Raw genomic sequence first — 57,207 nt, forward strand, 5'->3', positions numbered from 1 at the left:
CGGTGCCGAGGCGCTCTGGGCGTACGCGGCGGGGGCGGGCGGGACTTGCGGGGCGCTCGGTGCCGCGGCGACCAGCAGGTGCGTGACGAAGGCCGTTGCCAGGCCGATTCCCAGCAGGTGTGACGTCCGACGTTTCATGCTGTGCTCCCTTCTTGCCATGGCGGGCCCGCAGCGCATCCGTTGCGGTACCCGTGGGGGCATGGCGCGGGGTGGGTGGGTAGCAGCCACCGGTTGTCGTGCCGCGTCGCATGCCGGTCGGCCGGCCGGCGGTGGAGCGGTGAGGGGAGAGCGGGGGAGGGGGTGGCCTGGAGGCGTACGTGAGGTGACGCGGTGGCGCGCCACACCGTAAGTTGGTCCAGACCTGTCGTCAAGAGGTCTGTACCAAACCGAAGTTGAGGTGAGGCGCCGTCGGCGTGCCCACGGCACGGGTCAGACCCGGGTGGCCACCACCAGGCGGCAGCGCGGGCTGCCGTCCGCCCGCAGCCCCAGCTCCGCCCGGACCTCCGTCAGCCGGAACGGCCGGTAGTACATGACGAAGGCCGGCCGCCACAGCAGATTGCGCACCCGCATCGCCGCGTCGAAGGCGGCCACGGCCCAGTAGAGCGAGCTTCCCGGGCGGGCGGGCGCCGCGAGCGGGAAGACGAACCTTCCGCCGGGCCGCAGCACCGAGCGCACCTGGGCGAACATGCCGGGCCACTCGCGCGGCAGGAAGTGCCCGAACGCCCCGAAGCTGACCGCCAGATCGAAGACGGGACCGAACGGCAGGGCCCGCGCATCGCCGCGCACCCAGTCCACCCGCGGCCCGTCACCGGCCACCGGCCGCGTACGCCGCGCCACCGCCAGCATCCCGGCGCTGAGGTCCGCACCCACGGCCCGCGTCCGGCACACCTGCCGCAGTACGCCCGTCCCGGCGTCGGTCCCGCAGCAGACGTCCAGACCGCTGTCGAACGGCCCCAGTTCACGGAGGGCGGCGGCCGTGGCGTCGAGCACGGCGTCCGGCGTACGGAAGGGCGTGTGGTCGAACTTCGGGGCGAGCAGGTCGTAGCCGCGCTCCACCGACGACAGCGCCTGCACGGCCAGTTCGCGGAGCGTGGGACCTTCACGGGTGAACATGGCGGCTCAGCATACGGGTGCCGGACCTGCGGGAGCGGGGAAGGGCAGGGGCGAGCGGCGGAAGGGGGCGCCCTGGAGCCCGGCCTCGGCCCGTCAGGGAGTCTGTGACCGAGCAGCTTCGTACGCTTGTTGCAACCGCTCGGAAGCGGTGGGGCTGTTGGGGGCTTCGCGGGTGGCGCCGAGGTGGATCTCGCGCAGTTCGTCCATGAGCTCACCGACGAGGTGCGGGGAACCCTCCGCGAGGATGCGGGCGCGCACCGCAAGCTCCGGGGTGGTGGGCCGGTGCTGTAGCCCCCACGCGCCGAGGGCGACCATCACGGGGAGGGTCTGGATGCCGGCTTCGGTGAGGGTGTAGGTCGCTTTCTGGCCGCGCGTGGCATCGTCGCGGCTGAGCAGGCGTGCCTCGACGAGCTTGCGCAGGCGGCTGGCGAGGATGTTGGACGCGATGCCTTCGTCGTTCCGGGTCAGAAGATCGCGGAAGTGACGACGTCCGCCGAAGATCACGTCACGAAGCACGATCAGAGTCCACGGGTCTCCCAGGACCTCCACCGCGGCGTTGATCGCGCAACCCGAACGCGGCTTCTCGCGCATCGCGCACCTCCTGACTGATTGCGACTCGCAACTCCTCCATTGTAGGGTTCGTCAACCAGTTGCAGATCGCAATCACTCGCTGAAGGTGCATCACATGGCCAAGGTCCGCGTGCAGAACTTTCATGTCTCCCTCGACGGCTACAGCGCAGGCGAGACGATCACGATCGACGCACCTATCGGGGGCGCCGAGAGGCTGTTCGCGCGCTTCGACGGGCGGGTCATCCACGGTGTGGACGCCGTGGATGACCCGATCACCCTCGATCGCGCTCTCACGAGCACCTGGGGCCAGGGCGTCGGGGCCGAGATCATGGGCCGGGGCAAGTTCGGTCCGCAGGCCGGCGAGTGGACCGACGACGACTGGCGAGGCTGGTGGGGCGACGAGCCTCCCTTCCGTACGCCCGTGGTCGTGCTCACTCACCACCGGCGTGACCCCATCCACTTCGGCAACGGGACGAGTTTCCACTTCCTCGACGCCACGCCCGAGGACGCACTCGCATACGCCCAGGACCTCGCGGACGGCCGGGACGTTCGCATCGGCGGTGGCCCCTCCACCGTCCGGCAGTTCCTGACGGCCGACCTCATCGACTTCATGCACCTGGTCACCGTGCCCATCACCCTCGGCGCCGGAGTCTCGATGTGGGACGGGCTGGCCGAAGTTCAGGACCGCTTCACCATCGAGTCGGCGACCTCGGCAAGCGGCCTTGTGCACCACCTCTGGAATCGAATCACCGCTGACTAGGGACTGTCTTCGGCCGTGACCACGCCCCGGCTGGGACATCGGTCAGGTGGGACAGTTGGTGTGACACGTGCGCAACTCACGCACTGCGACGGGGAGTTCATCGGGCCGTTCCTGACCGACCGGCGGGAACGGCGCGGGCTCATCACGGCTCGGCAGGCATACGGGCCAGCGAGGAGATCGTGGCCGCGCTTGAGGCGCAGCGACCATCTGGCTCCGCAGCCTCCTGCAAGCCCAGTGATCACAACCGGAGACCGGCCCTACCCGCCCAGCACCTCCGTCAGGTCGTAGCGCACCGGCTCGGTCAGTTGCGCGTACGTGCACTGGGCGGGTTCGCGGTCCGGGCGCCAGCGGCGGAACTGGGCGGTGTGCCGGAAGCGGTCGCCCTGCATGTGGTCGTAGGCGACCTCGACGACCCGCTCGGGGCGCAGTGGCAGCCAGGACAGGTCCTTCTTGCCCGTCCATCGGCTCGGCCCGCCCGGCAACCGGCCCGTGGCCTGGGCCTCTTCGCTGGTCCACCGCTCCCACGGATGCCCTTCGACGGAGGCCATCAGCAGCGGTTCGAGTTCCGTCATCAGCTCCTGGCGCCGCCGCATGGGGAAGGAGGCGCAGACGCCGACGTGCTGGAGCCGGCCCGTGTCGTCGTAGAGCCCCAGGAGCAGGGAGCCGACCACGGGGCCGCTCTTGTGGTGGCGGATGCCGGCCACGACGCAGTCGGCGGTCCGCTCGTGCTTGACCTTGGTCATGACGCGCTCACCCGGCCGGTACGCCATGCCGGGAGGCTTGGCGACGACGCCGTCGAGCCCCGCGCCCTCGAAGCGGTCGAACCAGCTGCGGGCCAGGTCGAGATCGTCGGTTGCGGGTGCGGGGAAGACGGGCGCGGTGGCGTCGCGCAGCGCCGCGGTCAGCTCGCGGCGGCGGGCCTGCTGCGGCTGCGGCATCAGCGATGCGTCGCCCAGGGCGAGCAGGTCGAACGCCACGAAGCTCGCCGGGGTCACCTCCGCCAGATGACGGACCCGTGAGTCGGCCGGGTGGATGCGTTCCAGGAGCGCGTCGAAGTCCAGCCGGCCCGCGCGGGCGATCACGATCTCGCCGTCGAGTACGCAGCGCGGCGGGATCCGCTCGCGCAGCGCCGCGACCAGCTCGGGAAAGTAGCGGGTCAGCGGCTTCGCCGAACGGCTGCCCAGCTCGATCTCGTCCCCGTCACGGAAGACGATCGCCCGGAAGCCGTCCCACTTGGCCTCGTACTGCATACCGGGCGGGATGGCCGCGGCGGTCTTCGCCAGCATCGGGTGCACGGGGGGCATCACCGGAAGGTCCATGGTCGTGATTGTGCGCGGGCGGGCCCGGCCACGCCCGCCGAGCCGCCGCCGCACGGACGGCCGCCGACGGGCGCTGCCCGCGCGGGCGGCCTAGCGTGAAGTGCATGGCAGAGACGCTGGAGCTGACCGCGGGCGGCCGGACGGTGCGGGTGTCCCACCCGGACAAGGTCTACTTCCCCGAGCGCGGCTTCACCAAGGGGGACGTGGCCCGCTACTACCTGAGCGTCGGTGACGGCATCCTGCGCGCGCTCCGGGACCGCCCCACGACGCTCCAGCGGCACCCCGACGGCGTGGACGGCGAGTCCTTCTTCCAGAAGCGGGCCCCCAAGAACCTCCCCGACTGGATCCCCACCGGCCGCATCGCGTTCCCCAGTGGCCGCTACGCCGACGAGATCTGCCCCACCGAACCGGCGGCCGTGCTGTGGGCGGCGAACCTCGGGTGCCTGACGTTCCACCCCTGGCCGGTACGCCGCGGCGACACCGACCACCCGGACGAACTGCGCATCGACCTCGATCCGCAGCCTGGCACGGCGTACGCCGACGCGGTGCGGGCCGCCGTCGAACTCCGGGAGGTACTCGCCGGACTGGGCCTGACCGGCTGGCCCAAGACCTCCGGCGGCCGTGGCCTGCACGTTTTCGTGCCGATCGCCCCCGACTGGGTCTTCACGCAGGTGCGGCGTGCGGCGATCGCCGTCGCCAGGGAGCTGGAGCGGCGGGCACCGGAGCGGATCACCACCGCGTGGTGGAAGGAGGAGCGCGGCGCCAAGATCTTCGTGGACTACAACCAGACCGCGCGGGACCGCACCATCGCCAGCGCCTACTCCGTACGTCCCTCCGCGCGCGCCCCGGTCTCCGCGCCGCTGCGCTGGGACGAGCTGACCCGCGCCGTACCCGAGGACTTCGACCTGGCCACGATGCCGGCCAGGTTCGCGGAGGCCGGCGACGTGCACGCCGACATGGACGCGCACGCCTTCCGGCTGGACGCGGCGCTCGAACTGGCCGACCGCGACGAACGCGACCACGGCCTGGGTGACCTGCCCTATCCGCCGGAGCACCCGAAGGTGAAGGGCGAGCCGAAGCGGGTCCAGCCGAGCCGCGCCAAGAAGTAACCCGGGCCGCCCCGGCCGCTGTTGCCCCCGAGGCGCCCGTGCCACACCGCCGTACGGTCAGGCAGACCGGTCGGGCTGCCCGAGCCAGTCGTACGCGGCCTGTGCGGTGAACTGGTCCTGGCCGCCGTCGAAGCGCAGCCCGGCCGTCGCGAACGCCGGGTCGTCCGCGGAGCCCGCGACGTACGGGACGGCGATGCACCGCATGCCCGCCCGGTGCGCGGCCTGTGCGCCGGGCGGCGCGTCCTCCAGCACCACGCAGTCGCCCGGCTCGGCACCGATGCGGCGCGCGGCCTCCAGGAACACGTCGGGTTCCGGCTTGCCGTGCGCCACCTCTTCCGCCGAGACCAGGGTGGTCAGTTGAGCGTCGAGGCCGGTGCCCGCGAGGACCGTCTCGATGGCGGTCCGTGAGGAGCCGGACGCCACCGCCATCGGGTGCCCTGCGCCGTGCAGCCGCTCCACGAACACGCGCATCTGCGGAAAGACCCGGGTGTGCGCCCGCGCCAGCTCCAGATACGCATGGTTCTTCGCGGCCAGCAGCTCCTCGATCGGCGCGTCGATGCGGTGCTCCCGCTTCAGCGTCAGCAGCGTCTCGCGGGTGCTGATGCCGATGAAGCGGGTGTGGTCATCCCAACTGAAGTCCGTCACGCCGTACCCGGCGAGCACCCGCCGCGCGGCTTCGAAGTAGTTCGGCTCGCTGTCCACCAGCGTCCCGTCCAGATCGAAGATCACCGGGACGGCGCGGGCGGACGGGGCGCGGGACACGGAGAGGCTAGTCATGCCCTCCAGCATGCCAAGGACGGCCGGCGCCCGGGTCCGCGCCCTGGCCGGATCAGCGCGGCCCCGCGGCGTCCCCGACCGCCTCCACCAGCGGCAGCATCCGGTGCGGCACCCGCTCGCGCAGCGCCACTTCGGTACGGGTGCGCACCACGCCAGGCAGGTTGATCAGCCGCTGGATCACGTCCTCCAGGTGCTCCGCGTCCCGCGCGACCACCCGCGCCAGCAGGTCACCGCCGCCGGTCGTCGAGAACGCCTCGATGATTTGCGGCACCTCGGCCAGTGCGTCCGCGACCTCCTCCAGGTGCCCCTGCGTCACCTCGATGTGGACGAAGGCCAGCACCGGATGCTCCAGCGCGGCGGGCGAGAGCCGCGGGCCGTAGGCCGTGATGACCCCGTCCCGCTCCAGCCGGTCGAGCCGCGCCTGCACCGTGCCGCGGGCGACGCCGAGCAGCCGGGCGTACTCCCGCACGCTGGTGCGCGGCTGTTCCAGCAGCAGCCCGAGGATTCTCGCGTCGAGAGCGTCAACGGCCATGGCCCCACGGCCTCCTCACGGTCTTCACGGCCGGCCGGTCGGGCCGGAAAGCGTCCAGGTGACTGTACCAATGGCCCCCTGTTCACGGATTTCTCCGGACCGCGGTGCGTACGGCCCTGCCGCGGCCCGGAGTCACTCCGCCTGCTACCGCCCTCGTGGAACCTGCTGCGGGTGGCGTCCCCCGAAGTCGCGGCGCTCGACGACCGGATCGGCGCGACGGACGACGTCCTGATGCTGCCGCTGCTCAGCCCGGCGGGCACGGTGCCGCCGCCCCGCCGCCCCGCCGCCCGCCGCGCCGGACGGACACGAAGGCCCGCCGGCACGGAACGGGGCGGCGGGCCGGGCGGGTCAGGGGTAGGAGACGACGGTGGAAGGCACCGTCGATTCGCCTGACGTGGGGGCGCCGATGTCGTTGATCACGTGCTCGTACTGCCCCTTGCCGCCCAGCGAGACGACCAGCAGGTCGTGGAGCTTGATGCCGGGCTTGTCGGGCGCCTTGAAGCCGTGGCCCTGGCGGATCGACGGGTCCACGTTGTAGAAGCAGTAGCTGCCCAGGCCCCACCCCTCGTGGGTGCTGACCTTGTCGGCGATGGCGTACGCGGCGAAGCCCTTGGTGTCGCCGTTCTGGATGGCGGCCTGATCGGGCGCGTCGTACGCCTTCTCGTTCTGGAAGAAGATGGTGCGGCCCTGCTCGCCGTGCCACTCCACGTCGTACTTGTTGAAGTGCTCGACGAACAGGCCGGTCGCCAGCACCCGGTCGCCGTTGACGCGGATGCCGTAGTCGGCCCTGTTGGTCTCCCAGCCCACGCCGTCGCCGTGGTCGGCGCGCCAGATCCAGGTGTGGTCGATGACGGTGTCGTTGCTGTTGATCACCATGCTGGTCGTCGCCTTGCCGGGGCCCGCGCCGCCGATCCGTACGAACACGTCCTGCACGGTGGTCGGGTTGCCTGAGTGGTCGGACGAGGCGCCGTCGGGGCCGACTTCGAGCAGGGTGGCGGAGTTGACGGGGCCGGCGTCGATCAGGAATCCGGCGAGCCGCACCCCGTCGACGTCCGCGACCCTCAGCGCGGTCACGCCGTTGTCCGGGACGATCGTGGCGTACCCCAGGCCGAGGACGACGGTGTTCGCGCGCCGCACCTCGACGGTCCGGTCGACGTGGTGGATGCCGGGGGTGAGCAGCAGGTTCAGGCCCTGCTCCAGCGCGGCGTTCAGGGTCGCCGCATCGGTGCCGGGCTTGACCACGTAGAAGCGGTCCAGCGGCAGGGACTCGCCGCGCGGTGTGCCGCCGCCCCAGCTCGTCCCGCGCGCGTCGGTGCGCTTCTCGGGGACGAAGACCTTGTAGGTGTCGCCGTCCAGGTGGAGGAACGGCTTCTCGCGGGAGACCGGGGTGGTGTCGAGGGTGGTGTAGGGCGGGTCGGGGAAGCCCTGCGCGGGCGCTCCCTCGACACCGGAGAACACCATGTTCCACACGGCGTTCTCCCAGCCGCCCACCGCGCTGTCGCGGGTGTACCACTGCTGCTGCGAGTACGGGCCGACGGTGCCGTCGATGCGGCTGTCGGCGATGTAGCCGCCGCTGGCCCAGCCGTAGCCGTCGGGTGCCAGGTTCAGCCCGCCCTTGACGTGCATCCGCCGGAACGGCGCCGCCTGGGCGACCGCCCACCGGTTGGTGCCGCTGACCGGCTTGAGGGCGAGGTTCTCCGCCGAGCGCCAGAAGTTCTGCGTCGCGTTGCCGTCGAACCAGCCCGCGTCCACGGTGACATCGCCGTTGATGGTTGTGTCGTCAGGCGACAGGCCCAGGCCCGCGATCGAGGTGTAGAAGCCGAGCTGGGCGTTGAGCCCGTCGTAGGTGCCCGGCTTGAACAGGAGCGCATACCGTCCGGTGCCGAACTGCGCGGTCTCCTGCTTCTGGAATATCTCGTCAAGTTTCGCCTGTATGCCGGGAGTTGACGGGTCGAAGACGAGGACGTTCGGGCCGAGGTCGCCGCCGCCCGGCAGTTGACCCGCGGCGGGGGCACCGGTCCTGGAGGGTGCGGCGGCGGCCGTGGCCGACGAGTCCATGGTCAGCAGGCCGGTGGCGGGGAGGGCGGCGGCCAGCGAGGCGACGACGCGTCGGCGCGAGGGGCCCGATGCGGCTGCTGAAGTGGCGTCGGCAGGTGTGGGGGGTCGAGACATGGAAGCTCTCCTGCTTCAGGTAGTGAACGATTGACGTCCATGAGAGCGCTCTCTTGCCTCATGCATGTTCATGGTGTGAGGACATGACGTCAAGGCGGCCGGCCGGTCCTGGACGTTCGCCGGGGTGCGAAATCCCCGCCGGGGCAAGGGCGTTGACCGATCGCGGCGACCGCTGACGCCGCCTCATCCGCCCCGGCCCGCCGCCGCTGCCCGCCAGCCGTCGATGGGCACCGTTCCACGACGGTAACCGTCCTCGTCCAGCAGGTGCCCGCTCAGCTTCACCGGCCACAGCGCCACCGCCCGGTCGCCGATGACGAGTCCCGGCGCCTTCCCGGTGACCCGGGTTTCCAGGCGCTGGACGTCGTCAACGGACCGCACCCAGGCGATGACCAGCAGATTGTGCCGCCCGGTGATCCCCGCGCACAGCCGGATGTCCCGCATCCCGGCGATCACCCGCGCGGTGTGCTCGACGGTGTCCGACGGCACCTGCGCCCACAGCACCGCCGCGACCGGCCGCTCGGACAGCGGACGGGCGATCTCGCACCGGATCTGCACCGCCCCGGAGTCGAGCAGCCGCTTGGTGCGCCGCCGTACGGTGTCCACGCTGGTGCCGCACGCGTCGGCGAGCGCGGTGTACGAGGCCCGCCCGTCCGCCGACAGCGCCACGATCAGCCTCCGGTCCAGCTCCGACAGCGCCGGGCCCGCCGCCCGCTCCCGTGCCTGCCGCCCCTCCGACAACCGCGCCACCTGGGCAGGGGCGAGCACACGCAGTCGCCACCGGCTGCCCTCCGTGTAGATGGCTCCGGCCAGCTGGGTACGCGCCGACGTGACACCCGGAAGCGAACCGAGTGCCTGGGTGACCCACCGGGACAGGGCGCCCAGGTCGGTGGTCATGACCGTCAGGAGCAGGTCCCGGTCGCCGCTGACGTGCTCGACGGTGGACACCATCGGCTGCCGCGCCAACCGGTCGGCGACGTCGAGGAGTTGACCGTTGGCGCAGTCCACCTCGATGAACGCCAGGCAGCCCTCGCCGGCCGCCGCCAGGGCCGGGCCCGGATAGCAGCTGATCCAGGCCGCGCCCCGGGTGCTCAGCCGCTTCCAGCGGCGGGCCAGGGTGACCGCGTCCAGGCCGAGCACCTCGGCGATCTTGGCCCAGCCCGCCCGTGGGCTGATCTGGAGGGCGTGGACGAGAGCCGAGTCCGTGGCGTCCAGCCGGTCGAAATCCTGCATGAGAAGAACCCTAATGCGAGTTTCCTGCGGTTTCTGGCCGCCGCTGAGGCGGCGACTTCACGCTGGGGCAGGGCCGCCGCACGACAGGGCGGCCACAACGAACGGAAGGCGGCATGAGGTGTCGGTACTGACGGACGCCGAGGAACTGCGGGACGACCTCGTCGCATTGCGGCGGTCCCTGCACCGGGAACCCGAACTCGGTCTGGAACTGCCCCGCACACAGGAAAAAGTGCTGGCCGCCCTGGAGGGCCTGCCCCTGGAGATCACCCCGGGCAAGGACATCGGCTCCGTGACGGCCGTGCTGCGGGGCGGCAGGCCCGGAGGCGCGGTGCTGCTCCGGGGGGACATGGACGCCCTGCCGGTGCAGGAAGCATCCGGCGTCGACTACGCGTCCCGCATCGACGGGCGGATGCACGCCTGCGGCCACGACCTGCACACGGCCGGACTCGTCGGCGCCGCCCGGCTGTTGAGCGCACGGCGCGCGAGACTCCACGGCGACGTGGTGTTCATGTTCCAGCCCGGCGAGGAAGGCCACAACGGCGCCGGCCGGATGATCGAGGAGGGGGTGCTGGAGGCGGCGGGCAAGCCCCTGGACGCCGCCTACGCGATCCACGTGTCGGCCAACCGCGTGCCGCAGGGCCTGGTCGTCAGCCGCCCCGGCACCGTGATGACCGCGTCCGACGTGCTGCGGGTGACCGTCAGGGGCCGGGGCGGCCACGGATCGGAGCCGCACACCGCGGCCGACCCGGTGCCCGCCGCCTGCGAGATGGTGACGGCGATCCACAGCTGGACCAGCCGCACCTTCGACATCTTCGACCCCGTCGTGGTCTCCGTGGGCCGCTTCACGGCCGGCTCACAGCACAACGTCATCCCCGAGACCGCCACCTTCGAAGCGACCGTCCGCAGCTACTCGGAGGCCCACCACGAACGGCTCGCCGATGGTCTGCCCCGCCTGGTCAGGTCCATCGCCGCGGCCCACGGACTGCACGCCGAGGTCGACTACGAGGTGCTCTACCCGGTCACCGTCAACGAGCCGGGGGAGACCGCCTTCGTGCTCGACACCGCCAGGGAACTCCTCGGCGACCAGGCGGTGTGGCTCTCCCCGCAGCCGGCGGGCGGCTCCGAGGATTTCTCGTTCGTCCTGCAACGGGTGCCGGGCGCCATGCTGTTGCTCGGCGCGGCACCCGAGGGCAGCGACCCGGCGGGCGCGCCGATGAACCACTCCCCGCACGCGGTCTTCGACGACGCGGTACTGCCCCGCCAGGCGGCCCTGCTCAGCGAACTCGCCGCCGGGCGCCTGGCCCGCACCGCGCCGACTCCTGCCGCAACTGCCATGGCAGGAAACGCTGTTGGCCCGTGAGTGCAGCGCCGTTGCGCTCCCTACCGTGCCGTCGCGTACACCCGCCCCGCGAACTCCGCGATCTGCTCATCGCTGAGGTTCTTCGCGAGGTTGGCTTCCGTGATCATGCCGACCAGACGGTGACCGCCGGCCACGTCGATCACCGGCAGCCGCTTGATCTGGTGCGCTTCCATCGTGGCCAGCACCTCGGACGCGTCCGCCGCGGCGTCGATCCAGTACAGCGGCCCGTCCAGGGTTCCGGCCTGCACGGTCGCCGGGTCGATGCCTTCGGCGCAGCACTTGACGACGATGTCGCGGTCCGTGATCACGCCGCTGAGCTTGTTGTTGTCGCCGCAGATCGGCAGGCAGCCGACCTTCAGATCGCGCATCATCCGGGCCGCTTGGAGCAGCGATTCGTGGGCGCCGACACACTGCACCCCGGCGGACATGATGTCCCGTGCCCGCAGCGCGCCGGCCATGTTGCCGGTCATGATTCCTCCCGCCTACGGAGTGTGGATCCCTCCCTTCGATGACACCACGGATGGACCCGCGCCGCTCCCGGGCCGGACGGGGGCAGGGAAGCATTGCGGACCGGCCGGGAAAGAGGGCACTCTGGCGCCATGTCCTACGTGCGGCTCGAAGCCTGGATCGGTGCGGAATGGCTGGAGGTCGACGCGGTCAGCGTCACGGTGATGGGCTCAGCGCTGACCCTCTCCTTCGAGCGCCAGCACTCCGCATCGGGGTACCGGGAGATGATCTGGGAGCCGCTGGAGAACTTTCTCCGGGAGTACGGTGACCAGCCGCTCGTCGTGGTGCCGCTGGGCAACAGCCTGCCGGTGATGTTCGGCCCCGGCGCCGCGGGCCCGTTCCGGCTGGCCGAGTGGGCGGACGACTGACCGACAGGGCGACGCCGCCCACCGGATGCCGGTGGGCGGCGGGCCTGGGGAAGGGGCGTCAGGCGGACTCGTGCAGCCGGTGCAGCGAGGCCACCAGCTTGTCCACCTCCTCGGCCGTGTTGTAGAGCGCGAGCGAAGCGCGGGCCGCGCTCTGTACGCCGTAGTGGCCCAGGGCCGGTTGGGCGCAGTGGTGGCCGGCCCGTACGGCGATGCCGTCGCGGTCCAGCCAGGCCGCGATGTCCGACGGGTCGTGTCCCGCGAGGGTGAAGGTCAGCACGGCGATCCGGTCCGGCGCCGAGCCCAGCAGCTCAAGTCCTGGCACACCGGCCAGGGCTTGCTGCGCGTACTCCATCAGCGACGTCTCGTAGGCGGCGATGGCGTCCCGGTCGAAGGAGGTCAGCCAGTTCAGCGCCGACAGCAGGCCGACCACACCGGAGATGTGCCCGGTTCCGGCCTCCAGGAGGTGGGGCACGGGTGCGAAGGTGGTCCCGTTGAAGCCGACCGACTCGATCATGTTGCCGCCGCCCTGCCACGGCGCCATGCCCGCCAGGACGTCCGGCTTCGCGTAGAGCGCGCCGATGCCCGTGGGGGCGAACAGCTTGTGCCCGGAGAACACGTAGAAGTCGGCGTCCAGGTCCTGCACGTCGACGGGGAAGTGCGCCACCGCCTGCGCGCCGTCCACCAGCACCTTGGCGCCGTAGCGGTGGGCGAGCGCGGTCATCTCACGGACCGGCGGTACGGTGCCCAGCACGTTCGACGCATGGCTGATCGCGACGAGTCGGGTGCGCATGGACAGCAGATCGGCGTACGCGTCCAGGTCGATCTGCCCGTCGGGCCGCAGCGGCACCGGCACCACCCGGGCCCTGGTCTCCTTGGCGACCATCTGCCAGGGCACGATGTTCGAGTGGTGCTCAAGGACCGGCACCAGGATGTCGTCGCCTGGCCCGAGGTTGGCGCGTCCCCAGCTCTGCGCGACGAGGTTGATCGCCTCGGTCGTGCCGCGTGCGAAGACGATGCTGTCGGGCGACGGCGCGCCCAGGAAATCGGCGACCGCCGCCCGGCCGCCCTCGTACGCCTCGGTGGCCTCCCTGGCCATGGTGTGCGCGCCGCGGTGGATGTTGGAGTTGGCGGATCCGTAGAAGGCGGCCAGCGTCTCGATCACCTGGCGCGGCTTCTGCGTGGTGGCTCCGTTGTCCAGCCAGACCAGCGGATGCCCGTTCACCGTACGGTGCAGGATCGGGAAGTCCGCACGCACCAACTCGGGTGAGAAGGCGGCGCGTTGGCCGGGGAGACCGGAGGGCTGCGCGGTCGCGGCGGACGGGGTGGTGACGGCTCCGGCCGACGGCGCGCCGCCGGTCAGCGGGTCCGGAGCGGGCGGTGTGCCGGGCCACCCGCTCCGGGTGACGTCAGGAGTAGTCATGGTAGTTGGAGACCTCGACGTTCTGGAGCACCGCGAGGGCGTCCTCCACCAGCACCGCGGAGTTGAAGTACGCCGTCATCAGGTACGACGTGATGCCCTTCTGGTCGACGCCCATGTTCCGCATCGCCAGACCGGGCTCCACCTCGTCCTCGACCTTCGCGGGACGCAGCCCCACCACGCCCTGCTCGGCCTCGCCGGTGCGCATCAGCAGGATCTCGGTGGTGCCGATGCCCGCGCCGCCGGAGAACCGCACCTTGTCGGAGGGCAGCAGCGGCACGCCGCGCCAGGTCAGCAGCGGGCTGCCGAACCGGTTGTCGATGATCGGGGGCACACCCCGGCGGGTACATTCCCGGCCGAACGCGGCGATGGCGCGGGGGTGCGCCAGGAAGTAGCCGGGCTGCTTCCAGACCCGGGTCAGCAGCTCGTCCAGGTCGTCAGGGGTCGGGGAACCGGTGCGCGCCTGCACCCGCTGCCCGGGGGCCACGTTGTTGAAGAGGCCGAATTCCGGGTGGTTGAGCAGCGAGGCTTCCTGCCGTTCGCGCAGCGCGTGCACGGTGAGGTTGGCCTGCGCGCGGGTCTGGTCGATGGGCCCGTTGTAGAGGTCGGAGACCCGGGTGTGCACGCGCAGCACGGTCTGCGCGAGGGTCATGTGGTACTCGCGGGGAGCGTCCTCGTAGTCGACGTACGTCGCGGGGAGTTCGGGCTCACCGATGTGCCCGGCGCTGAGGTCGACCGGCACCTCGGAGCCCGGCAGGACGCCGTCCGCCGCGAGGTAGGCGTCCAGCGCTCCCCGTACCGTCGCGTCGCGGTCGCACAGCCCGGCGAGCACGCTGCGGTCGACGCACAGCGCCACACCGGGGGTGAGCGCCTTGACGCGGTACGGCAGGGGCGCGGAGCGGGTCCAGGCGTCGAGGTCGAAGAACTGGCCGTCGCCGATCACTTCGAGCACGGCGTCCTCGCCGTAGCGACCGCTCACCCGCTTCTCGGCGCGGCCCTGGGAGATCACCCACAGCCGGTCGTGCGCGTCGCCGTCCTGGGCCAGCATCTGCCCGGCCTCGAAGGTGACTTCGGTGAAGGCGTTCGCCAGCTCGGTGAGCAGGGCGTCGTCGGCCTCCCGGAGGTAGGGCACCTCCCGCAGGTCTCCCGGGATGACGCGGGGCGAACCGCCGTCGTTGTGGGTGCTGATGCGGTCGTCACCCAGGACGTAGGTCCGGCGGCGGTTGACGCGGAAGACACCGGATTCGACGTCCACCCAGGGCAGGGCGCGCAGGAGGTAGCGCGGGGTGATGCCGCGCATCTGCGGGGTGGTCTTGGTGGCCGTCGCGAGTTGCCGTGCCGCATCGGGGGCGAGACTTGTCCGGTCGCTCACAGGATCTCCTTGCCGGGGACGTGCCGGCCGGTCCGGGTGACCGATCGGCAATCGGGGCTGATCGTCGGTTCGTGATCCCGTGGCCCGCAACCGGCCGGACCCGGAGGTGCGGCCGGAAAGCTGCGCTGCACTGAATGCGCAGTTTCGTACCCATGTGCGACTACCTATTGTCGTACCGCCGCCACCTTGCGTGTCGCCGCCACGGGGGCGAAGCGCCGTCGCTCCCCGGTGCTTCGCCCCGTGCCGCCAAGAGCCCTGCATGCGACGTGATTTGCCCTCATGACAGGACTTTGGATTTCCTAAAGGGCGGCTTATAGCAAGGGTTTTGACGATGCGTCAGGAGTCTTCGCGGGGACCGGAGATCATGGCCCGCAGGCGCCGGGGCGCGTCCTCGCCGAGGCAGACGGAGAGGCCGGTCGCGGAATCCTCGGCGGCGGCGCGGGCGCGAGGGAAGAGCCGCTGTTCGTAGGCGGCGAGTGCGGCTTCGGTGTCGCCGGGGTGCGCGGCTATGGCCCGGCCGAGGTCGGCGCCGTCGATCATGGCGAGGTTGGCGCCCTCGCCGGCGAACGGGGACATGACGTGGGCGGCGTCGCCGAGCAGGGTGACACCGGGGACGCGCTCCCAGCGGTGCTCGACGGGCAGGGCGTGGATCGGGCGGGGGATGAGGGGGCCGTCCGCGTCGGCGATCAGGGACCGCAGGTCGGCGTCCCAGTCGGCGAAGTGTTCCAGGACGGCGGCCTTGGCCGTCGCGGTGTCGCCGAAGTCGACCGCGGCGGCCCGGTCCTCGGCGATCCGCAGGGCGCTGTAGACGTGCAGGACGGCGTCGTGCTCGCGGTGCGCGAGGAGGCCCTTGCCGTCACCCAGGGCGAACAGTGAGCCGCCGCCGACGACGGCCGCGGCCCGGGGGTGACGCCGGTCGGCGTCCAGCAGGTCACCTTCGACGAAGATGACGCCGGTGTAGGAGGGACGGGCGTCGGAGAGCAGTGGACGCACCTTGGACCAGGCGCCGTCGGCCCCGACGAGCAGGTCGGTGGTGAAGGAGCTGCCGTCGGCGAGGGACACCCGGTGGCGTCCGTCGCCGATGGATTCGGCCGCGGTGACTCTGGCGCCCCAGCGGACCGTTCCTTCCGGCAGCGAGTCCAGGAGCAGGTCGCGCAGGTGGCCGCGGTCGGCCTCCGGACGGCCGCCGTCGCCCTTGTCGGGCTCATCGAGGTGGACCGTGGCGTGCTTGTCGACGATGCGGGTGGCCTCGCCGCCTGGCAGGACGAGCCGGCGGAAGGCGTCGTGGAGACCGGCGGCGCGCAGGGCGGCCTGCCCCGACTCCTCGTGGATGTCGAGCATGCCGCCCTGGGGGCGGGCGTGGCGGGAGGCGTCGAGGTCGTAAACGGCGGCCTCGATGCCGTGGACGTGCAGCACACGGGCCAGGGTCAGCCCGCCGAGACCGGCGCCGATGATCGCGAGAGGGTGGTGCGGGGGCATGGGTGCCTCCTTCGTGTGGTGGGGCACGGGGGTCAGTCCGTCGGCCTGGGGGTGTGCAGGGCGCCGTTGATGAGCATCTGGAAGATCCACGCCAGACGCGTCTCGGGGGTGCCGGACATCAGGTCGGCGCCGAGCGCCGCGATGCGCGGGTGGGTCTCGGCGGACGCGCCCTCCACCGCGGCGGCGAGCGCGCGGTGCTCGGCCCTGGCGTGTTCGGCGTGGTCGCGGGCGGACTGTTCGGCCGCGGTCGCGGTGGCGACCTGGAGCAGCGCGTCGATCCCCCACGCCGCCTGCCGGTCCGGCACGCCGCCCTCGGCGAGCAGCGCCAACAGGCCCTCGACCAGGGCCAGATAGTTCTTGCCCGACGGGTGGGCCACCAGGGCCGAGTGGGCGAGGCTGGGGTGCGCGAAGAGCACCCGCGTGTACGACGTGAGGACGCCGGCCAGCCGCTCGCGCCACGGCCCGGCGGCGGTCACCGGGGTCAGATCGACCTCGCCCAGCAGCTCTTCCAGGATCGCCGCGTGCAGTTCCGTGGTGTTGCGGACGTACACGTACAGCGAGGCGGGTCCGGTGTCGAGTTCCTGGGCCAGGCGGCGCATGGTCACGCGTGGCAGGCCGTCGGCCCGCATGATGCGGACCGCTGCCGCGATGATCCCGTCCTGGGTCAGGGCGGGCTTGGCCGGTCGTTCCCGGCGGCTGCGTGGTGCGGAGGGGGAGGCTGCCATGCCACGAAGGTAACGAACATGTTCGTAGCGAACAAGTTCGTGGCGGGTTCGTCACGCTCGTGGGCCCGCTTCGGGGCCGCGCCTCACCCCGCCGGAAGCGGCCTTCCCCCGGCTCCGTCAGGCGCTCACGGCCGGTGGCCGCCGCGCCCCGGCTGCCGGAGCAGCCGGCCGGCGATCCAGGATCTGCCGCGCAGGAACACCCGCCGCAGTGCGTGGCCCGGCGACGTCCGCCGCTGCTCCACCAGGCCACCCACCACGGCACGGAAATGCCACCAGGTGCGTAACTCGCGAACGGCCCGGACGTCGCCCGCCCCCGGGGATATCGGCGGCGCCTCGCCCCGTTGCAGGGCCCGTAAGGAATCCAGTACGTGCTGTTGTGTCGCGGTCACGCCGCTCTCCTTCTTCGGGAAGTGCTTGTCCCTGAGGGCCCGTTCACGGGTCGGTCCTCAGTGCGCGGCGGCGGGAGCGTGCGGCGGTCGGTCTTCGGCGCAGGGCGACGCCGCGGCCGGCAGGGCGTGCGCGGACGCGGTGGTGAAGGCGACGGTCAGCGCGGCGGGCCGGTGCGCGTCGCCTCCGGTGTGCTCGTGTCGTGGCTCCCACGCCACTGGAGGCGATCCTGTACGCCAATTGGCCTGGAAAACATGGCCAATTCGGGGAGAGTGGTCGGCTTGGGTGGAGGTGTTCCGGCAGGTGGGCAGGGGTGCCGGGCGGCCCCTGCCCACCTGCCGGAACGTCAGCTCTCCGAGCCGTCCAGTGCGCCGACGGGCTGCGCGGACGGCGGCGGTGCGGTGACGCGGCGGTCCCACACGGTGATCAGGAGCGCGCAGCCCACCAGGGCGCCGCCCACCCAGGGCAGCGCGGCGGACGACGACGCCGTCAGGGTCAGGCCGCCCACCGCACCGCCGAGTGCCACACCCAGGTACGAGGACGCGCTGCTGATGGAGACGGCGATCGTCGGGGCGTCGGGGGCCCGGCCCATGACGCGCTGGATCTGTGCCCCCGGGATCAGCCAGTACAGCGCGCTCCAGACGAGGGTGGCCAGCAGGAAAGCCGCCGTCGTGGGCACCGCTCCGAACGGAGCGGCGGCGGCGACCAGGCCCATCGCGGCGAAGGCCACCAGCACACCGGTCAGCCCGCTGAGGAAGGTGCGGTCGGGGGAGTGGCGGTCGCTCAGCCTGCCCCCGAGGGTGCTGCCCACCGCCGCCGCGACACCCCAGACCAGCAGGACCGCGCTCACCCCCGCCTCGCTGAGCGGCGTGACCCGGTGCGTGAGCACGGCCAGGTAGGTGTAGACGACGAAACTGCCGGCCACCGCGCACATGTTGATGAACACCGCGACCAGGACGGCGGGTTGCGCCGCCACCCGGAGCCGGCTGGCCATGGTGATGGCCGGCGGCCTGGGCGTGGCCGGCAGGGCCAGCGCGAGGCCGCCCATGCTCAGCGCCGCCAGCACGGTGATCAGGACCAGCGTCAGCCGCCAGCTCCCCAGCGCACCGACCAGGGAGCCGATGGGCACGCCGAAGGCGGTGGCCACGGTCAGCCCGCCGACGACCAGGGACACCGCCCGGCCCTGATGGCGGTCACCTGCCACGGAAGTCGCCACCGCCACCGCGCTGTTCATGTAGACCGCGGCGCCCACCCCGGCGAGCACCCGCGCCACCATGAGCGCCCCGTAGCCGGGGGCGAGCGCGCCCAGCAGGTTGGCGACGAGGAACACGCCGAGTGACGCCTGGAGGACCACCCACCGCTCCAGGTTCGCCGTCAGCGTCATCATCACCGGCGCGCTGACCGCGTAGCTGAGGGCGAAGACGGTGACCAGCTGGCCCGTCAGCCCCTCGGACACGTGGAGGTCGGCGGCGATGGACGGCAGGATGCCGCTGATGACGTAGCCGTCCGTACCGACCGCGAACGCGCCGAAGGCCAGCAGGATGACGCCGAGCCGGTGGGGCATGCGGGCCCCGGTGTTGCCGTCCGTCACCCGGCCTCCCGTACCCGTACGAGTCCGGCGTCCGCCAGGCAGTTGAGCATCAGCTCGGTGGTGACGTACAGGGCGCGGGCCCGTGTGGCGTCGGCGGCGAAGCACTCCGCGAAGACCGTCTCGGCCAGCGCGCGGCCCGTGACGCCGTCCGACGGGGCGTCCCCGATGGCGCTGACCAGCTCGGGCAGCCTGGTCAGGGGGGCCGCCACGTCCGATGTGCCGCCGAGTTCCCAGAAGCCGTCGGGCAGGTCGGCGGCCCGCCCGCGGTAGAGCCGCTCGGCGGTACGGACCGCTCCCGCCGGAGCCTGAGCGGCGGTCAGCCCGGCGTCCATGCCGACGCCTCCCGACAGGTCGGTGAAGGTCACCTGGCCCGTCCCGCCGGAGCGGCTGACGAGGGAGCAGGCGAAGTAGACGGGCTGCTCGTAGCGGTTCAGGTGTGCGTCGACGGCGGCGAGGACGGCGTCGGGGGACAGGGCGGGATTGTGCCGCTGGGCGTGCAGCGCGGTCAGGGCGGCGCGGACCTCGGGCACCGTGCGTCCGTCCGCCACCACGGACACGTCGTGTCCCGCGGCCTTCGCGAACTCGCCGATCTCGCGCAGCAGCATCGGCCCCGACGCGTCACCCAGCGACTGGAACCGCATCACCAGCATGCCGTCGCCGGGGTCGAGGAGGCTCCTCGCGGCCCGCAGCAGCCGGCGGTTGAGGTCCAGGCCGTCCGGTCCTCCGTTGCCCGCGGCGGAGTAGGCGAGGTCCGGCGGCACGGGGACGTAGGGCAGGTTGGCGCAGATGCAGTTGAGCGGGGTGTCGGTGGTGAAATCCCGGAAGAAGTCGCCGTGCCGGGTGCGGATCCGTTCGCCGACGCCGTTGAGTGCGCCGGTCAGCCGGGTCGCTTCCAGGCACACCTCCTGGAGGTCGACGGCCGTCACCTCCTGGCAGGTGCGGGCCAGGGCGCTGCTGGTGATGCCGGATCCGCAGCCCACGTCCAGGGCCCGGCCGGTGGGCAGGGCGTCGAGGATCGTGTCGACGAACCGGAGGGAGTCCTCGCCGATGTAGACGTCGCCGGTGCCCGGCTGCTCGGCGCGGTCGCGGGCCGCCAACACCCCGCGGAACGCGGTCAGTTCCCAGGTACCCGGCCGACCATGACGGTCCGTCAGGCCGAGGTCGGCCAGCCGGCCGGCCAGGGCGGGATCGAAGGAGGACCGTGCCGGAGACCCTAAGTGCAGCAGGTTCCACAGGTCCGCGCCCAGGTCGTGCTCAGGGCCCGCGGAACCGGTCGACGGCCACGGCTCGTAGGACTGCGCCGCGCGCCGCCTGGCGTACTCGACGCGCTGCGCGAAGTGGTGCTCGCGCAGCAGCTTTGCAACCTCGTGTGACGTCATGCCGCCCTTACACCGTCCCGCGCGTCGTCGTTGGCCACCGTGGTCTCCCGTGCGGTGCGTATCTCCCGGGCCGCGGCGACGAAGGCCGCGAACAGCGCCCCTACCGGCGCCGCTTCAGGATGCCCCTGGACCCCGACCACGAAGCGCTGATCCGGCATCGACACCGCCTCGATCACGCCGTCGGCGCTCCACCCGGTGGCGAGGACGCCGTCCCCGAGCGTGTCCACCGCCTGGTGGTGGAAGCACGGGATGTCCCAGTGGCCGCCGACCGCGCTGCCGGGCAGCTGGTCGGGGCTCAGGGTGATCGCGGCGTTCTTGAACACCGGCTCGGGCGGCTGGTGGTCGTCCGAACCGAGCGCGGTGGGCAGGTGCTGGGTGAGCGTGCCGCCCCGCAGCACATTGATCATCTGCATGCCACGGCACACGCCGAGCACCGCGCGCCCCTCGGCCAGCGCGAGCCGCAGCAGCGCGCTCTCCCAGACGTCGCGGTCCGGCGCGAACCCGGAGGTGTGCGGGCCCGCCGTCCCGCCGTACAGGGCCGGGTCGATGTCGGCGCCGCCGACCAGCAGCAGCCCGTCGATGCCGCCCATGACGGAGGCCGCCTCCTGGTCGCCGCCGTACGGGGGCAGCAGGACGGGGACGCCGCCGGCGTCGGCGACGGCGGCCAGGAAGTCGGTCGGCACCAGCGAGGCGTGCCGGTGCCACCCGCGCCAGGAGGCGTCCTCCTGGTAGGTGGTGATGCCCACGGTCGGCTTGCTGATGACGGCCCCCTCGGCTGCGGTCACTTCGTCGCGTCCAGCACCCACGCGGAACCGTGCTGGGTGAACCCGATGTGCGGGTAGTAGTCGGCCGCCGCCGGCGCGGACAGCAGCACGATCTTCGCGTCCGGTGCCTCCTGCTGGATCCTGCGGATCAGGTCCACGCCGATGCCGCGCTTCTGGAACTCGCGGTCGACGGCCAGGTCGGACAGGTACGTCACGTAGGCGCCGTCCGTCAGGCACCTGGCGATGCCCGCCAGCTTGCCGTCGATCCGTGCGACCACGACGAGGTTGGCGTTCTTGACCATGGCGGTGAACCGGCGCTCGTCCTCCACGGGGCGGCGTTCGGCAAGACCCGAGGCGCGGTACAGGGCCGCGACCTCGGCCACGTCCAGGCCGGCCGCGTCGACCACGTCAGTTTTCCACATCGAGCAAGGTCTCCATTCTCTCTCGTATGACGGCCCTGGAGCGCAGGAAGCGCGCCGGGTCGTACTGCTCGGGGTGGGTCTCGATGCCCCGCTCCCGCAGTGTCTCGCGGAGGTGACGGCCCGTTTCCCAGGTCTCGGTCGCCGCGTCCTGCACCGAGCGGTACGCCTGCTCCCGTTCGGTGCCACCGGCCACGAGGTCCAGCATGACCGTGGAGCTGTGGATCAGCCCGTCGGTCTGTTCCAGATTGGCCCGCATGCGGTCGGGGAAGACCCGCAGGCCCTCGATGACCTCCGCCGCACCGGTCGCCTGGTAGTGGGCGGCGATCATGCTGTCGGGCAGGGCGATCCGTTCGACGGACGAGTGGGCGAGGTCCCGCTCGTGCCACAGCGCCACGTCCTCCAGCACCGCGCCGAGGTTGGCGCGCAGGATGCGGGCCAGGCCGCACAGCCGCTCACTCGACGTGGGGTTGCGTTTGTGCGGCATCGCGCTGGAGCCCTGGTAGGCACTGGACCGCGGTTCCTCCACCTCCCTGACCTCGGTGCGTTGCAACAGCCGCAGTTCCAGGGCGATCTGCTCGATGACGGCGCCCAGCACCGCCACGGCCGACAGCAGTTCGGCGTGCCGGTCGCGCGCCACCACCTGGGTGGGGACCGGCTCGACACCGAGGCCCAGCGTCTCGCAGACGTAGCTCTCGACGAACGGGTCGATGCGCGCGTAGGTGCCCACAGGACCCGAGATCGTGCCGACGGCCACCGCGGTGCGCGCCGCCCGCAGCCGCCGGACCGAGCGGTCCACGCCGAGGGCGAAGCCGGCCATCTTCTGCCCGAACGTGGTGGGTTCGGCGTGGATGCCGTGGGTCCTGGCCACGCACACCGTGTCCCAGTGCTCGGTCGCCTTGGCGGCCAGCGCGGTGCGCAGCCGGACCGCGGCGGCCAGCAGCACGTCGCAGGACCGGGCCAGGGTGTGGCCCAGGGCCGTGTCCACCAGGTCGTAGCTGGTCATCCCGTAGTGGACCCAGCGTGCGGCGTCGTCGGGGATGGTGGCGGTGTAGGCGGCGAGGAAGGCCAGGATCTCGTGGTCCCGGGTCCGCTCCTGCTCGCGTACCTCGTCGGGGGTGGGCACCCGGCCGGCCCTGATCGTGGCGAGGTCGGCGTCCGTCACCTTCCCGAGCCGTGCCTGGGCCTCGCAGGCGAGTACCTCGACGTGGACCCAGGAGGCGTACTTGGCCTCGTCGGTCCACAGCTCCGCCATCTCGGGCAGGGAGTACCGCGGGATCACGCGGGCCTCCTGGCCAGCACCGCGCAGGTGCGGTTGTTCGCCGCGATCGGGCCGCGGGCCAGCTCGGCGGTGAGGGAGGCGAGTCCGGTCTCGAACTCCTCGTCGGAGATGAGGTGGAGCGAGGAGAACGCCTTCTCGCGGTACTTGGTGGCGTCGGTCAGCTCGTAGGCGCTCTCGAACAGCCGCTGCTGCCCTTCGACGAATCCGGCGTCGTCAAGGGCGGTGAGCAGGGCGTCGATCGGGTGGTGCCGCTCCAGTTCCACCTCGATGGTGGCGGGGAAGTGCTGGGCCACCGGGATGCGGTTGCGGATGATCCACTCCGAGTCCGTCGCCGTGCACAGCACGCCGCCCGGCTTGAGCGCCTTGAAAGCGCCCGCGAAGTACCGGGCGGGCTCCCGTACGTAATGGATCATGTCGACGGAGAAGATGAGGTCGAGCGACGCCTCGGGGAGGTCGAGCGCGGCGATCTCCTCGGCGCGGCCGACGCGCAGTTCAAGCTCCGCCTCGTGGGTAGCGGCGACCTTGAGCATGTCGTCGAAGGGGTCGACGCCGAGCGCGCCGCAGCCGGTGAGCTGCTGGAGCCTGGCGAGGTGGTTGGCGGTGCCGCAGCCCATTTCCATCGCCCTGGAGGAGGTGCCGATGCCCGCCGACTCGGCGAGGAACTCCACCAGTTGAGGGTAGGGGCGCCGGTGCCGGGCGTACTCCGCGGCGAGCTGGTTGTAGTCCAAGCTGTTCAACAGGATTCCTTTACGACGAGTGGTTCTCGTGGACGCTCCTGGCCTGCTGGAGGTACCACGCGGTGTACGCGTACGTCGCCAGCCAGGCGTGCGGGGAGCGCAGGGAATGCTCGTACTTCAGCCAGCCGGCCAGCGAGCAGGCGGCGCCGATGTAGAGCCGGCACCGGATGGCGTCGACCGGTTCACCGCCGGGCGCCGCCGCGGCCAAGCGGCTTTCCATGGCGCGCAGTTCGGGTGAGAAGTGCAGTGGCAGCCGCAGCGAGGTCAGGTCGTGCGGGCGCGTGAGGTCGAGATCCCCGAACAGGTTCTGCGGCCGGTCCTGCTTCGACGCCTGGAGGATCGCGGTCATCGGGAGCAGGCCGTGCAGCAGGGTGGCCAGGTCGAAGACGGGGTCTCCGTAGCCGACGTCGGGCCGTTGCCGCTTCTCCCAGACGGTGCGCGGGTCGATGAACATCGGGCCGCCGCCGTCGCGGCGCAGCATGTTCGTCGGGAAGATGTCCCCGTGGACCTGGCTGCCGGTCCGCGGCAGCAGACCGGGCGCGTGCGTGTCCAGCCAGGCGGCGGCTTCGGTGTATCCGGGGATGCGCGCGCCGCCGGGGAGCAGCAGTTCGGTGCCGAGCAGCGCGTCGAGGTCGAGATCGCCGAAGAAGGCGCGGAAGGTGCTCAGGAAGGCGGGCTGTTCGCGCAGTGCGTGGAAGCGCTCGCGGTAGAGGTAGTCGCCGCTGGTGGGGGTGTGGTCGGCGGCGGTCAGCCGGTACCAGCTGCCGAGTTGGTCGAGGTAGGGACCGAGCGTGTCGGCGGCGTCGGGGCGCAGCGCGGTGCGGGCGTCGTCCTGGAAGAGCTGCGCGTCCAGCTCCGCGGGGTGTCCCGCTTCCATGAGGCTCACGCCCTGGTGGCCTTCGATGTGGACGCCGTGCAGTTCGGGGAAGAGCGGGTCGCGGCCGATCGCGGTGACCTCGCGGTTCGTCCTGGCGATGAACCCGGTCTCGGAGCGGATCATGGCCGCGTCGCCGATCTTCGCGACGATTTCCTTGCCGTCCTCGCCCCCGGTGCGGAACTGGACGACGCCGGTGGAGTCCGAGCCGGGGCGGTGCGCGGTGCTGAAGGCGGGGGCGGGGCCGGCAAGTGCCGCCCAGGTCCGCAGCCTTGAGGCGATGACGGCTGCGCTGATCAGCTCGGTTTCGTCGTCCGCGGTGGGCTGCCCGCCGGGTGCTGCGGGCGGCACGGCGGTGGAGTCCAGGCACCAGCCGTGCAGTCCGCCGCCGAGCAGGAACGTTCTGCGCGGTGGCCGTTCGGCGGTGTCGTCCCCGGTGCTTTCCGTCGCCAGCGTGCGATCGGCAACAGCAGCCACACGAACACCATAAGGCTTCAAACGTTCCGTCAGAGCGGGCACGGTGCTTACCGCGTTTTCTACTGACGGGTATTCCGTAACGATCACCGAAGGGGCGACGGCGTCCGTTAAGACGTTCTCTTCGTTGAGAATTGAATAGAGGTTGGCCAGCTCGCTGAAGGTGGCGGGTCTGGCTAAATCCACGAGGTATTCACGCACGTCTGAGGTACCTCTTCTTGCGTTTCGAGAGTATTGATGGGCAATGTCCGGAATGCGGCTACCTGACGCACCCGTTGACACCCGGGAAATACCGAGCAAACCTGCCCGCTCAGCGCCGCGGACCATGCTCACACGAGAGGCGGGACCGGGCGAGCCCCGCGTCGTGGTGATCATGGTCACAGCATAAAGGCGTATGGCTGTTGGTAACTTCCCGTTTACGGTGCCGACTTGAAGTGCCAGGGCGTCGAAGGGAACGGACTCGTGGGCGTGGCAGAAAAAACTTCACTGAGATCTGGCGGGTTCGCGTCTTTACTTGAGTCGGTGGTAAAGGCGGCCCGGCAGACCACGGATATGGATCAGGCGTTAAAGACGCTCCTCACCCTCGACGGCCATATCCCCGAAACCATCGGACGCGCCGCACTCAGCTCCGCCGACCGCTCCGTCGCGGACACTCCGGCCGGGCACCGCCCGCTCATCGACCCCGCCGGCACCACCCCTGACGTGCTGATACTCGACGCCACCGGCCGGGCGCGGTTCATCCTGGAAGGCGCCGAGACCCCCGCGGGCTCCCTGCTCGTCGGCTCACTCGTGGCCGACCCCGAACTGATCCACAAGATCTCCGGGCGATACGCGTCGGCACGCGCCGCCGACGAGAGCGCGGGCGCCGAGATGCGCCGCTGGCTGCAGGAATTACCGCGGGACGGCGTACGGACCCTCCTCGATCAACTCACCTATGTGGTGCGGCACATGGCCCCGGTCCTGCTCTATGTGGGAGACCGGCACTACTCCAACTTCGGGCAGTTCAGCAATCTCCCGGGAAGATCACTCAACGCCGATGATGATCGCAATCTGCTGAACCGGCTCGCCGCCACCCCCGTCACCGAGTGGCCCACCGAAGACGCCTGTTTCGTAGCCCTCACCCACTTCCTGCTGCGCAGTGGAATGCAGGCCCGCCTGGAAGAGGTCAACGGCACCCAGCTCTCACCCGCCGCCGTCGTGGATTTCCTCACCGACCGCATACGCAACTACGGTGCCAGGCCGCCCTGTTCACCACAGAACCCGATAACCGCCGCGCACCTCGAATCCCTCGCGGACACCTGCGCACAGGAACGCCGCGACCGACTCGCGGACGGCGCGGTCTTCTACCGCCTCATCCACGGCGTCAACCTCAACAAGGCCGAGCACCTGCTGCCGCAGGCCGTCACGTACGCCGACGTCCCCCCGGCGGTCCGCACGCTCTTCGCGCAGACGGCCGGCATCCCGGCGGACACCTCCGCGTTCGACGACACCCGCCCCGCCCTGGACCGGCTGGCCGGCGAACTCCACACGAGCCCCGCCCCCGCAGGCTTCCACTCGGCCTACGAAGCCCTGCTGACCCGCTTCATGACCACGCTGGCCGAGGCGTCGGGATCGGACGTGGCCATGGGTCGCGGCCCCCGCTCGCTGGCACCGCTGCACCCCGACAACGTCGAGAACGGCGACCCGCTGGAGCTGCGGACCAACGACTTCTTCTGCTGCGTGGCACCCGGCGAAGGCTTCGCCGACCACTTCGCCGACGACCGCGCCGCGCTGGTGAAGACCCTCAGCGCCTACAGCGCGCGGATGCGCTTCAACACCTGGCACTACCTCCCGCACACCCTGGGTGTGCACGAGCGCGAACCCGGCCGCGACGACTGGTTCTTCGCGCCGTCCATGCCCGACCTGACGCACTGGTCCGACCAGCACCACACCGGACACGTCACCTTCGGCGTCCGCTTCGCCATCCGGGTGCCGCTCGGCATCGAGTACGCGGGCCGCTACCTGCCGGGCCTGTACGACCTCCGTCTGATGCGTGCGCACGGCGAGCAGTACACGGTGGCCGACCTGCGGGCCACCGTCGCCGCCGGCCGGCTCCTCGCCGCCCTCCACCAGGCGATGAGCCCCTACGGGCCGGCCGTACGCGACTTCGACAACGGATGGTTCCGCACCTTCTATGGATGACAGCCTCCGCCACCTCGACACCACCGGCCTGCGCAGGCTGTACGAGACCGGCGCACTCTCACCCACCGCCTTCCTCCAGGACACCCTGGACCTCATCGAGGCGCAGCAGCCGGCGCTCGGCGCGTTCGTCACCGTCGCCACCGAGCAGGCGATGCGGGCGGCGGCCGAAGCCGAGGCACGCATCCGTGCACTCGGCGCCGCCGCCTGGGACGAACGGCCGCTGCTCGGCGTCCCGGTCAGCATCAAGGACCTGACCGCCACCAAAGGGCTGCGGACCACCCGCGGCTCCCTGCGGCTGCGCGACGCGACACCCGACGAGGACGCGCCCGCCGTCGCACGGCTGCGCCGGGCCGGCGCCGTCATCCTGGGCAAGACCACCACATCGGAAGGCGGCTGGAGCGCCGCCACCGTCAACCGGCTGGGCCCCGCGGCGGCCAACCCGTGGGACACCTCCCTCAGCGCCGGCGGCTCCAGCGGCGGCGCGGCGGCGGCGGTGGCCGCGGGACTCGGCGTCGCCGCGACCGGAACCGACGGGGCGGGCTCGATCAGGATCCCCGCGGCCTTCTGCGGCGTCGTGGGATTCAAACCGACCCACGGCCGCATCCCGTACGTGCCCCACTGCCCCGACCGCCTCTCCCACCTCGGCCCGCTGACCCGCACGGTCGCCGACGCCGGCCTGCTGACGGACGTCATGACCGGCGCCGATCCCCGCGACCCCGACTCCTGCTCCCCATGGCAGGGCGGCCGACTCCCGGTGCCCGCACGGCCGCTGCGCATCGGCTGGATCGAGGCGCCGGGGCGCGCCGCGGCCGATCACCTCACGGCCCCGCAGCGGACGGCCGTCCGGACGCTCGCGGACCAGGGCCACCAGGTGGAGCAGATCCCGCTGCCCTTCGACGACCCCTACCCCGCCCTGGTGACGATCCTGGCCGCCGCCGAAGCGGCCGGATCGCCCCCGGAACACGACGCGTGGGCCGACCCCGAGCGGCTGCGCATCGTCGAGCACGGCAGGCGGCTCGGCGCCGCCGACCTCGTCCACGCGGAGGCCGCCCGGGGCGTACTGCGCACCCAACTCGCCGCGTGCATGCGCCGGTTCGACGTGCTGGCCATGCCGACCCTCACCGTCGAGCCGTTCCCCGTGGACGCCTGGCGCCCCGCGGACGGCGACCACGACCCGCTGTCGTGGCTGGCCTGGGCGCCCGCCGCCCACCCCTTCAACCTGGCCGGCATGCCGGCCGTCTCCCTGCCCGTCGGCCTCAGCGCCCGCGGGCTGCCGGTCGGCCTCCAGCTGACGGCCGCCCCGGGACACGACGCGCTGGTCCTGCACGTCGCCCGGGAAATCGAGCGCTCGCTTCCCGCGCCACCCACCTATCCCGGAGAGGACCGTCGACAGACGTGACCCCAAGTGCCGACCGGCCAGGCAGCGCCGCGTATCACCAACTGAGCACCGGAAGCCGCGACTTCATCGCACGGCACGAGCTGTGGGACGACCGGCAGCAGGCGGCTGCCCGCGACCTGGAAGCGGCCCTGGACACCCTGGACCACGTGCGCGTGGTCTTCGCCGACCCGCACGGCCTGGCCCGGTCCAAGACGCTCACCGCCGACGCCTTCCGCACGGTGCTGCGCAACGGCATGGACTACAGCCCGGGACCGTTCGTCTTCGACACCGGACACGCCGTCGCGGTCGACTACACCCGCAGCGACGGCGGCGTCGGCGTGGACGAACTCCAGGGCGCCGGCGACTTCGTCCTCGTGCCCGACCCGACCACCTTCCGACGGCTCCCGTACACCCGGGCCCGCACGGGCTGGGTGATCGGCGACGAGTACCTGCGCTCAGGACGCCCGCACCCGCTGTCCGCCCGCGCCGTACTGCGCCGGCTCCTGGCAGGACTGCGGCCCCGCGACCTCGACTACGTCGTGGGCCTTGAGGTCGAGTGGTACCTGACGCGCCTCGTGGACGGCCACTTCACCGGCACGGTCGGCGGCTTCGGCGAACAGGGCGAACCGCCCGCCGTCACCCCGGTCAACGGAGGCTTCCAGTTCAACCTGGACGCGCTCACCGACGCACTGGAACCCGTGACCACCCCGCTCGCCGACGTGCTCCAGCAGCTGGGCATGCCGCTGCGCTCCGTGGAGCACGAATCGGGTCCGGGGCAGCTGGAGTTCACCTTCGCCCCGCAGAGCGCCCTGGACGCCGCCGACAGCATGCTGCTGTTCCGGACCGTGACCAAGCAGATCTGTGCCCGGCAGGGCTACCATGCGTCCTTCATGGCCCTCCCCGCGCTGCCCGGCTTCGACGCCAGCGGCTGGCACCTGCACCAGTCCCTGGCCCAGGCGTCCACCGGCCGCAACCTCTTCAGCGCACCGGACGGCGACGCGGTACTGTCCCCGACGGGCGAGGCATTCCTGGCCGGCCTCATCGAACACGCCCCCGCCGGAGCCCTGTTGTGCGTCCCCACGCTGAACGGATACCGCCGCATCGGCGGCGGGTTCTCGCTCGCCCCGAGCCGTGTGGCCTGGTCGGTCGAGAACCGGGGCGCGCTCCTGCGGGTGCTCGGCGCCCACGGCGACCCGGCGGCACACATCGAGAACCGTCTGGGCGAGCCCTGCGCCAATCCGTACCTCTACATGTCCGCCCAACTCGCCGCAGGACTTGACGGGATGCGCCAGGGCAAGGCACCGGGACCGTCTGCGGACGACCCGCACGCCACCCACCTGCCGGCGCTGCCCGGCAGCCTGGGCGAGGCCCTGGGGGCCTTCACCGGAAGCCGGTTCTACCGCGAGGTGCTGGGCAACCCCCTGGCGGAGTGCCTACGGCAGCTCAAGAGCAGTGAGCTGCGGCGCTACGAGCAGTGGTGCGCCACTGCCGGGCGGACGGACGACCGAGCTGTATCTGAATGGGAGCACCGTGAGTTCTTTGCCACGTACTGAGACCTACCGGACGCGTGTGGTACGCACCGTCGAGGACCTCGCCCCGGAGACCGGGGAGTTGGCCTCGGCAGCGGGAGCGTCGGAGTTCTACTACGGACACGAATTCCTGCGGGCGTACGAGAGGGAGCCCATCCAGCCCGTGCACGCGGTGTACTACATCGAGGTGCTGGACCACGACGACCGGGTCATCGGCCTGACCCCCTGCTACGTCCAGGGCGACCCGCTGCGCGCGCTGGGCCTGGCCGCCGACGAGAAGGCCCTCCTCAGCCACGTGTGGCACTGCTCCGACACCCAGCTCGCCAGCACGCACACCGGCCCCGAGGTCGCGCGGGCCGTGGTGGCCGAAATGCGCCGGATCGCCGCCGACGAGGGCCTGGCGCGCTGCGGCTTCATCAACGTCGCGACCGGCTCACCGACCGCCGTCGCCCTGGAGGCCGCCGGTCTGGCGGGCACGGATCTGGACACCCGCTACACCGTTGACCTGGCGGCCGTCGGCAACTGGGACGGCTATCTGGCCTCCCTGCGGTACAACGCCCGCAGGGAGTACGCACGTCAGCTCCGCCGCGCCGACGACTGCGGGGTGCTGGTGAGCGAACGCGAGCCGCAGGAGAACGAGGACCCCGAGACGCTCCGCATCTTCGAAGCGCTGATGGCGAACGTGGGCTCCGCCGGGTACTACAGCAAGGAACGGATCGCGGCCTTCCTCCGGTACACGCGCAAGGGCGCCCGCATCATCGAAGTCACCCAGGACGGTGAACTGATCGCCAAGGCCGTCGTCTTCATCGAGTCCAAGAAGATCCACGCCTGGGCGGGCGGCTACGACCGGCACGCCGACGAGGCGAGCGGCCGGCCCTTCAGCTCGTACTACGTGCTGATGTCGGCCATCATCAAGCTCGGCCTGCGCATCGGCGTCCCCACGCTGGAAGGCGGACGCCGCAACGGACACTTCAAGATCCGCTACGGCATGCGTCCGCAGGAGCTGATGGCTTTCATGACGGACGTCGCGGGATGAGCACCGCCTGAGTCCCGCGCGGGCCCGCCCGCGCAAGAGACCTCCGTGTGACACGGCGTGAACACCGCCCCCACACGGAGGTCTTCGCCTGTGCACCGGCCCTCATGGGCCGTCGGCGCGGGCGCCCTGCCCCTCTTCCGTCATCCGGCGTGCCCGGCGTGCCCGGCGTCGAGCGGGTCGAGGAACCGCACCCCCAGATCGTCGAACTCCCGCTCCGCGGGCGGGGTGTCGTCCACCAGGAACACCAGGCGGCCGGCGTCCGCCCCGCCGCTCCCGTCCCGGTGCGCGCCGTGCTCCCCGGCATCGTGGTGCGGGACCTGCGGGAGCGCCAGGGCGACCTGCGGCGATGCGTGGCGTACGGCGACGGACCCGGCCGGGCCGCTGCCGAAGGGGACGGGCGCGGCGGCGAGGCGCGCGAAGCCGAGGACGTTCTCGCAGAAGGCCGTGTAACCGTTGAGGTCGTCCGCGGGGAGCCGGAAGGCGAGGGGGCCAGGCATCCTGGCCGACGCCAGCGGCTCCGACGGGGCCCCCGGGGTGGCGGCCCACTGACGGCCGGCGGCCCACCGGCGGCCCGCGGGCCGCGCGTGGCCTTCGTGCCCGCCGGCCGGCAGGAGGGTGTGCGAGGAGCCGCCGAATCCCGACACGACAGGGTTTCCCTGAGGCGAGTACTCCACCGTCGCGCCGGCCGCCAGCGCGGCATCGCGGGTCGCGGCGACGTCCGCACACCGCACCGCGACGTCGGCCACCCCCGCTCCGTTTTCGGAGACGAACTTCCACGTCGCCCAGCCCGAGGTGACGACAAGGTGGAGACCGGCCAGCCGGAGCAGCACGGAGCTTCGGTCGACTTCGACGGAGTCGGCGACGCGTGTGAAGCCCATGGCCGACACGAAGTGCTCGACAGCCGCGACTTTGTCTCTCGTGTACAACTCGACATGCGATATATCTCGCACCGTCATGGGGATTTACTCCTTGCGGGCAGGGAATTGCGCGGGGCGCCACGGTCCGCCAACAGCCGCCGTATACAGCGTGGTTCGGGTGTGCGGTGTTGTCGCCGGTCCGCTACCGGGATTGCCACGGTCACGGACGCGGATGGCGCGCCCTTGGTCATCTATCGGGCAGTTGCAGACTAACTCAGCAGGTGTGCCGCCGATACGTCTCCGGAGAGGGCCAGGGGAATCATCCGTGAACTGCTTGCCTCACCGGGAGACGCGGCAAACCTTCTCCCGATATGACGATGGCGATACCCGGGGGAGCGGAGCGGGCGAAGGGCCGGCCGCTCGTCGGGCGCCGGGGTGTGCGGCCCGTGAAACGGCTGCGTAACAGGGCTGTCCGTCGCGTTCACCAAGAGTTCGGGTTTCCCTCGCCGTCCTGTGGCGCGCGAACGGGCAATGTGACTCCGGCCGCGTAACACCGGTATGAACACGGCCTCGGCGGGAAGCCGCCTTGGCCTATGCGCTCGCGCTTCAAACGTGAAAAAGCTCATCAGATTCCACGGCGTCGGCGCAGCCCGCGTCCGGCGTGGTCGCAAGCCTGGAGGTGCTACTCATTCAAGCCACTGTTCCGGCCCATGGCTGGACGGCACCGGAAACATCAAAAACGCCGCAAACGTCGGTGGAATGGAGTGATGCCGAGGCCAAGTCATTGCAGGGACGCCGCCACGACAGTCTGAAACCGGCCAGAGACTGACCGGACCTCATGGCCCCCCTTGCTCGCATCGCGGCACACCAGCATCATCAGTTGTGTTCCTTGTTCACCGACACACAAGCGAGCACTGACGACAATGCCAGGAGTGCCCCTTATGGCCCTCAGCAGCGAACCCCACGCCGCCTGTAGCGCGAATGAAGTCCGGTGATCCGCTGTCTGTGTTGCCATGGTGTTGATGGGATGAGTGCCCCACGTGGCCGCCCATCGGGTAAAAAGGGCCATTGAGTATGTCGTCGGGCGGTAACCGCTGCTGACGAACGAGGCATCCACCAAGATCACAAACATTTCGATGTCGTGTTAGTCTTTCGCCGTTGCATTCAGGCAGGCAGCCTGACATTCTTCTGGGCGATTACTGGTTCTGTCATCCGGTTCGCAAGCGCGCAAGGGTGCGTGTTTATCGCTCCCGAATACGGTGCAGAAGGTGTCCTTTTCCAAGCGAACAATACGCTGATATCGACGAGCCGCGGGCCGTGGCTGCGTAGGGCATACCCATGCCTTCAGCGCGGCGTTCATATCGCAGATTCAAGCTGAATCGCACATCAATCAGAAGACAGGAACTGACATGATCAACCCCACCTTCTCCATCAGCAAGGACGACGTCGAGTTCTTCAAGGAGCACGGCTTCCTGAAGCTGCGGAACATCTTCTCGGAAGAGTTCACCGAGCACATGAGGAGCATCAGCACCTCGCAGGTGGCTCCCCCCGGAGACAACTACGGGTCGGGCTTCAGCAAGCTCAAGTACGACGTCGGGAACGACGACCCAAAGATTCTCGCGCTCATGGGTGACCCCGCGTTTTCGAAGGCGATGACCCGGCTCACCGAGACGTCCCTGTTCTTCACGCAGGGCCTCGGTTTCGAGCTGGAGAAGAACAAGAGCACGGGCTTCCCCTGGCACGTGGGAACGCAGAGCTTCGGCTTCCAGCGGCGGCAGGACCAGGGCTTCACGATCTGGACGCCGCTGTGCTCCATCGACCCGGAGGGGCAGCGCGGCGGCATGAAGTACCTGTCCAAGCAGGTGCTGTCCGGTGAATTCGTCTACCAGCACATCAACCTGCTGCCGGACTTCATGAAGGACGAGATAGCCGCCGGCAAGGAACTCAGCTTCGACGACTTCAGCCGGCTCAAGAACAACCTGCTGAACTCGCCCGAAATGGCGAAGCTGCTCGACCACTTCGCGGTCGAGGACTCCTTCGAGCCCGGCGACGCCCTGATCTTCGACAAGTACGTACTCCACCGGAGCGTACCGCTCGCCGAGGGCCCCATTCCGTCCCGCCTGGCCTACGCGCTGCGCTTCTCGTCGATCGACGCGCGCTACGACAAGCGCCGGGTGGACGCGCTGGCATTCCCGCGGGTCACCTTCAACTACGACGTCGGCAGCCACTTCAACGACAATGTCGGCACCCACGACGGCGACACCGTCTACAGCAGCCCGCACTTCGACGGCACCCGCGAGGCCCGCACGCTCGACGCGGACGATGTGCCGCAGCACGTCTAGTACGACGCGTTTTGTTCACGTGTGGTCGCGACGGCTCCTCGCCGGGCACCGGCTTTTCTCGCCAGGAGAGAAACCGGTGCCTGGCAGGACCGTTGCGCTGCATGTCTGCACCCGTCGCCGCCGGCTTGGCCGGCCCGCACCGTGCCCGCACCGGATGCGACGGGAAACCCCAGCAGATGGCGAAGCAACAAATCCGGGCGGTTGATCTGCGATCGGCCGCTGGATGGTGCGTCTCAGGAACGGGAAAATCATGGTAGGCATCGTGAATGACACTGACGTTGTGCTGCGGCCGGCCAGGCCCGAGGACAGCCGGCAAATGGCGTCACTGGCGCAAGAAGCGTACGGGAAATACGTCGATTTGGTGGATGAACCGCCGGCACCCACGCTGCTCGACTACGAAGTCGTCGCCGCCGCCGGCCGCACACACGTCGCGGTGGACGCGGGTGAAATCGTGGGCATGGTCACGGTGGAACCGAGCGATCCCCACCTGATCCTGAGAAACCTCGCGGTGCGTCCTTCCTGCCAGGGAAAAGGCATCGGGAAAAAGCTGGTTTCACTTGTGGAGAATATGGCGCAGGTGGCCGATCTGAAAGGCGTCCGGCTTTGGACCCGTGCCGAAATGATCGATAATATCGCATTTTACGAGCGGCTTCATTACGCCATCACTCACTCCGAGCAGACGGCCGAGGCCAACCGGGTCTTCTTCTGCAAAGAGCTCGGGTGACGCGGATACCGCGCAACAGCTCGAAGTAACTCGACCAGCACGTGAATGGGAGCGCACAGTGGTTACCCCTCAGTCCACGCCGATTGCGAATCGAATCGCCGAGACTTTCGCCGCGGAGGTGAAGGAGCCGGCCATCACCCAGGACATGATCCGGGAAATGGGCCGGTCGATCTACGAGACGTACCTCGACCACAAGGTCCTGGTTTTCCGCTCCCAGGACATCTCGGCCCGCACCTTCGCCGAGTTCGGCACCATCTTCGGGCGTCCTGAAGAGCACCACGTCATCAAGCTGCGCCACCCGGAAGAGCCGACGCTCACGCTCCTGTCCAACCAGGACGAGCCCGGCAGGAACAAGGAGATGAAGACGTCGGGCCAGGGATGGCACTCCGACTACTCCTACAAACTGGTGCCCGGCAGCGCGACGATGCTGCACGGCACCAGCATTCCGGGCGAGGGCGGGGACACGCTCTTCGCCGACGCCGAATCGGCCTTCGCGGCTCTCCCCGAAGACCGGAAGGCGTACCTCAGGACGCTGCGGGTCCGCCATCAGTACCGCTGGTCGCCGGACCGCGAGGACCCCTGGGCGCGCTGGAAGTACATCGGCCCGGAAGAGCGGAAGAAGACCCCGGAAATCACCCACCCGCTCGTCCGCCGGCACCCGGACACGGGCCGCGAGACGCTGTTCATCCAGCCGCGCATCATCGGCAGCGTGGTGGCGATCGACGACATGGAAGAGAAGGAAAGCACGGCGCTGATCGAGGAGTTGATCGCGCACATCACGAGCGAGCGCTTCGTTTACCGGCACAAGTGGAGCCCGCTCGACGTGGTGGTCTGGGACAACCGGTGCGTGCTGCACTCGGCGACGACGAAGGACCTCGACGAGAAGCACGTGCGGCGGCTGCTGCGGCTGACCACGCACGGCCAGCCGGTCACGCCGTCCCTGCCGGAAGTGGGCCACAGCCGGCTGTCGCCCGTGAGCTGAATCCGCAGCGGATGACCTGAACGGCGAAGCCACTCGTTTCACCGCCTCAGGAACATCCGGCGAAGAGAAACGTGCGCTGTTGTGGGCGCCCCGTGTCTCACCCGCCGGGGCGCCCGCACACCCTCGATACCCAGGCCCCACTCGACGTTAGCGAGCCATCATGTCTGCCAGGTTTCCGGTCCGGTGCTCGGACAGCGAGCTGTACTCCCACATGCTCGGCATTCTTGAGCGATTGGTCGGCTTCGACACCACGAGCCACAAGTCCAATCTGGAGCTGATCAGTTACGTCCAGGGGCTCCTTTCCAGCAACGACATCGACACCACTCTCCACTGGAACGACGAACGCAGTAAGGCCAACCTGGTGGCGACCGCGGGGCCGCGCAGCGGCGGACAGCGCGGAATCATCTGGTCGGGCCATACGGACGTGGTTCCCGTGGACGGACAGAAGTGGACGGCGGACCCTTTCACGCTGCGCGTGACGGATGACCAGGCCATCGGCCGTGGCACCGCGGACATGAAGGGCTTCATCGCCTGTTGCCTGGCCCTGCTCACCCAGGTCGACCAGGCGGCGCTGACCGTTCCCGTCACCCTCCTCCTCACCTACGAGGAGGAAGTGGGCTGCGTGGGTGCCCGCCGCCTCGTGCCGGAATTGCAGACGTGGGTCGACGACAGCATCGGCTGCGTCATCGGCGAGCCCACGGGCATGAAGGTGGTCATCGGGCACAAGGGAAAGCAGAACTACCGGATCCGGTTCACCGGCGAGCCGAAGCACGCCGCGCTCGCGCCGCAGATGCCCAACCCCATCGTGTCCGCATCCGAACTCGCCGCTTTCGCCCAGACGTTGAACGAGCAGTTCCAGTCGGACGGCCCGCACGACGAGCGGTTCACCATCGACCACTCATGGATCAACGTCGGCAGGATCGACGGCGGCGTCAAGCCCAACATCGTCCCGGACAACTGCCTCATGGAGCTGGAGATCCGGGCCGTACCGGGCCATGACTGCGACGGTATCGCCAATGAACTGAAGCGCTTCGCCGAGGAAAACCTCCTGCCGAAGATGGCGAAGAAGTCTCAACTGGCCGATATCTCCGTGGAACAGCTCTCCGACACGCCCTCGTTCGCCATCGACGACACGCACGCGTTCGTCGAGCTGGTCAGGTCGGCCTTCGGCGAGGAAGAGCCCCCGGAATACGTGCCCTTCGGGACGGAAGCCGGACTCATCTGGGGCAAGGCCGGAGTGCCGGCCGTCGTGTGCGGACCGGGATTCATCAGCGAAGCCCACACGGCCGACGAAGCCGTTCCGCTGGACCAGCTCAAGCTGTGCCTGTCGCAGCTTCAGCAACTGCCGCTCACCTGAAAGGGAAGCGCTCAAAGGGAATCGCCGGTACGGCCGGTCACATCCGGCCGGCCCCCAGGGGATACGGACCAGCGGCCAACCCGCTGCGCGTCCCCTTTCGATAAGGAGAACTGTTGACCTGTGACAGCCCTCGCGGTCCTGACACGAAGACCGTCAGTGGTGGGGTGTCCGCCTCCGGCGCGACCGTCGGCGTCGCAGCGTCGCGCCGTCTCGGCCGGGAATTCGGGAAGCTGTGGACCGCCTCTTCCACCTCGGCCATCGGCGACGGGATATCACTCACCGCCGCCCCGCTCATAGCCAGCACGCTGACGGACGACCCGCGGCTCATCGCCGGTGTCACCATGGCCCTGACCCTGCCGTACGCCCTGTTCGGCATTCCGGCGGGAGTCCTCGCCGACCGGGTCGACCTGCGGCGTTCCATGGCCCGCATCGACTTCTTCCGCGGCACCATGGTCCTGGTGTTCGCCCTGTCGGTCGCCTTCGACTGGGCCAGTCTCGGCGTGATGTACGGGTGTTTCTTCCTGATCGGCACCTGTGAGACGTTCTTCCGGAACGCCTCACAGATTCTTGTGCCGTCCGTCGTCGCCGAAGAGCAATTGGTCGACGCCAACGGCCGGCTTCTGGGAGCACAGACCGCCGCCAACCAATTCGTCGGGCCGCTGGTGGGATCGGCGCTCTTCGTGCTGGCGCCCGCCGTACCGTTCGGGCTCGACGCGGTCACCTTCTTCGTCTCCGCCGTACTGCTCACCCGGCTGCGGACCACCACCCCGCACGACCATGTCACCCCGGCGAAGCGCCCAGGGCTGCTGGCCGATATGACCACCGGCGCCCGGTGGCTGATGCGCCATCGGCTGCTGCGGAATCTGTCGCTGACCGCGGGCGCTATCAATCTCGTGTACACCGGTTCCCTCGCGGTGCTCGTCGTTTACGCACACAAAGTGCTGGGACTCGGCGATCTCGGGTACGGCGTGCTGTTGGCCTGCCAAGCCATCGGCGCCGTCGCCGCGGCGAAATTGTCGCCGCTTCTGGTCCGGCGCATCGGCGGCGAATGGACCCTCGTATGCGTGGTGACGACCATGGCGGTCGGCGACGCGGTGATCTGGCAGACATCCACGGTGTGGGTCGTGGGATGCGCGCTGGCCCTCGGCGCCTGTGCCAGCATCACCTGGGATGTCGTCGTGGTCGTCCTGCGCCAGACGGTCATTCCCAAGCCGTTGCAGGGCCGCGTCAACAGCATTTACCGGCTCTTCGCCTGGGGCGCGATGCCGGTGGGCGCCGGGCTGGCCGGAGTGGTTTCCAAAGGGCTGGGCGCGACCGCCGTGTACGGACTCGGCGCCGCCGTCATGGCCGTCGTCGCCGTGCGCCTCGTACTCGGCGCCCGCCGGCACTGGTTTGCCGACGCACAGGCGCAGCAGTCATGAAATGCCGTACCGGAAAGGGCCGTTCAGCGAACGGGACGGCCTGCCGTGCGGCCGTCCGTCATCCGGCGTGCACCCCCGCATGAGGAGGTCGAATCGCCGGTCATCGATCCCTTTCACACCCCCTGTTCAAGCCGCCGGCCGGCCCGCCGTGCCCGCCCGAGCCGAACGAAATGAGAACCCCTCCATGACGCAGCCCCTGACCACCCCGCACGTTCCCAGGTCGGAACTCGGCGCGGAATATCTCAAGTCCCTTTCCCGGCAGGGCACCGACCCAGCCGACCTGACCCGCAAGGTCGTCGAGGACGAACTGGTGACGGTGGCCTACCAGGGCCGTTTCCTCGCCTCGCCGGTATTCCTCTCGACCGCGGAACGCCGCAGGCTCGCCGCCGACCTGCTGATGGTCCACACTCTGCTGACCGAACTTCCCGAGCGCCTTTTCGACGGTGACATCGCTGCCCTGGCCCGCGCCGTCGGCATGACGGAAACGCAGGCTTCCGTGGTCGAGCGCGCGGCGAAGGCGGGCCCGCAGCTGCTCCCGCTGGCGCGTTCCGACCTCTACCGCGGCGCCGACGGCTTCAAGCTTCTCGAACTCAACATCACCAGCGCCCTCGGTGGTTTCGAGAACGCCGGAATCAACCGGGCCATGCTGACGCACCCGGCGCTGTCCGCATTCGCCGCGGAACACCGGCTCGGTTACGTCGACACGCTGCGCGGCATTGTCGACACCCTCTTCGCCGAGTGCGCGGCGAACATCGAAGAGGGCCGCCGCCCCGTCGTCGCGCTGGTCGACTGGCCCGAGAGCTTCCTGTCGTACGAGCCCCGCCTGAAGGTCATGGCCGCGCTGTTCGACGGAATGGGCATCGACGCCATTCCCTGCCACGTGGGCCATATCCGGGAGAACGACGGGCATCTTGAGGTGGACGGACGCCGCATCGACGTGGTGTACCGCTTCTTCCTCGTCGAAGAGATCGTCAATCCCGCCGACGCCGCGCTCGTCGAGCCCATTCTGCGCGCATTCGAAAAGGGCACGGTCGGGCTCTTCAGCCGGCTCGACGCCGAGCTGTACGGCAACAAGGGCGCACTCGCCATGCTGTCCGACGACCGCAACAGGTCGGCATTCTCGGCGGAGGAACGCGCCTGCATCGACCGGTTCCTGCCGTGGACCCGGTATGTGCGGAGCACCGCGACCGACCTCCAGGGGCAGGAGATCGACCTCGTGGAGCACGCCGTCGCCCAGCAGCAGGACCTGATTCTCAAGCCGACGCTGCTGCACGGCGGCAATGGCATCGTCCCCGGCTGGACGGTCACCGCGGACGAATGGAAGGCCCGCCTCACCGAGGCGATGGACGGCCCCTACGTGGTTCAGGAGCGCATTCGCCCACTGCCCGAGACATTCCCCGCCGACGAGGGCAGCGGAACTCAGGAACTCTTCCTCAACTGGGGTGTCTTCCTCACCGATCCCACGGTCACGGGAGAGGACGGATACAACGGGTGTCTGGTACGGGGAAGCACCGATCCCCAGGTCGGCGTCGTCAGCATGTCGGGTGGCGCCCGGGTGGCCTGCGCCTTCCATGAAACCAGCGAGCCGGCCTGAACAGCCGGCGGGATATCGAGGACGCCGTACACATGAAGATCGCAGTTGTCGACGGATATTCGACCGGACGCACACTCGTCAGCGCACTCCGCAACCGCGGAAGCGCCTGTATCCATGTGCAGAGTTCCCCGGACATGTCGGACTACTTCACCCGGGGATTCCACGCGGACGACTACGAAGCCGTACTGGGCGCCGGTGAACCCACCGAACTCGCCGCCGAACTCTCCCGGTTGGGTGTGCAGCGCGTCGTGGCCGGAACGGAATCGGGCGTCATTCTCGCCGACACCCTCACGCATCTCATGGGGCTGCCGGGCAACCGGTACGACACCATCGCGGCCCGCCGCGACAAGGTTCTGATGGGCGATACGGCAGCCGCCGCCGGCGTGGCCACCCCTCTCGGCGGGGCATTCGCCGACGCGGCCGAGGCGGCGGAATGGTTCGCCTCGCACGGCCTGGAAGAAGGGGTCGTCAAGCCGACCAGCAGCGCGGGCACCGACAACGTACGGTTCTGCCGTACACCGGCCGACATTCACAGCGCCTGCGATGCGGTGCTCAACTCGGCCAATCTGTACGGGCAGCCCAATACCGTGGCGCTGGTCCAGGAACGCGTACGCGGCGTCGAGTACTACGCGAACACCGTCTCCCACGAGGGTGTGCACCGCATGGCGGAGCTGTGGCGGTACACCAAGCGGGTGGGCAGCTCGGGATACCCGATATACGACTACGAAGAGCCGGTACCGGTCGCCTCGGCCGAGGCGGCACCGCTGCGGGAATTCGTCGCCGCGACCCTGGACGCCCTGGGCGTGGTGTCCGGCGCCGCCCACACCGAGGTGATGATGACGGCCCGCGGCCCGGTACTCATCGAAAGCGGCGCACGGCTGGGCGGCGGAACCGCACCGGCCGTCGTGGAGAAATTCTCCGGAACCTCCCAGACCAGCCTCTTCGCCGACACCCTGATCGACCCGAAGCGTCTCGAAGAATTCGATGACGCGGCCACCACGTGGTCCCGCACGGTACGGAACGTCGCCCTCATCAATCCCGTTGCCGGAAAGGTGAGTTCACTGGACTGGACGGAGCGGATCGAGGCACTGCCGACGCTGGTCACGCTCACCCATGGCGTCACTGCCGGGGAACAGCTGGCGGCCACCACCGATCTGATCAATTCGCCCGGATACGTGTACCTGGCCGCCGAGGACCCGCAGGACATCGAGCGTGATTACCGCGCGCTGCGGGACATGGAGGAAGAGGGCCTTTACACCGGCCGGGTCCGTACCGGCTCCGCCGCGCGGCACGCCTGAAGGCCGCCACCTGAGACAACCGCCCGCCGGGCCGAGCCGCTCGCGCGGTGAATCCCGGCGGCGGTCGGCCGGGGCCGGCTCATCGCCTCCCCGGCACACACCACGCGGCCCGCACCCGCCACCTTCCGCTCACTCAACAATCGATGTCTCAGGGCCGCCGGTTATGTCAGGGGGAGGGCTGAGGCCGATGGATCAGCTGTGAAAGGAACCCGATGACACTGGCCATGGGGCCCGTGCCCGCTATCAGTCATCATCAGATGCTCGTGTTTCTCATACAGATAGGTCTGCTCCTGGCTGTCGCCGTGGGGCTCGGCCGGCTCGCGGCACGCGTGGGCCTGCCCTCAGTGGTGGGCGAACTCACCGCCGGAGTCGTTCTCGGCCCTTCCCTGCTGGGGAATCTCGCGCCGGGAGCCTCGCAGTGGCTGCTGCCCAGAAATCCCGAGCAATTGCATCTGCTCGGCGCGGTCGGACAGTTGGGCGTCATTTTCCTCGTGGCCATCACGGGAGCCCACATCGATCTGGGACTGCTCAAGCGCAAACGACGGGCCATCAGCTGGGTGAGCGCCGGAAGCGTATTGCTGCCGCTCATCATCGGATTCGTACTCAGCCTGCTGCTTCCCGACGCGCTGATGGGAAAGGCGAGCGACCGCCTGACCTTCGGCCTTTTCATGGGCGTGGCGGTAGCCGTGAGCGCGCTCCCGGTCATCGCCAAAACACTGCTGGACATGGGTCTTCTGCACCGCAATGTCGGCCAGATCATCATCGGGGCCGCCGCGGTGAGCGACATCATCGGCTGGCTGCTGCTGTCGGTGGTCTCCGCCATGGCGTCGTTCGGATTCCGTATCGGCGTGCTGATGGAATCCGTCGGCTATCTCATTCTCGTGCTGCTCATTACGGCGTACGTGGCCAGGCCCCTGATCGGGCGGCTGCTGCGCACCGTCGAGCGGTCGTCAGGGCGCGAGGTCAGCCTTTCCGCCATCGCGGTGCTGATCGTGCTGGCCGCGGCCGGCACCCACGCGCTGGGCATGGAACCCGTCCTGGGCGCCTTCCTCTGCGGCATCGTGGTCGGCTCCCTGGGCACGGAGAGCCGGAGGTCACTGGACTCCATGCGGGCGTTCGTCATGGCGACGCTCGCTCCCCTGTTCCTCGCGACGGCCGGCCTCCAGGTGGACCTGACCGCTCTGGGGGAGCCCCAGGTGCTCATCGCCGCTCTGGTCACGCTCGCCGTCGCCATCGGGGCGAAGTTCGCGGGCGGCTATCTGGGGGCCCGCGCCGGCCGGTTGACGCACACCGAGTCCGTCGCCATCGGTGCCGGTCTCAACGCCCGCGGCGTGGTGGAGATCATCCTCGCCTCCGTCGGTCTGCAACTCGGTGTGCTGACCACCGCCTCGTACACCATCGTCGTTCTGGTCGCGGTGGTCACCTCGGTCATGGCGCCGCCGATCCTGCGCCGTACCACTCGGCGCATGGCCAAGACCGAGACCGAGATCGCGCGCGAGCGGGAGTTCATGGCCCAGGCCCAGTAACCCGGCGGCACACCAGGCGAGTTCGCCCTCGACAGCGTCAGAAACCGTGGCGCGCGCCGCCGTCCACCGGAAGCATGACGCCGGTGACGTAGGAGGCGGCGGGGGACAGGAAGAAGGCTGCGGCGCGCCCGAACTCGTCGGGTGTGCCGTAGCGGCCCAGCGGGATGGTCGCCGAGCTGCGGGCCCTGACGGCTTCCGCGTCGCCGGACAGCTCGTCCAGCTGCCTGGTCCGGTCCGTGTCGATGCGGCCGGGGATGAGGCCGAGTACGCGGATGCCGCGCGGGCCGAGTTCGCCCGCGAGCGACTTGGCGAAACCGGCCAGTCCCGGGCGCAGACCGTTGGAGAGCGTGAGGCCGGGGATCGGCTCGTGGACGGAGCGGGAGAGGACGAAGCCGATCACGCCTCCCTCGGGCAGGGCGCCGGCGGCCGTGCGGGCGAGCCGGACCGCGCCGAGGAAGACGGCCGAGAAGGCCGCCTGCCACTGCTCGTCGGTGTTGGCGCTCTCCCCGGATGCGCCGCTGCCGGGAGGCGGCCCGCCGACGCTGATGAAGACGCCGTGCAAGGCGCCGAAGCGGTCACGCGCCGCGGCGACCAGGCGCTCGGCCGCCGCCGGGTCGGCGTTGTCGGCACCCACCCCCAGGGCGCGCGGGCCGAGCGCGGTGGCCGCGGCCTCGGCGGACTCGGGCGTACGGCCGGTGACCACGACGTTCGCGCCCTCGGCGACCAACTGGCGGGCGGTGGCGTGACCGAGCCCGCGGGTCGCTCCTGTGACGAGGTAGGTACGGTCCTTCAGTCCAAGATCCATAGGGGCATTCTGCCGCAGCTTCCTCAACCCCCTTGACCCCGCCCCTCGTTGGCCGCACCCACCCGGGAACGCACCGCCTCGCCCCCGCATCCGACCGCGCCGCGGTAGGCGAACCAGGGCACGAAGAACTGGGTGATGGGGCCGACGGTGAGCGCGTATAGCACCGTGCCGATGCCCGCGGTCCCGCCGAGCAGCCAGCCCACGACGAGCACGCTGATCTCGATCACGGTGCGGACGAGCCGCATGGAGCGCCCGGTGACCGCGGACGCGCCGGTCATCAGGCCGTCCCGCGGCCCGGGTCCGAAGCGCGCGCCGACGTACACGGCGACGGACAGCCCGTTGAGCAGGATCCCGCCGACGAGCAGGCAGGCACGGGCGGGGATCCCCAGGTGCGGCGGGATGAGGAAGAGACCGAGGTCGGAGAAGCACGCCAGGACGACGATGTTCGCGAAGGTGCCGAGCTTCGGCGCCTGTTTGAGCGGGATCCACAGCAGCAGCACGAGAACGCCGACGACCGCGCTGATCGCCCCGAAACTCAGCGAGGTGTGCTGCTCAAGCCCCTCGTACAGGACGCTCCACGGGTTGACGCCCAGCGCGGCCCTGACCATCACCGAGAGGCTGAAGCCGTAGAGGGCCAGGCCGATGAACAGCTGGGGGAGGCGCCGCAGCGGACGCTCGCTGACGCGGACGTAGGTGAGCGGGGGCAGCTGCGGGGCCGGACGGCCCCTCAGACGTGCCACCCGACGTTGCTTGAGCCCACCTTCGCCGCCATCGGAAATCTTCTGCTCCACACTCGCCTCCACAAGGAAGTTGTCCGTCCGTCAGGTCCGTCCATCAGGCCAATAAGGCGAGTCTGTAGACTGATTGGCCCAGTTGACATGGCCAATCGGAGAGGAATGGTTGGTATGGCTGATCCGACCCCGCTGCATCCCGTGGACGGCATAGAGCGCAGCGACCGCACCCTGGGCAGCCGTCAGCTCGCCGCGATGCTCCCGGATCTGACGGGGCTTCGGCCCGCCTACCGCCGGCTGGCCGATGCGATCGGCGAACTGATCCTGGAGGGGCGGGTCGCCCTGCACGTCAGGCTCCCCGCCGAACGGGAACTCGCCACCGCCCTGCACACCAGCAGGGCCACCATCACCGCCGTCTACGACCTGCTGCGCGAGCGCGGGTTCGCCCACAGCCGCCAGGGCTCCGGCACCTGGACGGACCTGCCCGAAGGCCGCAAACCCAAGGGCGTCACCCGGCTCCTGGGCCCCGAGGACACCGCGATCGACCTCGCCCGCGCCGCCCCCGGACTGCCCGAGCAGGCGCTCGTCGAGGCGCTCGCCCACGTCACCCCGCACCTCGCCGCGCACGCCCACACCCCCGGCTACCACCCCTACGGCCTGCCGGAACTGCGCGCCGCCATCGCCGAACGCTTCACCCGGCGGGGGCTCGCCACCGTGCCCGAGCAGATCCTGGTGACCTCCGGCGCCCAGCACGCCTTCACCCTGGTCCTGGGCCTGCTGTGCGCCACCGGCGACCGGATAATGGTCGAGAACCCGTCCTACCCCAACGCCCTGGACGCGGTGCGCAGAGCCCGGCTGCGCACCGTGTCGACACCCATGACCGACGTCGGCTGGGACATCGAGATCGCCGAGTCGACGCTGCGTCAGGCAGTGCCCCGACTCGCCTACCTGATCCCCGACTTCCACAACCCGACCGGCTGCCTGATGCCCGAGCACGAACGGATCCGCCTCCTGCGGGCCACCCAGCGCTCCGGCACCTGGCTCGTCATCGACGAGACCCTCACCGACCTCGCCCTCGACGTCCCCGCCCCACCGCCCTTCGCCTCGCACGCCACACCGGGCGGCGCAGGACAGATCATCACCATCGGCTCGATGAGCAAGACCCACTGGGCGGGCCTGCGCATCGGCTGGCTGCGCGCCCCGGCCAGGCTCGTCACGGAAATCGCCGGACAGCGGGTCGCCACCGACATGGGTGGCTCGGTCATCGACCAGCTCCTGGCACTCGCCCTGCTGGCCCGCGCCGACGAACTGCTGCCGCCCCGCCTGGAACAGCTGCGCACCCAGCGCGCTGCCCTGGCCGCTGCCCTGGCCGAGCACATCCCGCAGTGGAGCTGGCAGCTGCCGCCCGGCGGCCTGTCGCTCTGGGTCGACCTGGGCAAGCCCATCGCCTCGGCGCTGGCCGACCGCGCACTGGACTACGGCGTGCGGATCGAGGGCGGCACCTACTTCGCCACCGACCCCGGCATCTTCGAGCAAAGGCTCCGCATCCCGTACACCACCGCCCCCGACACCCTGCGCGAGGCGGTACGCCGCATGGCCAGGTCGCTGGACGACGAGCCCACCCCCTCGTCCGGCAGCCGGCGCCCCCACTGGGTCGCCTGAATCCGACCGTCCGGTCCCCGCTCACCGCGCTCAGCACGGCGGACGGTCGTCCGATGGCCCTCCTCCGGCGGCCCGCGACCGCACATCACTGGGCCAATGGCCCAGTGACATCGGCTTCTGTTGAGCCAGGGGCGCCCAGGATGGTCTGATGGCTCTGTCGATGGCGCTGCGGATCCCGCGGCGCCTTTTTCATGCCGTAGCGGAGGTCGGGTTGGCAAGCGTGCTGAAGAGAGTGATCGTCGCTCCGGATCCGGGGCGGATGCGCCTGCGGAGCGCCACTCGGGCCGTGCTCGGCATCGGCCCGGCCGCGGCGCTCTCGGGTCTTGCGGGCGGCTCGCTGGAGGCCGCTGTCGTCGGCGGGCTCGCCGCGCTGCTCGCGCTCTTCACGGTCATGGACACCACCGTCAAGGGGCAGGCCGTCACGACCGCGCTGCTGCCCGCCGTAGGTCTCCCCGTACTGGCGCTGGCCGCCGTCCTGCACGACTTTCCGCTGCTGCGGGACCTCACGTTCCTGGCCACCGTCTTCGCCGGCGTCTACGCCAGGCGCTGGGGCCCGCGCGGCCATGCGCTGGGCACCTTCGCCTTCATGACGATGTTCGCGGCACAGTTCCTGCACACCGTCCCCGGGCAGCTGCCGATGCTGTACGCCGCCATCGCCCTCGCCCTCCTCGTCTCCTCGACGGTCCGCTTCGGGCTGTGGTGCTACGAGCGGCGCCTGACACCGCCCACCGTGACGGCACCGCCGACCGGCAGGGGGCTGGCCCGCGCGACGACGCGCCAGGCGCTCCAGGCAACCGTCGCGGGCGGGTTCGCCCTCGTGGCGGGGCAGCTGCTGTCCGCCGACCGTTGGTACTGGGCGGTCGGCGCCGCGTGGTGGATCTTCGTGAACACCGCCTCGCGCGGGGAGACGCTGGTCAGAGGCTTCCGAAGGGTCCTCGGTACGGTCCTCGGCATCGTCGTCGGACTGTTCGTCGCGGTCCCGCTGCACGGCGCCGCGATCCCCACCGCCGTGCTCCTCGCGGTCTGCGTCTTCGGGATCTTCTACACCGCCGCGGTGTCCTACAGCTGGATGGTCTTCTTCGTGACGGTTCTCGCCGGGCTGCTCTACGGAACGCTGGGCGTCCTCGACGGCGGGCTGCTCCTGCTGCGGGTCGCCGAGACCGGCGCCGGAGCCGTGGGCGCGGCCCTGGCCGTGCTGCTCGTACTGCCGGTGACCACGCACGTCACCACCGACGCGTGGATCCGGCACGCGCTGCGCTGCGTCCACGCCTGCGCCGCCGAGAGCGCCGCGCGGCTGGCCGGATCGCCGACCGCCGACCCCGCCCCGCGGGTCGCCGAACTGGAGTCGCTGCTCGGCAAGGTCAGGCAGACGCTGGCCCCGCTGACGCACCCCGTCAACCCGTTGCGCGCCCGCAAGGCGCGCGCCGCCCAGGTGCTGCGGCTGCTCGACGACTGCGCCCGCGAGGTCCGTGGACTCGCCGCCGTGGCGGCCGACCCGGACGCCTCGCACGACGCGCGCCTGACCGCCGCCTGCCGCCGCGTGGAACTCACGGTCGAGGCGCTCTTCACGCCCGGCGATTCCCCCGGCCACCAGGCCGTTCCGGCAGCGCAGCACGGTGCGGCGGAGCCCGCGCTCGCGCATCTGCACGGCCTGGAACGCGCACTCGCCGAACTGGCCGCGCCGCTGCGCAGCCGGACCCGGGAACCGCTGGGAGCCTGAGCCGGGAGCGAAGTCCGCCGTCCGCCCGATGCCCCCTGGCCCCGGCTGTTAGCGTCGCCGTATCCGTGCGGGCGGACACCTGCCGGCCTCCTACGGGCGGCCGGGCAGCCGGCCCGTACGGGGACGAGCGGCGGCCGGTGACGAAGGGCGGAGCAGTGGGGACCACGGAGCGCGGACTGCGGGCGTACATCGGATCGTTCACCACGGCGGGCGGCGCGGGCCTCACCACCGCCGCCGTCGCCCCGGGCACCGGCGCCCTCACCGCGCTCCACACCACGGACGTGCTGCCCAACCCCTCCTTCCTCGCCCCGAGCCCCGACGGCCGTCACCTCTACGCGGTCAGCGAGACCACCGACGGCACGGCCGCCGCCTTCACCCTCACCCCCGAAGGCCCCGCACCCCTGGGCCCGCCCGTCCCCGTCGGCGGCGCCGACCCCACCCATCTCACCCTGACCTCCCGTCACTTGGCGACCGCCCACTACACATCCGGCAGCATCAGCGCCCTCCCCGTACGCGCCGACGGCACGCTCGGCGGACCCGCCGCCGTCCTGCGGCACCAGGGCAGCGGCCCGCGGGCCGACCGCCAGGAGGGCCCGCACGCGCACGCCGTACGTGCCGACCCCTCCGGCCGCTGGCTGCTCAGCGTCGACCTCGGCACCGACTCGGTCCGCTGCTGCACCCTCGACCCCACGAGCGGAACACTGGCCGTCCACGCCGAGATCCGGCTGCGCCCCGGCAGCGGACCGCGCCATCTCGCCTTCCACCCCGGTGGCGCCTTCGCCTACGTCATCAACGAGTTGGTGCCGACGGTCACCGTCTGCCGCTGGGACGCGGCGGCCGGCACCCTGACGCCGCTGGGCGAGACCCGGCTCCTCCCGGACGCCCCCGGGACACCCGAGACCTTCGCCTCCGCGCTGGTCCTCTCCCGGGACGGCCGGTTCGCCTGGGCCGCCAACCGCGGGCACGACAGCATCTCCGTGCTGGCCATCGACCCGTCGGACGGGCACGCCACCCTGGTCGGCACGGTTCCCTGCGGCGGTCACTGGCCCCGCGATCTGGCGCTGCACCCCGATGGCCGGCACATCTACGCCGCCAACGAGCGCTCCGGCGACGTCACGTGGTTCACCCTCGACCCGCACACCGGCCTGCCGGTCCGTGCCGGATCACTCGCCGCCCCCGCCGTCTCCTGCGTGGTCTTCGCCTGACCCGGCCCGCCGCCCGACGAACGTGGTGCGGCCCCGGGACGGCCACCACCCGGTGCGGCGGCCCGACCGGCCTGACCGGCCCGAATCGCCGTCCGCCGGTCGCCGCGGGCATCCCAGGGCCGCCCCGAGAGGCCCTGACGGCCCTCCTCGCGGGCGCCCGCCCGGCGGACCGCTCCCGCCGACCCACCCGCCTGCCGTAAGCCGTCTGACGGGCGCCTGGCGACCTCGGCCGACGGGCCGGGCCCGGGAACGCGCGAGGGCCGCCCCGCGCCCTGCGCGAAGCGGCCCTGCGAAGCGCTGCGAGCGCTACAGGTGTCCCCGTGCCGGGCCCCGACCCCGACTCGACGACACGCCCTAGCGAGCCGGTGTGCTCTGGCCCGCCGGCCGGAGGGTGATGCCCACCGAAGCCGCGTAGTTCGACAGCACCAGCCGGCCCACGGCGCCGTACGCCCCCAGGGCCTCGGCCGACGCACAGCCGGCCTCCGCGGCAGCCGCCCCCAGCAGCCCGTCGGAGATCTCAGGGCCGATCAGGTACGGCGCGAGCGCCAGCTGCCGCGAGCCGGACCCGCGCAGCTGCTCAGCCGTACGCGAGATCGCGCCGTCCTCGTCCAGCGCGGCGGCCAGCACCGGCACCGCAAGACGGGCCGAGAGCAGCATGCCGGTGATCCCGGCGGCCTGCACGGCCTCCTCGCCTCCCACGGTGGCCAGGATGATGCCGTCGGCCGCGGTGGCGACCGTGAACAGCCGCGCGCGGTCGGCGCGTGCCAGACCCGCCTCGGACAGCCGGACGTGCAGCGCCTCGGCGAGCAGCGGGTGCGGGCCGAGCACGTCGGTCAGTTCGGCGCCGGAACCGCTGTTCATGATGGCCTGGCGTATGCGTCGCAGCAGCGAACTGTCCGGCCCTGCCAGCAGCGGCACGACCACCGCGGCGGGCCCGGTCTGGCCGGTGGCGCCGGTCCGCGCCTTGTGCTCGGCACCGGCCTGCGCCAGCACCGCCTCCAGCGCGGGGAACTCCGCGTCGCCCCCGTCGACGTACCCGATCCGGGCGTCGAGGCCGGGCAGTTCGGAGCGGGCGATGCTGGAGACCTCGTCCGCCAGGCTGCGGGCGGCGGACGTGGGGGTGCCGGGCACGGCCAGGACCAGGACGGGTGCGTCCTCGGGTGCGGCGAGCGGCTCCGGCTTGCGGTGGCGGCCGGACTGCCGCGGGCGCGGCATACGTACAGGCAGGCCGGGTGCCGGGCTCAGGGAATCGTCGTCAAAGCGGGGCGAGCCAGGTGCGGGCCCAGTGGGGGAACTCATGGCGCCGCATGCTAACGCCTCGGAGTACCCCGGTGCCGAGGGAGGGTTCGGTCAGGGGGCATCCGTCCCGATTTATCCCGCGCGTCTTGGTGGCTTCAGTCCGCCACAGGCCGCGTGATCTGCAACAACTCGCCGTCGGCCGGCAGCGTCAGCTCCTCGCGGGCCAGCGCGGCGGCGAGGGTCAGCGCACCGTCGAGCGGACTCCCCGCGGCCGGGGTGAAGGCGACCCCGGGAAGCCGCGCGGCGAGTGCGGTGCGCAGCGGGCCGAGCAGCGGCTCGCCCATGCGGAACAGCCCGCCGGTCCACGCCACCGTCCGTGCGCCGCCCGCCGGGCAGACCGCGGCTGCCGCATCGGCGATGTGCCGTGCGGCGTCCCGCAGGATGCCCGCCGCGACCGCGTCGCCGTCCGCGCAGCGCGCGACCAGCGGGGCGAACGACGCCAGGACGGCGGGCCTGTCGGGCCGTGGGTAGAGCTTTCCCGGCAGCCCGCCTATCGGCCCGAACTCCGCCTCGGCGCACGCCAGTAGCGCCCGCGAGCCGCCCGTGCGTCCGTCATGGGCGCGCAGCGCGGCCTCCAGACCGGCCCGGCCGATCCAGGCGCCGCTGCCGCAGTCGCCCAGCAGATGCCCCCAGCCGTCGGCCCGCCACCAGCTTTCCGCCGCGTCCGAGCCGAGCGCGATCAGGCCGGTGCCGGCGGCGATGACGGCACCGGGCCGCTGGCCGAGCGCGCCGGCGTACGCGGTCACCGCGTCGGCGGCCAGCACCAGATGCCGGGTGCCGAAGGCGGCGGCCAGCGCCGCGGGGAGTACGGCTCGCAGGTCCTGCCCGAGCGCGCTCATCCCGGCGGCGCCGACGCAGACGGCGGCGAAGCCGTCCGCTCCGGCGGTGAGCCGCAACTGCTCGGCGGCGGGCAGGAGTTGGGACAGCATCTGCTGTGCGTCGATGCCGCGCGGGCCGGTGCGCACCGGCTCGTCCGACGTGTACGTGGCCGACGTCCCGGCACGCGGGTCGGCCGCGGGTGCGACGGCGATCCGCAGCCCCGAGCCGCCCGAATCGACGCCGAGAACATGGCGGCCGGGTACGGCGGATCTGCGCTCCGCGGTGCCCGGCGGCTCAGCCAAGGCCGCGGGCGTCCTGCTTGAGCGCGGTGTCGACGGTCAGCGCCGTGGCGACGACCAGGCTGAGCAGCGGGTCGGGGAGCTGCCGGTGGATCTGGAGCACGTAGTTGTCCGCCGTGGTGAACATCGTCTTGGCGAGACCTTCCCAGGTCTTGGTGATCCGGGCGACCTCGGTTTCGGTGTGGTCGACGATCGCGAAGTTCCAGGCGCGCCAGTTCTCCGCCTTTATGGCGCCGATCTGCTGGCCGTTGACCATCATCCCGAAGTTGATCTTGCCGATGGCGTTCTGCTGCACGATCTCGCCGACCGGCTGGCCGTCGGGGCGCTGCACGATCACCTTGGACTTGAGGATCTTCGCGGGCCGGGTCAGCACCAACTGCGGCTGCCCGTACGCGTCCCGGATCTCCAACTTGTGGGTCATGTACTGGTCCAGGCTGGAGACGACCCGCAGCACCTTCTTGGCCGTGCTCTGACCGACCTGGACGACCGTGCCGAGCGTGTTCCCGTGCTGGTCGAAGACGCTGTACTCGTTGGTGACCTCGATGAGCTTGGCCTTCTGGTTCACCACCAGGACCGGCTCGGTGAACAGGCTGCCGCCGCCGGGACCGCCCGGCGCCACCCCTGCCTGCTGCTGGACCTGACGCTGCACAGCCTCCGGCCGGCCGCCGGGCGCTCCCGGCGCGTGCTGGGGCGGGTACGGCTGCGGCATCGGCTGTCCTGGCGCCTGCTGCGCTGGCTGCCCCTGCGCGTAACCCGGCTGTGCGTGCGGCGCACCGGCAGGCTGTCCGTACGGTGCCTGCTGCTGCCCGTACGGCGCCTGTCCCTGCTGGTGGGGGGCCTGCTGGGGCGCGGGCCCCGCGGCCTGCGGGGCGGCCTGGACCGGCTGGGCGGGGGCGGGCTGCTGCTGGGGGACCTGCTGAGCGGCCGGCTGGGGCTGCTGCGGCTGGGCCCGTTGAGGCTCGGCGTGTGTGTGCTCGGTCCATCGGGCGCCGTCCCACCAGCGCAGTTGGTGGGGGGTGCCCTGCGGGTCGGCATACCAGCCCGCAGGGATGTTCGCGTTCGTCATGCCGGAACAGTACCGCCCGGCCTCAGGGCAGCTGCCAGTCCACCGGCTGGGCTCCCTGCTGCGCCAGGAGGTCGTTGACGCGGCTGAAGGGACGGGATCCGAAGAACCCGCGGTCGGCGGACATGGGGGAGGGGTGCGCGGACTCGACGGACGGCAGATTGCCGAGCAGCGGACGCAGGTTGCGCGCGTCACGGCCCCACAGGACCGCGACGAGCGGGCGGTTGCGGCCGACCAGCGCGCGGATCGCCTGCTCGGTGACCTCTTCCCAGCCCTTGCCCCGATGCGCCGCCGGTTTGCGGGGCGCGGTCGTCAGCGCTCTGTTCAGCAGGAGTACGCCCTGTCTGGTCCAGGGGGTCAGGTCGCCGTTGGACGGCCGGGGAAGGCCGAGGTCGGAGTGCATCTCGCGGAAGATGTTCTCCAGACTCCCGGGCAGCGGTCTGACGTCCGGCGCGACGGAGAAGCTGAGCCCCACCGCGTGTCCCGGAGTCGGATACGGGTCCTGTCCGACGATCAGCACCCGTACGTCGTCGAACGGTTGCTGAAAGGCGCGCAGCACATTGCTGCCTGCCGGGAGATAGGTGCGTCCCGCGGCGATCTCCGCCCGCAGGAAGTCGCCCATCGCGGCGATCCGTCCGGCGACGGGCTCAAGTGCCTTGGCCCAGCCCGGTTCGACAATGTCTTGTAGAGGTCGTGCAGCCACGGGATCACCCTACTGGCCCAGCGCCCTCCCGTATCAATCCATGACGTCCCTCCCGCTCCCCGGCCCGCTCCGGCCCTTGCGCCGCCGCTTCTCCCCGCCGCTCGCTCACGTCACCGCCGCCGCCCGTACGCACAGCACATCGGGCAGGTGCGAGGCGAGCTGCCGCCAGCTCTCGCCGTCGTCCGCGCTGGCGTAGACCTCGCCGTTGCGGTTGCCGAAGTACACCCCTGCGGGGTCGGTGTCGTCGACGCACAGGGCGTCCCGGAGCACCGTGCCGTAGTGGTCCTCGTCCGGCAGGCCGTGGGTGAGCGGTTCCCAGCCGGCCCCGGCGTTTGTCGTGCGGTACACCCGGCACCGGTGGCCGGCGGGCACCCGGTCGATGTCGGCGGTGATGGGGAAGAGGTAGGCGGTGTTCGCGGCGTGTGGATGGGAGGCCACGGCGAAGCCGAAGTCGGACGGCAGCCCCGCGCCGATGTCCGTCCACCGGACGCCGGCGTCGTCGCTGCGGTAGACGCCCCAGTGGTTCTGGAGGTACAGCCGGTCGCGGTCCACCGGGTCCTGGGCGATCTTGTGCACGCACTGGCCGAACTCCGGGTGCTGGTCCGGCAGGAAGACCGCCTTCACGCCGTTGTTCGACGGCTCCCAGCTGGCCCCGCCGTCCGTGCTGCGGAAGACACCGGCCGCCGACGCCGCGACCGTCACCGCGTCCGCGTCCCGCGGGTCCGTGATGACGGTGTGCACGGCGAGTCCGCCGCCGCCCGGCATCCAGTGCTTCCGGCTCGGGTGGTCCCACAGCGACCTGACCATGGTGAAAGTCTCGCCGCCGTCGTCGGACCGGAACAGGCCGCCGGGCTCCGTACCGGCGTAGACCACATCGGGGGCCGCGGGCCCCGCCGGGTGCAGTTGCCACACCCGCTCCAGTGAAGTCCCGGTGTATTCCGGGTACTTGACCGCGGGTCTGGTCGGTTCCTGCCAGCTTTCGCCGAGGTCGTCGGAGTGGAAGACGGACGGGCCCCAGTGCGGGCTGTCGGCCCCGGCCAGCAGCCGGGGCGCCGCGCGGCGGGTGTCGATCCCCAGGGAGTACACCGCCTGCGCGGGGAAATGCGGGCCGCTCAATTCCCAGTCGCCGCGCCGCCGTCGGCCGACGAAGAGCCCTTTGCGGGTGCCCACCGCGAGTAGTACGTCAGTCATGCCCCTACACCTCCGGGACGCCGTTGTCTCAGATGCCGTCAGTCTGCACCCGACCACTGACAACGGCGTCCCGGAACGGCATCGGCGCAGGTCACACGGCCATGCCCGGCCTGCCGCGCGCGCCGGGCACGCGCGGTTCCGGTCCGGGCGAACGGCGGCGGTGAGGCCCGCCTTCATGCGGCGGGCGCGCGCCGCACCGACCGCCGGTGCGACGCGCGCCCACCGCCTCAGACGGCCCGCTGGTACTGCTCCGGCACGCGGATGCCGATCCCCAGCTCACGGGCCGCCTGAAGCGCGAAGCTCGGCGACCGCAGCAGTTCCCGGCCGAGGAGTACGGCGTCGGCCTGCCCGTCCGCGATGATCTTCTCGGCCTGCTGCGCCTCGGTGATCAGGCCCACGGCCCCCACCGGCAGCCCGGCCTCCTTCTTGACCCGCTCGGCGAACGGCACCTGGTAGCCCGGCACCGCCTCGATCCTGGCGTCCGGCGCGTTGCCGCCCGTGGAGGTGTCCAACAGGTCGACGCCGTGCGCCTTCAGGTCGGCCGCGAAACGGACGGTGTCGTCCGCCGTCCAGCCCTCGCGGGCGTCGTCCTCGTTCTCGGAGAGCCAGTCGGTGGCCGAAATCCGGAAGAAGACCGGCAGTTCGTCGGGCCACACCTCCCGTACGGCGTCCACGACCCGCAGCGCGAAGCGCGTCCGGTTCTCGTAGGACCCGCCGTACTCGTCGGTGCGCCGGTTGGTGAAGGGCGAGAGGAACTGGTTGATCAGGTAGCCGTGCGCGCCGTGCACCTCGACGACGTCGAAGCCGGCCGCGCGGGCCCTGCGGGCGGTGGCGGCGAACTGCCCGACGATCTCGTCGATCTGCGCGGTGGACAGCTCATCCGGGGTCTGCGAACCGTCGTCGAACGGCACCGGGCTCGGGGCGACGGGCGTCCAGCCGTACGGCTCGTCGGAGCCGATCGGGGCGCCGCGGTCGACCCACATCCGCTCGGTCGACGCCTTGCGGCCGGCGTGCGCGATCTGGATGCCGGGGACGGTTCCCTGCGACTTCAGGAAGGCCGTGATCCGCCGGAACGCCTCGGTCTGGGTGTCGTTCCACAGTCCCAGGTCGTACGGGCTGATGCGGCCCTCGGGGCTGACCGCGGTCGCCTCGGTGAGGATGAGTCCGATGCCGCCTGCCGCGCGGGCCGCCAGGTGCTGGAAGTGCCAGTCACCCGGCACCCCCTCCATGGGGCCGTCGGGGGCCGCCGAGTACTGGCACATGGGAGCCATCCAGATGCGGTTCGGGATGGTCAGCGACCGAAGACGGATGGGCTCGAACAGTGCGCTCACGGCTGGCTCCTGTACCTCACGACGTGCGGACTCCGATCGAGCCCGCCCTCATACGATAAGCGCCGTACTACGTCAGGTGTCAAACTACGATGCTTCTCGTACGAGCCGCGCCGTCACGCCGGAAGCCCCCGGTCGGCGCGACAGCGGGACCGTGCCCCGTGCGCTCTCCCCGTCCTGCGGTAGCCGCGCCCGTGCACAAGCGCAAACATGGCCGTGAGGCGAGGAACGAACGGACGCCTCGGTCCCGGAACGGGCGCGGAAAGGGGACGGACGTGGGCGAGAAGGCCGGCACGGGGGACGACGGCGCCGCCGACAGCCTGGCGGCCTACCACCGCAAACGGCACTTCGACCGGACGCGTGAACCGCGCGGCCGACGGGCGCCGTCCGGCGGTCAGCCCTGCTTCGTCGTGCAGATCCACGACGCGCGCCGGATGCACTTCGACTTCCGCCTTGAGGTCGACGGCGTCCTGAAGTCCTGGTCGGTGCCGAAGGGCCCGTCCGCCGACCCGCACGACAAGCGCCTCGCCGTGCCCACCGAGGACCACCCGCTGGACTACCGGGAGTTCGAGGGCGTCATCGCCCCCGGGGAGTACGGCGCGGGCCCGGTGATCGTCTGGGACCAGGGCACCTACCGGCCACTCCCCGGCAAGCGCAAGGACCGGGCGGGCAGCTTCGCCGAGGCCCTGGAGCGGGGACACGCCGCCTTCTGGCTCGACGGGACGAAGCTGCACGGCGGCTACGCGCTCACCCGGTTCCGCACCGGTGAGGAACCGGGCGACCGGGAATCCTGGCTGCTGGTCAAGGAGAACGACACCCACGCCGCCCACCACGGGGCACCCGATCCGAAACGCGCCCGCTCCGTACGCAGCGGCCGGACGCTCCACCAAGTGGTGACCGACGCCTCCGAAGGGCGCGAGGACGGCAGGTGAGCGACCCGGTGAGCCACAGCGGGTCAGCCGGTCGGCGTGCCTGCTGATCCTGTTGCGTCTGCTGCTCCTGGAGGCACGCCACGAGGACGCACGCCCCGGGGCGGCTCATCTGTCGTCCGCGCCCCCGACGGTGGTGTCCGGGCAGACGTGGACCGCGGCCTCTTCGGCCGACGCGGCACCGCCGTCGATACCGACGTCGTGGGCGACGATGTCGTTGGTGTGCCGCGGGTAGCCCTCGTCCGCGCCGACCAGCCGCCCGGCCCGCTCGTTGCCGACCTGGTCGTCGAACGCCTCGCCGTCGCTTTCCAGCAGGTCACCGATGCCGTCGCCGTCGGGCACGGTGACGTCAGGCGTCTCCTCGGCCAGCCGCTGGTCGAGGGTTTCGCCGTCGTGCTGCTCCTGCGCCGTCGTCCCGCGGTTCACCGCGAGCGGGTGCTCGGGCGGCGAATAGCCCTCGTCGAGCATCTCGTCGAGCCCCGGCTCGTCGAGGGCATCCTCCATATCCAGA

At 70.9% G+C, this 57,207-nt stretch carries 52 protein-coding genes and 1 pseudogene (2 of these 53 cut by a window edge); 21 read left to right on the forward strand and 32 right to left on the reverse strand.

The features are described 5' to 3' along the window. The 3 genes from ACIBK8_RS07400 to ACIBK8_RS07410 form a co-directional block, all read right to left on the reverse strand. Positions 1-138, reverse strand: partial view of a chitinase gene (locus ACIBK8_RS07400; RefSeq protein WP_399040643.1) — the 5' portion only. Its footprint begins 981 nt before the window's first position; only the first 138 of its 1,119 coding nucleotides appear in the window; it begins with the start codon at positions 136-138; its stop codon lies off the left edge, out of view. Positions 139-429: 291 nt separating this feature from the next. Next, positions 430-1,113 carry a class I SAM-dependent methyltransferase gene (locus ACIBK8_RS07405; RefSeq protein WP_399040645.1) on the reverse strand — a complete coding sequence of 228 codons (684 nt, stop codon included), beginning with the start codon at positions 1,111-1,113 and terminating at the stop codon, positions 430-432. Between the two features lie 93 nt (positions 1,114-1,206). Beyond that, entirely contained in the window at positions 1,207-1,704 is a 498-nt protein-coding gene (locus ACIBK8_RS07410) for a winged helix-turn-helix transcriptional regulator (RefSeq protein ID WP_399040646.1), read from the reverse strand. Between the two features lie 94 nt (positions 1,705-1,798). Between ACIBK8_RS07410 and ACIBK8_RS07415 the strand changes: the two genes are divergently transcribed. Beyond that, positions 1,799-2,443: a dihydrofolate reductase family protein gene (locus tag ACIBK8_RS07415; RefSeq protein WP_399040647.1), complete on the forward strand. Its 645-nt coding sequence runs from the start codon at positions 1,799-1,801 to the stop codon at positions 2,441-2,443. 257 nt (positions 2,444-2,700) lie between these two features. Here the strand turns inward: ACIBK8_RS07415 and ACIBK8_RS07420 are convergent, their stop codons facing one another. Further along, the gene (locus ACIBK8_RS07420; protein ID WP_399040648.1) at positions 2,701-3,762 is read right to left on the reverse strand and encodes an ATP-dependent DNA ligase; all 1,062 of its coding nucleotides are present in this window, start codon (positions 3,760-3,762) and stop codon (positions 2,701-2,703) included. A gap of 104 nt (positions 3,763-3,866) precedes the next feature. On the opposite strand from ACIBK8_RS07420, the gene ligD reads away from it, so the two are divergent. Next, positions 3,867-4,871 carry a non-homologous end-joining DNA ligase gene (ligD, locus tag ACIBK8_RS07425; protein WP_399040649.1) on the forward strand — a complete coding sequence of 335 codons (1,005 nt, stop codon included), beginning with the start codon at positions 3,867-3,869 and terminating at the stop codon, positions 4,869-4,871. 57 nt (positions 4,872-4,928) lie between these two features. On the opposite strand, the gene ACIBK8_RS07430 is transcribed toward ligD, so the two are convergent. Both ACIBK8_RS07430 and ACIBK8_RS07435 read right to left on the reverse strand, forming a co-directional pair. Continuing rightward, entirely contained in the window at positions 4,929-5,648 is a 720-nt protein-coding gene (locus ACIBK8_RS07430) for an HAD family hydrolase (protein ID WP_399040651.1), read from the reverse strand. Between the two features lie 52 nt (positions 5,649-5,700). Further along, complete coding sequence (locus tag ACIBK8_RS07435; RefSeq protein ID WP_393681181.1) at positions 5,701-6,180, reverse strand: Lrp/AsnC family transcriptional regulator; 480 nt, start codon at positions 6,178-6,180, stop codon at positions 5,701-5,703. Positions 6,181-6,309: 129 nt separating this feature from the next. Here ACIBK8_RS07435 and ACIBK8_RS07440 point away from each other — a divergent pair. After that, positions 6,310-6,429 (forward strand): annotated as a pseudogene (locus ACIBK8_RS07440) (cytochrome P450); the annotation flags it as partial. A 99-nt stretch (positions 6,430-6,528) separates the two neighbouring features. Here ACIBK8_RS07440 and ACIBK8_RS07445 read toward each other — a convergent pair. Then, positions 6,529-8,352, reverse strand: a complete 1,824-nt coding sequence (locus ACIBK8_RS07445; protein ID WP_399040652.1) for a coagulation factor 5/8 type domain-containing protein — start codon at positions 8,350-8,352, stop codon at positions 6,529-6,531. A 183-nt stretch (positions 8,353-8,535) separates the two neighbouring features. After that, entirely contained in the window at positions 8,536-9,582 is a 1,047-nt protein-coding gene (locus ACIBK8_RS07450; protein ID WP_399040653.1) for an Lrp/AsnC family transcriptional regulator, read from the reverse strand. Between the two features lie 118 nt (positions 9,583-9,700). Here ACIBK8_RS07450 and ACIBK8_RS07455 point away from each other — a divergent pair, with 118 nt between their 5' ends. Next, entirely contained in the window at positions 9,701-10,942 is a 1,242-nt protein-coding gene (locus ACIBK8_RS07455) for a M20 family metallopeptidase (protein WP_399040654.1), read from the forward strand. Positions 10,943-10,962: 20 nt separating this feature from the next. Here ACIBK8_RS07455 and ACIBK8_RS07460 read toward each other — a convergent pair whose 3' ends face one another. Beyond that, complete coding sequence (locus ACIBK8_RS07460) at positions 10,963-11,400, reverse strand: CBS domain-containing protein (protein WP_399040760.1); 438 nt, start codon at positions 11,398-11,400, stop codon at positions 10,963-10,965. A 141-nt stretch (positions 11,401-11,541) separates the two neighbouring features. Between ACIBK8_RS07460 and ACIBK8_RS07465 the strand changes: the two genes are divergently transcribed. Beyond that, complete coding sequence (locus tag ACIBK8_RS07465; RefSeq protein ID WP_399040655.1) at positions 11,542-11,817, forward strand: hypothetical protein; 276 nt, start codon at positions 11,542-11,544, stop codon at positions 11,815-11,817. 58 nt (positions 11,818-11,875) lie between these two features. Here ACIBK8_RS07465 and ACIBK8_RS07470 read toward each other — a convergent pair whose 3' ends face one another. The 13 genes from ACIBK8_RS07470 to ACIBK8_RS07530 form a co-directional block, all read right to left on the reverse strand. Then, the gene (locus ACIBK8_RS07470) at positions 11,876-13,237 is read right to left on the reverse strand and encodes a SufS family cysteine desulfurase (RefSeq protein WP_399040656.1); all 1,362 of its coding nucleotides are present in this window, start codon (positions 13,235-13,237) and stop codon (positions 11,876-11,878) included. Then, positions 13,224-14,606, reverse strand: a complete 1,383-nt coding sequence (locus ACIBK8_RS07475) for a family 2B encapsulin nanocompartment shell protein (protein WP_399040657.1) — start codon at positions 14,604-14,606, stop codon at positions 13,224-13,226. Before ACIBK8_RS07475 ends, ACIBK8_RS07470 begins: the two co-directional genes overlap by 14 nt. Positions 14,607-14,942: 336 nt before the next feature. Next, positions 14,943-16,085, reverse strand: coding sequence for an FAD-dependent oxidoreductase (locus tag ACIBK8_RS07480; RefSeq protein WP_399040658.1), 1,143 nt, complete (start codon positions 16,083-16,085; stop codon positions 14,943-14,945). A gap of 32 nt (positions 16,086-16,117) precedes the next feature. Beyond that, positions 16,118-16,810 carry a TetR/AcrR family transcriptional regulator gene (locus ACIBK8_RS07485; RefSeq protein WP_399040659.1) on the reverse strand — a complete coding sequence of 231 codons (693 nt, stop codon included), beginning with the start codon at positions 16,808-16,810 and terminating at the stop codon, positions 16,118-16,120. Positions 16,811-16,935: 125 nt separating this feature from the next. Then, complete coding sequence (locus ACIBK8_RS07490; protein ID WP_399040660.1) at positions 16,936-17,199, reverse strand: hypothetical protein; 264 nt, start codon at positions 17,197-17,199, stop codon at positions 16,936-16,938. A gap of 57 nt (positions 17,200-17,256) precedes the next feature. Next, on the reverse strand, positions 17,257-17,415 hold the full coding sequence (locus ACIBK8_RS07495) for a hypothetical protein (protein ID WP_399040661.1): 159 nt from the start codon (positions 17,413-17,415) through the stop codon (positions 17,257-17,259). A gap of 128 nt (positions 17,416-17,543) precedes the next feature. Beyond that, on the reverse strand, positions 17,544-18,788 hold the full coding sequence (locus ACIBK8_RS07500; RefSeq protein WP_399040662.1) for an MFS transporter: 1,245 nt from the start codon (positions 18,786-18,788) through the stop codon (positions 17,544-17,546). Next, positions 18,785-20,167, reverse strand: coding sequence for a methyltransferase domain-containing protein (locus ACIBK8_RS07505; RefSeq protein WP_399040663.1), 1,383 nt, complete (start codon positions 20,165-20,167; stop codon positions 18,785-18,787). Before ACIBK8_RS07505 ends, ACIBK8_RS07500 begins: the two co-directional genes overlap by 4 nt. Continuing rightward, positions 20,164-20,952: a gamma-glutamyl-gamma-aminobutyrate hydrolase family protein gene (locus ACIBK8_RS07510; protein ID WP_399040664.1), complete on the reverse strand. Its 789-nt coding sequence runs from the start codon at positions 20,950-20,952 to the stop codon at positions 20,164-20,166. Before ACIBK8_RS07510 ends, ACIBK8_RS07505 begins: the two co-directional genes overlap by 4 nt. Continuing rightward, positions 20,949-21,353 (reverse strand): GNAT family N-acetyltransferase, encoded by a 405-nt coding sequence (locus ACIBK8_RS07515; RefSeq protein ID WP_393681155.1) that lies wholly within the window; start codon positions 21,351-21,353, stop codon positions 20,949-20,951. Before ACIBK8_RS07515 ends, ACIBK8_RS07510 begins: the two co-directional genes overlap by 4 nt. Then, the gene (gene purB / locus ACIBK8_RS07520) at positions 21,340-22,632 is read right to left on the reverse strand and encodes an adenylosuccinate lyase (protein ID WP_399040665.1); all 1,293 of its coding nucleotides are present in this window, start codon (positions 22,630-22,632) and stop codon (positions 21,340-21,342) included. Before purB ends, ACIBK8_RS07515 begins: the two co-directional genes overlap by 14 nt. Beyond that, positions 22,629-23,369 (reverse strand): methyltransferase domain-containing protein, encoded by a 741-nt coding sequence (locus ACIBK8_RS07525; protein WP_399040666.1) that lies wholly within the window; start codon positions 23,367-23,369, stop codon positions 22,629-22,631. Before ACIBK8_RS07525 ends, purB begins: the two co-directional genes overlap by 4 nt. Before the next feature lie 10 nt (positions 23,370-23,379). Continuing rightward, positions 23,380-24,720 (reverse strand): phosphotransferase family protein, encoded by a 1,341-nt coding sequence (locus ACIBK8_RS07530; RefSeq protein ID WP_399040667.1) that lies wholly within the window; start codon positions 24,718-24,720, stop codon positions 23,380-23,382. 549 nt (positions 24,721-25,269) lie between these two features. On the opposite strand from ACIBK8_RS07530, the gene ACIBK8_RS07535 reads away from it, so the two are divergent. The 4 genes from ACIBK8_RS07535 to ACIBK8_RS07550 are packed head-to-tail and all read left to right on the forward strand — an operon-like array spanning position 25,270 to position 30,841. Next, entirely contained in the window at positions 25,270-26,898 is a 1,629-nt protein-coding gene (locus tag ACIBK8_RS07535) for a hypothetical protein (protein WP_399040668.1), read from the forward strand. Beyond that, positions 26,891-28,297, forward strand: a complete 1,407-nt coding sequence (locus ACIBK8_RS07540) for an amidase (protein ID WP_399040670.1) — start codon at positions 26,891-26,893, stop codon at positions 28,295-28,297. The genes ACIBK8_RS07535 and ACIBK8_RS07540 overlap by 8 nt, the downstream gene beginning before the upstream one ends. Next, the gene (locus ACIBK8_RS07545; RefSeq protein WP_399040672.1) at positions 28,294-29,829 is read left to right on the forward strand and encodes a glutamine synthetase family protein; all 1,536 of its coding nucleotides are present in this window, start codon (positions 28,294-28,296) and stop codon (positions 29,827-29,829) included. The genes ACIBK8_RS07540 and ACIBK8_RS07545 overlap by 4 nt, the downstream gene beginning before the upstream one ends. Then, a complete protein-coding gene (locus ACIBK8_RS07550; protein WP_399040673.1) occupies positions 29,816-30,841 on the forward strand; it encodes a GNAT family N-acetyltransferase in 1,026 nt (341 codons plus the stop codon). The genes ACIBK8_RS07545 and ACIBK8_RS07550 overlap by 14 nt, the downstream gene beginning before the upstream one ends. A gap of 140 nt (positions 30,842-30,981) precedes the next feature. Here the strand turns inward: ACIBK8_RS07550 and ACIBK8_RS07555 are convergent, their stop codons facing one another. Then, a complete protein-coding gene (locus tag ACIBK8_RS07555; protein WP_399040674.1) occupies positions 30,982-31,797 on the reverse strand; it encodes a 4-hydroxyphenylpyruvate dioxygenase in 816 nt (271 codons plus the stop codon). Positions 31,798-33,107: 1,310 nt separating this feature from the next. Between ACIBK8_RS07555 and ACIBK8_RS07560 the strand changes: the two genes are divergently transcribed. The 8 genes from ACIBK8_RS07560 (at position 33,108) to ACIBK8_RS07595 (ending at position 42,942) form a co-directional block, all read left to right on the forward strand. After that, positions 33,108-34,040: a phytanoyl-CoA dioxygenase family protein gene (locus ACIBK8_RS07560; protein ID WP_399040675.1), complete on the forward strand. Its 933-nt coding sequence runs from the start codon at positions 33,108-33,110 to the stop codon at positions 34,038-34,040. 262 nt (positions 34,041-34,302) lie between these two features. After that, positions 34,303-34,764 (forward strand): GNAT family N-acetyltransferase, encoded by a 462-nt coding sequence (locus ACIBK8_RS07565; protein ID WP_399040677.1) that lies wholly within the window; start codon positions 34,303-34,305, stop codon positions 34,762-34,764. A 58-nt stretch (positions 34,765-34,822) separates the two neighbouring features. Next, on the forward strand, positions 34,823-35,746 hold the full coding sequence (locus ACIBK8_RS07570; RefSeq protein ID WP_399040678.1) for a TauD/TfdA dioxygenase family protein: 924 nt from the start codon (positions 34,823-34,825) through the stop codon (positions 35,744-35,746). A 160-nt stretch (positions 35,747-35,906) separates the two neighbouring features. Beyond that, positions 35,907-37,103: an acetylornithine deacetylase gene (gene argE, locus ACIBK8_RS07575; RefSeq protein WP_399040679.1), complete on the forward strand. Its 1,197-nt coding sequence runs from the start codon at positions 35,907-35,909 to the stop codon at positions 37,101-37,103. A gap of 113 nt (positions 37,104-37,216) precedes the next feature. Then, positions 37,217-38,524, forward strand: a complete 1,308-nt coding sequence (locus ACIBK8_RS07580; protein WP_399040680.1) for an MFS transporter — start codon at positions 37,217-37,219, stop codon at positions 38,522-38,524. 184 nt (positions 38,525-38,708) lie between these two features. Further along, positions 38,709-40,118 (forward strand): hypothetical protein, encoded by a 1,410-nt coding sequence (locus tag ACIBK8_RS07585; protein ID WP_399040682.1) that lies wholly within the window; start codon positions 38,709-38,711, stop codon positions 40,116-40,118. Between the two features lie 32 nt (positions 40,119-40,150). Beyond that, positions 40,151-41,416: an ATP-grasp domain-containing protein gene (locus ACIBK8_RS07590; RefSeq protein WP_399040683.1), complete on the forward strand. Its 1,266-nt coding sequence runs from the start codon at positions 40,151-40,153 to the stop codon at positions 41,414-41,416. A 257-nt stretch (positions 41,417-41,673) separates the two neighbouring features. Further along, positions 41,674-42,942, forward strand: a complete 1,269-nt coding sequence (locus tag ACIBK8_RS07595; protein ID WP_399040685.1) for a cation:proton antiporter — start codon at positions 41,674-41,676, stop codon at positions 42,940-42,942. A 37-nt stretch (positions 42,943-42,979) separates the two neighbouring features. On the opposite strand, the gene ACIBK8_RS07600 is transcribed toward ACIBK8_RS07595, so the two are convergent. Together ACIBK8_RS07600 and ACIBK8_RS07605 are read right to left on the reverse strand one after the other, a co-directional pair. Next, positions 42,980-43,747 (reverse strand): SDR family oxidoreductase, encoded by a 768-nt coding sequence (locus ACIBK8_RS07600; RefSeq protein ID WP_399040686.1) that lies wholly within the window; start codon positions 43,745-43,747, stop codon positions 42,980-42,982. Between the two features lie 23 nt (positions 43,748-43,770). Beyond that, positions 43,771-44,454: a YitT family protein gene (locus ACIBK8_RS07605; RefSeq protein ID WP_399040761.1), complete on the reverse strand. Its 684-nt coding sequence runs from the start codon at positions 44,452-44,454 to the stop codon at positions 43,771-43,773. Positions 44,455-44,652: 198 nt separating this feature from the next. Here ACIBK8_RS07605 and ACIBK8_RS07610 point away from each other — a divergent pair, with 198 nt between their 5' ends. The 3 genes from ACIBK8_RS07610 (at position 44,653) to ACIBK8_RS07620 (ending at position 49,065) form a co-directional block, all read left to right on the forward strand. Further along, entirely contained in the window at positions 44,653-46,140 is a 1,488-nt protein-coding gene (locus ACIBK8_RS07610) for a PLP-dependent aminotransferase family protein (protein ID WP_399040687.1), read from the forward strand. 220 nt (positions 46,141-46,360) lie between these two features. After that, positions 46,361-47,860 carry an FUSC family protein gene (locus ACIBK8_RS07615; RefSeq protein WP_399040762.1) on the forward strand — a complete coding sequence of 500 codons (1,500 nt, stop codon included), beginning with the start codon at positions 46,361-46,363 and terminating at the stop codon, positions 47,858-47,860. A gap of 155 nt (positions 47,861-48,015) precedes the next feature. Continuing rightward, positions 48,016-49,065 (forward strand): lactonase family protein, encoded by a 1,050-nt coding sequence (locus ACIBK8_RS07620; protein WP_399040688.1) that lies wholly within the window; start codon positions 48,016-48,018, stop codon positions 49,063-49,065. Between the two features lie 354 nt (positions 49,066-49,419). Here ACIBK8_RS07620 and ACIBK8_RS07625 read toward each other — a convergent pair whose 3' ends face one another. The 6 genes from ACIBK8_RS07625 to ACIBK8_RS07650 all read right to left on the reverse strand — a co-directional run bounded on the left by ACIBK8_RS07625 (position 49,420) and on the right by ACIBK8_RS07650 (position 55,770). Then, the gene (locus ACIBK8_RS07625; protein ID WP_399040690.1) at positions 49,420-50,364 is read right to left on the reverse strand and encodes a sirohydrochlorin chelatase; all 945 of its coding nucleotides are present in this window, start codon (positions 50,362-50,364) and stop codon (positions 49,420-49,422) included. Positions 50,365-50,459: 95 nt separating this feature from the next. Then, a complete protein-coding gene (locus ACIBK8_RS07630) occupies positions 50,460-51,485 on the reverse strand; it encodes an N-acetylglucosamine kinase (RefSeq protein ID WP_399040691.1) in 1,026 nt (341 codons plus the stop codon). Further along, positions 51,478-52,548, reverse strand: coding sequence for a phospholipid scramblase-related protein (locus ACIBK8_RS07635; protein WP_399040692.1), 1,071 nt, complete (start codon positions 52,546-52,548; stop codon positions 51,478-51,480). The genes ACIBK8_RS07630 and ACIBK8_RS07635 overlap by 8 nt, the downstream gene beginning before the upstream one ends. 22 nt (positions 52,549-52,570) lie before the next feature. After that, complete coding sequence (locus tag ACIBK8_RS07640) at positions 52,571-53,248, reverse strand: uracil-DNA glycosylase (RefSeq protein WP_399040694.1); 678 nt, start codon at positions 53,246-53,248, stop codon at positions 52,571-52,573. Between the two features lie 105 nt (positions 53,249-53,353). Continuing rightward, positions 53,354-54,439 carry a WD40/YVTN/BNR-like repeat-containing protein gene (locus tag ACIBK8_RS07645; RefSeq protein ID WP_399040695.1) on the reverse strand — a complete coding sequence of 362 codons (1,086 nt, stop codon included), beginning with the start codon at positions 54,437-54,439 and terminating at the stop codon, positions 53,354-53,356. A 227-nt stretch (positions 54,440-54,666) separates the two neighbouring features. Then, complete coding sequence (locus tag ACIBK8_RS07650; protein WP_399040697.1) at positions 54,667-55,770, reverse strand: NADH:flavin oxidoreductase/NADH oxidase; 1,104 nt, start codon at positions 55,768-55,770, stop codon at positions 54,667-54,669. Between the two features lie 272 nt (positions 55,771-56,042). Here ACIBK8_RS07650 and ACIBK8_RS07655 point away from each other — a divergent pair, with 272 nt between their 5' ends. Continuing rightward, positions 56,043-56,699, forward strand: a complete 657-nt coding sequence (locus ACIBK8_RS07655; RefSeq protein ID WP_399040699.1) for a DNA polymerase ligase N-terminal domain-containing protein — start codon at positions 56,043-56,045, stop codon at positions 56,697-56,699. Positions 56,700-56,804: 105 nt separating this feature from the next. Here the strand turns inward: ACIBK8_RS07655 and ACIBK8_RS07660 are convergent, their stop codons facing one another. Continuing rightward, on the reverse strand, positions 56,805-57,207 hold the 3' portion of the coding sequence (locus ACIBK8_RS07660) for a DUF5709 domain-containing protein (protein ID WP_399040701.1). The gene runs 71 nt beyond the window's last position; the window shows 403 of its 474 coding nt (coding positions 72-474); its start codon lies off the right edge, out of view; it ends in the stop codon at positions 56,805-56,807.

The organism is Streptomyces sp. NPDC050161, from assembly GCF_044460025.1.
Classification (GTDB): Bacteria; Actinomycetota; Actinomycetes; order Streptomycetales; family Streptomycetaceae; genus Streptomyces.

Bases quoted from the DNA above. Each gene is read 5' to 3' on its own strand.
- ACIBK8_RS07405 (WP_399040645.1), bottom strand. From the start codon at position 1,113: ATGTTCACCCGTGAAGGTCCCACGCTCCGCGAACTGGCCGTGCAGGCG.
- ACIBK8_RS07410 (WP_399040646.1), bottom strand. From the start codon at position 1,704: ATGCGCGAGAAGCCGCGTTCGGGTTGCGCGATCAACGCCGCGGTGGAG.
- ACIBK8_RS07415 (WP_399040647.1), top strand. From the start codon at position 1,799: ATGGCCAAGGTCCGCGTGCAGAACTTTCATGTCTCCCTCGACGGCTAC.
- ACIBK8_RS07420 (WP_399040648.1), bottom strand. From the start codon at position 3,762: ATGGACCTTCCGGTGATGCCCCCCGTGCACCCGATGCTGGCGAAGACC.
- ligD (WP_399040649.1), top strand. From the start codon at position 3,867: ATGGCAGAGACGCTGGAGCTGACCGCGGGCGGCCGGACGGTGCGGGTG.
- ACIBK8_RS07430 (WP_399040651.1), bottom strand. From the start codon at position 5,648: ATGACTAGCCTCTCCGTGTCCCGCGCCCCGTCCGCCCGCGCCGTCCCG.
- ACIBK8_RS07435 (WP_393681181.1), bottom strand. From the start codon at position 6,180: ATGGCCGTTGACGCTCTCGACGCGAGAATCCTCGGGCTGCTGCTGGAA.
- ACIBK8_RS07445 (WP_399040652.1), bottom strand. From the start codon at position 8,352: ATGTCTCGACCCCCCACACCTGCCGACGCCACTTCAGCAGCCGCATCG.
- ACIBK8_RS07450 (WP_399040653.1), bottom strand. From the start codon at position 9,582: ATGCAGGATTTCGACCGGCTGGACGCCACGGACTCGGCTCTCGTCCAC.
- ACIBK8_RS07460 (WP_399040760.1), bottom strand. From the start codon at position 11,400: ATGGCCGGCGCGCTGCGGGCACGGGACATCATGTCCGCCGGGGTGCAG.
- ACIBK8_RS07465 (WP_399040655.1), top strand. From the start codon at position 11,542: ATGTCCTACGTGCGGCTCGAAGCCTGGATCGGTGCGGAATGGCTGGAG.
- ACIBK8_RS07470 (WP_399040656.1), bottom strand. From the start codon at position 13,237: ATGACTACTCCTGACGTCACCCGGAGCGGGTGGCCCGGCACACCGCCC.
- ACIBK8_RS07480 (WP_399040658.1), bottom strand. From the start codon at position 16,085: ATGCCCCCGCACCACCCTCTCGCGATCATCGGCGCCGGTCTCGGCGGG.
- ACIBK8_RS07485 (WP_399040659.1), bottom strand. From the start codon at position 16,810: ATGGCAGCCTCCCCCTCCGCACCACGCAGCCGCCGGGAACGACCGGCC.
- ACIBK8_RS07505 (WP_399040663.1), bottom strand. From the start codon at position 20,167: ATGACGTCACACGAGGTTGCAAAGCTGCTGCGCGAGCACCACTTCGCG.
- ACIBK8_RS07515 (WP_393681155.1), bottom strand. From the start codon at position 21,353: ATGTGGAAAACTGACGTGGTCGACGCGGCCGGCCTGGACGTGGCCGAG.
- ACIBK8_RS07535 (WP_399040668.1), top strand. From the start codon at position 25,270: ATGGATCAGGCGTTAAAGACGCTCCTCACCCTCGACGGCCATATCCCC.
- ACIBK8_RS07540 (WP_399040670.1), top strand. From the start codon at position 26,891: ATGGATGACAGCCTCCGCCACCTCGACACCACCGGCCTGCGCAGGCTG.
- ACIBK8_RS07555 (WP_399040674.1), bottom strand. From the start codon at position 31,797: ATGACGGTGCGAGATATATCGCATGTCGAGTTGTACACGAGAGACAAA.
- ACIBK8_RS07560 (WP_399040675.1), top strand. From the start codon at position 33,108: ATGATCAACCCCACCTTCTCCATCAGCAAGGACGACGTCGAGTTCTTC.
- argE (WP_399040679.1), top strand. From the start codon at position 35,907: ATGTCTGCCAGGTTTCCGGTCCGGTGCTCGGACAGCGAGCTGTACTCC.
- ACIBK8_RS07585 (WP_399040682.1), top strand. From the start codon at position 38,709: ATGACGCAGCCCCTGACCACCCCGCACGTTCCCAGGTCGGAACTCGGC.
- ACIBK8_RS07590 (WP_399040683.1), top strand. From the start codon at position 40,151: ATGAAGATCGCAGTTGTCGACGGATATTCGACCGGACGCACACTCGTC.
- ACIBK8_RS07595 (WP_399040685.1), top strand. From the start codon at position 41,674: ATGCTCGTGTTTCTCATACAGATAGGTCTGCTCCTGGCTGTCGCCGTG.
- ACIBK8_RS07600 (WP_399040686.1), bottom strand. From the start codon at position 43,747: ATGGATCTTGGACTGAAGGACCGTACCTACCTCGTCACAGGAGCGACC.
- ACIBK8_RS07610 (WP_399040687.1), top strand. From the start codon at position 44,653: ATGGCTGATCCGACCCCGCTGCATCCCGTGGACGGCATAGAGCGCAGC.
- ACIBK8_RS07625 (WP_399040690.1), bottom strand. From the start codon at position 50,364: ATGAGTTCCCCCACTGGGCCCGCACCTGGCTCGCCCCGCTTTGACGAC.
- ACIBK8_RS07635 (WP_399040692.1), bottom strand. From the start codon at position 52,548: ATGACGAACGCGAACATCCCTGCGGGCTGGTATGCCGACCCGCAGGGC.
- ACIBK8_RS07645 (WP_399040695.1), bottom strand. From the start codon at position 54,439: ATGACTGACGTACTACTCGCGGTGGGCACCCGCAAAGGGCTCTTCGTC.